Source organism: Maribacter sp. Asnod2-G09, assembly GCF_045063795.1.
GTDB lineage: Bacteria > Bacteroidota > Bacteroidia > Flavobacteriales > Flavobacteriaceae > Maribacter.
Window position 1 is genome coordinate 288,358 of record NZ_JBEFOA010000004.1, and the last position, 57,671, is coordinate 346,028.

Sequence of the window (57,671 nt, forward strand, 5' to 3'; positions counted from 1 at the left end):
TGGTTAATATGGTTAAAAAAGCTAAAAATCCTAAATATTGGTCAAAATCAAACATATCTTATTACTTATATATTGCAAAGATACCATAAACGAATTATTTTTTGCAAACGTTCTGCAAAATTAATTTCAATAATCTCAACAATGTTCTCACAATTAAAATAAATGTAAACCTTATTTTTGAAGTTATAAAATAAGTTAACTTAAGATTCATTAAAATATACTATTATGAAATTTAGAATCGAGAAAGATACTATGGGTAATGTCGAAGTTCCCAAAGACAAATATTGGGGAGCGCAAACAGAACGTTCTCGTAACAATTTTAAAATAGGTCCAGTAGCCTCAATGCCATTAGACATTGTTTATGGTTTCGCCTATTTAAAGAAATCAGCAGCTTATGCTAACTGTGAGCTTGGTGTTTTAGCAGCGGAAAAAAGAGATTTAATTGCACAGGTTTGCGAAGAAATTTTAGAAGGTAAACTAGATGACCAGTTTCCTCTAGTAATTTGGCAAACAGGTTCTGGCACACAGAGCAACATGAACGTTAATGAAGTGGTTGCAAATAGAGCTCATGAAATAGCGGGTAAGGTAATCGGTGAAGGCGAGAAAACAATTCAGCCGAATGATGATGTAAACAAATCGCAATCATCAAATGACACCTTCCCTACAGGCATGCATATTGCAGCCTATAAAAAAATTGTAGAAGTGACCATACCTGGTGTTACTCAATTGAGAGATACACTTCACAAAAAGTCCATCGAATTTAAAAATGTAGTTAAGATAGGTCGTACGCATTTAATGGATGCCACTCCCCTAACCTTAGGTCAAGAATTTTCTGGTTACGTATCTCAATTAGATCACGGTCTAAAAGCACTGAACAATACGCTTGCACATTTAAGTGAATTAGCACTTGGTGGAACTGCAGTTGGTACCGGATTAAATACGCCGGAAGGTTATGACGTTCTCGTAGCTAAGTATATTGCAGAGTTTACAGGTTTGCCTTTTATTACTGCAGAAAATAAGTTCGAAGCACTTGCTGCACATGATGCCATTGTTGAAAGTCACGGTGCATTAAAGCAATTGGCGGTTTCTTTAAATAAGATTGCCAATGATATTAGAATGATGGCATCAGGACCACGTTCAGGTATCGGTGAAATCATTATTCCTGCAAATGAACCAGGTAGTTCGATTATGCCAGGTAAGGTGAATCCTACCCAGTGTGAGGCTCTTACTATGGTTTGCGCGCAAGTTATGGGTAACGATGTCGCTATTAGCGTTGGTGGTACACAAGGGCACTATGAACTAAATGTTTTTAAACCAATGATGGCTGCCAATATTTTACAATCGGCACAGTTAATTGGTGATGCTTGTGCTAGTTTTGAAGAGCACTGTGCTACTGGCATTGAACCAAACCATGAAGTTATAAAGCAATTATTGAACAACTCATTGATGTTGGTTACCGCTTTAAATACTAAAATAGGATATTACAAAGCTGCAGAAATCGCAAACACTGCACATAAGAACGGTACAACCTTAAAAGTAGAAGCGATAAACTTAGGTTATGTTTCTGCAGAAGATTATGACGAGTGGGTTAAACCAGAAAATATGGTAGGTAGTTTAAAAGACTAAAACCAAACTAGTAGAAATGAAAAATGGCGACCAATTGGTCGCCATTTTTTATATGTAATAAGGTAATCTTACTTCAACATGAATTTAGAAGTACCCAATAATTTTAATTGATCGTCATAAACGTTAACCATGTAGTTACCATCTTTGAAATCACCAGAAGGTTTACTGATATAATCACATACATCTAAAGACTTGTTCTCAAAGTAGAAACCAGTTTGCTTACTATAAGTAATAGAAGCACCGTTATCGTTAGTCATAGAATTACTACCACCAAGAACATTACCTTGAGGGTCTAAAACCTCTATAAAAAATTCTCTATCACCAGCTTGCGCAATTACGTTATCAGCAACAGTAAAACAGATTTTAAACTTGTCAGTTGCTTTAGCTCTCTGTGTAGAAACTAATTTACCACTGTTACGTTCTTTTACTGCATCAACATTGAATTTAGATAAGTTCAACGCAGAACCTTTTTCAACTACTTGAGCCAAGTTTGTATTTTGTACTACTAAAGAATCATTAAAAACAGTTTGTTTTTCCAATTCAACGTACGTACTATCACGTTGCATAGCAATGGCAGTATTTGAACGTGTTAACGAATCAACTTGCTTTAATAATTGCTCTCTTTCAGCTTTAAGAACACCAACTTGTCTTCTGTATCTAGATAAAGATCCGATATCAGCTTTCATTGTTTTTACAGAGTCAATATATTTTGCAATATTATCTCTTGCGCTTACTAACTCTTCGTTAGTTGCATTGCTCTCTAAAATAGCCTTATCATATTCAGATTTTAAGCTATTTAAATCTTCTACTACCAATTCTTTCTCTTTAGAAAGAACAACTTCGGTCTTCTTTTTATCTTGGTAAAGACTTACTGTGTAAATGATAGTACCTAAAAGCACAACACCTAAAAGAGCGGTCAAAACTTTTAAGCCATTGTTGTTTTTTGTTTCAGTCATAATTGTAAATTTAATAAAGTGTCTGTTTGTTCAGTTTATATACGTGGTAATTCAAATTTTAGATTTCTTAATGTTAAAATAATTTCTAAACCTTGGTAAGGTCTATATAATATGACATAACTTAGTTGACATCTGTAACATTAACTAGAAATCATGCTTACCATTGTACCTTACGAGCCTAAATATACTCAAAAGTTTAAAGACTTGAATATCGCTTGGATTACTGAGTATTTCAAGGTTGAAGCGAAAGATAAGGAGTTATTAGAACATAGTCAATCTACTATTATAGATAAAGGCGGATTTATCTTCATGGGATTATGGAATAATGAACCCGTAGGATGCTTTGCTTTGATAAAAAAGACCGATAATCGTTTTGAATTAGGTAAGATGGCGGTCGACAAAAATTATCACGGATTGCAGATAGGTCAAAAAATGTTAACCCATGCTATTACTTTTTCTAAAAATAAAAACTGGGAAACACTCGAATTATACTCCAGCACCAAATTGGATACCGCGCTGCATATATATAAGAAATTCGGATTTAAAAATATCCCTCTAGAAGATAATTTGGAGTACCTTCGATCCGATATTAAAATGGAACTAACACTTTAAACGTAACATAATGAGAATAAAAGAATTGCTTGTTTTACTACTCACTGTAACCATAGCTTTTTCATGCAAAGAAGTTAAGAAATCAGATACCGAGATTGATTCTTCAGCAGAAATTGAGGAAAACAAATCAGTAACCGATATCATTAAAGAGCGTAAATCTGATGAAATTGAAATCACACCTATAGAACATGCGACCGCTGTCATCGAATGGAACGATGTTGTTATCTACATTGACCCTACAGGAGGAGCTGCTTCATTTGAAGGTCAAAAAAATCCGACTTTAATACTGATCACAGATATACACGGTGATCATTTAAATGCGGAAACGCTAGATGCTTTAGACACTTCAAATACCACATTTGTAGTACCACAAGCAGTTGCCGATGAATTACCCAAAAAATATGCATCGCAATTAGAAATTATGGAAAACGGTACTAGCAAAAAATTAGCCGAAATTACGATTGAAGCTATACCTATGTATAACCTAAGAAAAGAAGCGCTTAAATTTCACACAAAAGGTCGTGGCAATGGTTATGTTTTAAATATCGATAATGAGCGAATCTATTTTTCTGGTGATACTGAAGATATTCCTGAAATGCGTTCTTTAAAAAATATTGACAAAGCTTTTGTAACTATGAATTTACCATATACCATGACGGTTGAAAGCGCTGCTTCTGCAGTATTAGATTTCAAACCAAAGCAGGTATTCCCTTACCATTATAGAGGTAAACCAGATGTAAGCGATGTTGCAAAATTCAAGCAACTTGTAGATGCAGGCAATCAAGATATTGAGGTAATACAATTAGATTGGTATCCTAACGACGAATATTAATGTTAGCTGTTAGCTGTTAGCTGTTAGCTGTTAGCTGTTAGCTGTTAGCTGAAAATAAAAAAGCCCGCAATTGCGGGCTTTTTCTATATAACTACTTTAATTATCTAATCAGTTTCTTATACTTAATTCGTTTCGGCATTAGATCTCCGCCTAATCGTTTCTTCTTATTCTCTTCATAATCAGAGAAAGAACCTTCAAAGAAATATACTAGCGAATCACCTTCAAAAGCTAAGATATGCGTACATATACGATCTAAGAACCATCTATCATGCGAAATTACAACTGCACAACCAGCAAAGTTCTCTAATCCTTCTTCTAAGGCACGTAATGTATTTACATCTAAATCATTGGTAGGCTCATCTAATAGAAGAACGTTTCCTTCTTCTTTCAAGGTCATTGCTAGGTGTAAACGGTTACGCTCACCACCAGACAACATATTCACCTTTTTATTTTGCTCACTACCCGTAAAATTAAATCTACTTAAATAAGCACGAGAATTCACCTGCTTACCGCCCATCATTACCATCTCTTGCTCATCACTAAAATTCTGCCAGATGGTTTTTTCAGGATCGATATTAGAGTGACTTTGATCCACATAAGCAATCTTAGCAGTTTCTCCGGTTTCAAATTCTCCTTTATCGGGAGTCTCTTCACCCATAATCATTCTAAAAATTGTGGTCTTACCAGCACCATTCGGACCAATAATACCAACAATACCTGCTTGGGGTAATTTAAAGTTCAAATCTTCGTAAAGTAATTTATCATCAAAAGCTTTACTTACTCCCTTTGCTTCAATTACATTAGTACCCAAACGAGGTCCGTTCGGTATATAGATTTCAAGTTTTTCGTCAAGTTGTTTTTGATCTTGACTCATTAACTTATCATAGTTCTTAAGACGCGCTTTCTGCTTGGTCTGTCTTCCTTTTGCTCCTTGACGCACCCATTCTAGCTCTCGTTCTAAAGTTTTCTGTCTCTTAGAAGCAGTTTTACTTTCTTGCGCTAAACGTTTCGATTTTTGATCTAACCATGAAGAATAGTTTCCTTTCCAAGGAATACCTTCTCCCCTGTCCAATTCAAGAATCCAACCAGCAACATTATCCAAAAAGTATCTATCGTGTGTTACGGCAATTACCGTTCCTTTATACTGTGCTAAATGATGCTCTAACCAATGTACAGACTCTGCATCTAAGTGGTTGGTAGGTTCATCTAATAATAAGATTTCAGGTTCTTGAAGCAACAATCTACATAAAGCAACTCTTCTTCTTTCACCACCTGATAGTACAGCAATTTTCTTATCTGGCTCAGGAGTACGTAAAGCATCCATAGCTATTTCTAACTTGGTATCTAATTCCCAAGCATTTGCCGCATCGATTTTATCTTGTAGTACAGCTTGTTGATCCATCAACTTCTGCATTTTGTCCGCATCTTCATAAACTTCTGGAAGACCGAACATATCATTTATCTTATTGTACTCATCAAGAATAGCAACAGTTTCTGCTACACCTTCTTTTACAATTTCTAAAACGGTTTTGTTTTCATCCAATTCTGGCTCTTGCTCTAAGTACCCAACATTGTAACCAGGAGAAAAAACAACATCACCTTGAAAGTTTTTATCGACTCCCGCAATAATTTTCAGTAAAGTAGATTTACCAGAACCGTTTAAACCTAAGATACCGATCTTGGCACCATAGAAAAAACTTAGGTATATATTCTTTAAAACTGGGGTATTCGCATTTTTATAGGTTTTCGTAACTCCTGACATGGAGAAGATTACCTTCTTATCGTCTGACATAAAATTATAGTGTTTAGTGAAATATTAAAGCCTACCAGAAGAATTAACTGGTGGCAATAAAATATATTATACTCTACCTTTAAGCGCGTTAAACACCCAAGCAATAGCAAAAAAGCCTATACCTACAGATGCAAAACCCCACCCTGCAACATCATCATAGCGAAAAGCACCTAATGCAATTAGAGCCAGACCTACAAAAATCATAATAAAAGTTGCCCAAGAGAGCACGGTATTCTTGTTCATTTTCGAATCAATTAAAAATTAAGCGAACATCAAATATCGTAAATTTTAAGATATTTGTCCACTATTACCCCTGCTATTATTCAAACGGGAACACAATTCCTGTTTTTTCACGAACGGAATCCATAATCTCAATTAAATCTAAACTATTTTGATAAGACCATAATTCGCTTTCCTTCTTGCCTGAATTCAAGCAATCGTGCACTTCTTCAATCTCATGAACATAGCCTTTGCCCATTTTACCGACTTCATTAGAAGTTGATTCACCATCTTTCTCTAAAGTGTACCCCGTGGTTTCATGCCATCTTGGGTGTATAAATATAGAACCTTCGCTACCTGCAATTTCCGCCTTCTTTTCTGAATTAGAATTGAGTCCGCTATACAGAATAGCCTGAGCATTATCATAATTAAAAATCATACTGCACTGCACCTCGACTCCCGTTTTATAAAAATTCGCTGTCGCTTTTATATCCTTTGGCTTTCCTAACATTAAATAAGCCAAAAATATAGGGTAGATTCCGATATCCAATAAAGATCCCCCAGCAAGATCGGCATTCAACAATCTTCCCTTTTCATCCCTATCCAACGCATAAAAAGCAAAATCGGCATGTAAATATCCTACTTCACCTATAGATCCATTAACAACTAATTCTTTTACCTTTTTAATAGTAGGGTTAAAACGCGACCATAATGCTTCCATCAAAAAAACATTATTTTCTTTGGCAACAGCAACCATTTGCTCCACTTCAGCTTTATTTACACCCATTGGTTTTTCGCATAGTACAGCATTACCAGCTTTCATTGCCGCAATGCTTAAATCTGCATGCGATGTATGTGGCGTTGCCAAATAAATGATATCTACCGTACCGCTATTAAATAACTCTACATAACTACCGTAAGCATTTGGCGCACCATATTCATCGGCAAAATCTTGAGCTTTCTCTAAGCTTCTTGAAGCCACAGAAACCAATTTACCGCCATTTACCAAGGCTAAATCTTTAGAAAAACTATGAGCAATGTTCCCTGCCCCTACAATACCCCACTTAATCATACTTTTTGTTTTTGTTGCATGAACACCAAAATTAACTCCTTATCTTTATCGAAAGAAAAGAAATTATATAGAATGGATTTAAAATTCAATCAAAACGAAGATAGGAATAAGTTGTTATTATCAGACCTTAGAAGAAAGCTTAATGAGGTTTATTTAGGCGGTGGAAAAGCCAAAATAGCCAAGCAGCACGACCAAGGTAAAATGACCGCCAGAGAGCGTATTGATTATCTTTTAGATCCAAAATCTGAACAAATAGAAGTCGGAGCCTTTGTAGGTGACGGCATGTACAAAGAACATGGTGGATGCCCTTCTGGTGGAGTTGTTATAAAAATAGGCTATGTTAAAGGAAGACAATGTATCGTTGTTGCCAATGATGCTACAGTTAAAGCCGGTGCATGGTTCCCCATTACCGCAAAGAAAAATTTAAGAGCACAAGAAATAGCTATTGATAATAAACTCCCAATCATTTACTTAGTAGATAGCGCGGGAGTGTACTTGCCTTTACAGGATGAGATTTTTCCTGATAAAGAACACTTTGGTCGCATATTTAGAAATAACGCTATCATGAGCAGTATGGGTATTACCCAAATATCTGCCGTTATGGGTAGTTGTGTTGCCGGTGGTGCTTATTTACCAATAATGAGCGATGAAGCACTAATTGTAGATAAAACCGCTAGTATATTTTTAGCAGGTAGCTATTTGGTGAAAGCTGCTATTGGCGAAAGTATTGATAACGAAACTTTAGGTGGCGCTACTACACATTGTGAAATTAGCGGAGTAACCGATTATAAAACGAAAGATGATGCAGCGGCTTTAGATACCATAAAGAATATTATGGATAAAATCGGTGATTTCCCTAAAGCGGGATACAACCGTAAGAAAAGTGTGAAGCCAAAAGAAAATCCCGATGATATTTACGGAATACTACCAAGCTCAAGAGCTGAGCAATATGATATGATGGAAATCATTAAGCGTTTGGTAGATGATTCTGAATTTGAAGAATATAAGGCTGGCTACGGACAAACCATTCTTACCGGATATGCACGTATAGACGGATGGGCTGTTGGTATTGTTGCCAACCAAAGAAAAGTAGTAAAAACTGCAAAGGGAGAAATGCAATTTGGCGGAGTAATATATTCTGACTCTGCAGATAAATCAACCCGATTTATAGCGAACTGTAACCAAAAGAAAATTCCGTTAGTCTTTTTACAGGATGTAACCGGTTTTATGGTAGGTAGTAAAAGTGAACATGGTGGTATCATAAAAGATGGCGCTAAAATGGTAAATGCGGTAAGTAACTCCGTCGTACCAAAATTCACCATTATCATAGGAAATAGCTACGGTGCTGGTAATTATGCCATGTGCGGTAAAGCTTATGACCCAAGATTAATTGTGGCTTGGCCAAGCGCAGAACTAGCTGTAATGAGTGGTAATTCTGCCGCCAAAGTATTATTACAAATTGAAAAAGCTTCTTTGAAAAAGAAAGGTGAAACTATTACCGAAGAAAAGGAAACTGAGCTTTTCGATAAAATCAAGAAGCGTTACGACAATCAAGTATCTCCGTATTACGCAGCATCAAGATTATGGACCGATGCTATTATAGACCCTAAAGACACCCGAAAGTGGATATCGATGGGTATTGAAGCAGCTGACCATGCGCCGATAGAGAAGCCTTTTAATATGGGAGTTTTACAAGTTTAACTTTTACTTACTCTTATAGAGTTCTTTAATTACATGGAAACCAAAAAGCTGTTGATTCGCACCATTAACATCTAATCTAAAGACTTTAGTTTCCTTGGTTTGACGAACTGAATTATAATTTCTATAAATAGTTGCTTTTAGGTAAGTGGGGGTTAATTGTTTATTCCCAAAATATGTTGCATTTACTTGCCATTTACCTAAAAGTGATTCATCTACCTCAAAATCTTTGATTGAAAAACCAAGTTTTTTTTCTTCCCTGATTCTGTCAGGTATATTTTTTAGTGTGTGATTCCAATTGAAATATTGATTATTAGGATTCACAAATTGAAGATTGAATTCAGCTTCACTATCATTCCACTCAAATACTAATCTCGTATTTAAAATTTCATTTTCAATACCCTCCGCATTTAAAAGACTATTTGACAAAATCAGATTTTCTGTTTCTTTTATAATCAAAGTCTCAAATTCATCAGTCTTACCATTAAAATACCCTTCTTCTATCAAATACTTATGCCTTGCTAATAATGAAATAGATGCTTCAGGATTGTCTAAATTTCGATAACTTCTAGAAATATCTAAATAACTCTGAGTATATTCAGGTCTAAGAACAAATATTTTCTCGTAAATCTTATGGGCTTTTTCAAATCTATTCTGAGACTCATAATAATATGCCAAAGCTTTTAACCAAACCGAATTGTTTTTAAATCTATTAAAACAAGATTCAATTACAGCATCAGCTGCCTTCTTCCCGAATTTTTCATAAAACAAGTTATAACTATCAATATAAAAATGTGGACTTGAAGAAAATAGCACTGAATACCCTTCATAAATATTCAAAGCTTCTTTTAAACTAATTGAAGAATTAATTGATTTCATGTAAGTAGGAAGATTTTCTACCTTATCTATATCACTAAGAATTCTTTCATTTACGTAGTTATTTCTTAAGCGAGCTTGATCATATCTTTTTAGACTATTTTCTTCTCTGAGACCGTGAACCCCATTTTTAGTATTTATAATAACAACACCTCCACTAGCAATAGTCCCAAATCGCCAAACTGCCTGCATTCCAGGTATAATTGCAACTCTTTGAATTAAAGAAACATCTAGCCAAACCGGAGGGTCATTAAAAATATTACCGTCAACTTCAAACAGCGCAGGAGACACCTGCCCTACTGAACCCATGCCTCTTAGAAATAAAGTTCTGACAGATACTCCATTATTATCTAAATACGTCATTACTCGAATTCCCGAACGTCTACTAGCAATAGAATTTAACACATCTGCTCCCGGAACAAATTCAGAGCCATCAATAACTTTTAAATGATAAGCAGTGTTTGCAGGACTGATATAACCAAAAGAAGTATTTACAATCGTAGCATCAGTAAAATAGTTCATGGCAAGCCTTTTTTGCTTGCTAATTTTTTCTGTTAAAACTACCTCATCTAATTCTTCAACCTTAGGTTGCATTTTTAAATTCAAAATTGATGTAACATCTTCAATAAGAATTGAAATTGTATCCATACCAACATAAGTAAACCTTAACTCATCTTTCGGTTTAGCTTTAATTACATAATGTCCATTCTTATCCGTGAAGGAGACAGCTTGAGAAGATAGATTTTGAATATTTACATCGGATAAAGAAATACCATCTGTACTTATTCGTCCTTGTATTTGCTGTTGTCCATATAGGTTTACAAATACCAAAAGAAAACCAAGCACAACGAACATTCTCATAATCAAATTTTTAGACTATACTTTAAAGATAATAAATCGAACTAAGAAAAAGAGAAGTGTTTATTCAATAAGCTTTCAAAAGAATACCCACAATATACTTTGAGTATAATGTGGGTATTTCAATATCTAAACGTTTATAGTTTTACTCTTTATCCAAAAAAGCAAAGAATCTCAGAGCAAGTCCGCTTTCATATAAATCTCGATTATCGAGTTTAGTTAGCAACCATACTCGCAGCATTTGAAACTGAAAACAATTGTTGGTTTACATTACGTAGACCTAGTTTAAAAACCTTTGTTTCTTTTCGTTGCGATGCACTACCGTAGTTATAATATACCGTAGCTTTCAAATATGTTGGAGTCAAGCTTTTGTTGCCTAAATAGGTAGCATTAACCAACCAAGTACCACGAAGGGTATCATCTATTAAATATTCTTCACTAGAGAAACCAGAGCGTTTTTCGCTTTGAATTCGTTCAGCGTCTGCTGCTAAAGAATGTTCACTTTTGTAGTATCGCTTTTCTGGATTTACAAATTGTAATTCAAACTCAGCCTCGCTATCGCTCCATTCAAAAACCAATCGTGTTCCTTTAAAATCATCATCAAGTTTAATTTCATTCACCTTATCTGTTGAAACTAAATCAGCTCCTTTTAAGGATATTAAATTATTTAAATCGCGGTCCATTATGGTTTTTACTTGCTCTTCTTTTTCCAGTAGTTCTTCTGCCAACAAATAATCATAACGCAAGTACATGGCTGCCGATTTTTGGCTTAAACCAAGTTCTCTATAGCTATTTGCTAAATCTAAATAAGATTGAGCATAATCTGCTCTTAGCGTATACACATCCTCATATAATTTATTTGCCTCTTTAAACTTTCCTTCTGCTTGATATATGTAAGCTAAAGATTTCAATGCTAAAGGATTTCCGCTTAGAACTCTATCATTCTCTTCGATTATCTTATCCGCGAATTCTTGATTTTTCCATTTGTTCGAAAAATAATCATAGGCATCTAATACGTAATAATAAGAACTACTATATTTTTTGATTTGTTCTGCATAAATAGCCTTTGCTCTTTCTTCTGTATTGGCACTTAAAAGCTCAATCAAGTATAATGGTTTATCTTCTTTAAAATCAACCGAACTTAATGCTAAATTATCATATTTATTATTTCTAAGTTTAGCTTGATCGTAAGGTTTACCATCAATGTTACCTGCATACAATAGCGTCTTCGTGTTAATTACAATTACACCACCAGCACCTATTGCCCCATATCTTGTGGTCATTGCTAAGTTATTCAATACCGCCAATCTAGCAATTGACGCAGGTGTGATCCACGTAGGTGTATCGGTTAAAATTTGCCCATCAACATCATATACCGCAGGTGGCGCTTGGCTAACGGAATTCAATCCTCTAATATAAACTCCACCACCACGCATGCAATCCCCAAAAACTCTTACTCCGGGGAATTCATTTCTCACAACATCTAAAATGCATACTCCAACATCATTGATTTCGTCTTCTTGTAAAAATCTAACTTTACCAGGCGCAGTCTCACTATCTATAATACCAAAAGCCGTTTTTATTAAATTGTTTTTATACTTGTACTCCTCTTCTAACTCATTCTGAGATTTCCTATTACTACCTTTTACGGTAACCTCATCTAACTTCTCTATTTTTTGACTCATTTCTATATTCAAGGTGCGAGTAACATCTTCTACCATAATCCGTACATCATTTAGACCAGGGTATGTATATAACAATACATCTCTAGGCTCAGTCGTTATTTGGTAAACTCCGTTTGCGTCTGTTGTAGTTGCTATATCAGAATCTATAATAGAAATCTTGACATTTGCCAAGGGTGCATCCATTTGAGTAACCTTACCTTTTACAATTTTATTTTGCGCATGAAGATTGTTAGCGAAAGCAGTTAATACTAAGAGAATTAGAAAATTTTTCATAAAATAGAGCTTTTACATATTATACTTTAAATTAACATCAAAAATTAAACCATACTAAAATTTGTAGGAATTAATTTACTTATAATGTATGAATTTAACAATTTCACTAGATATGTTAAAATTTAAAACAAATTGCAATTACCTCTTGATCAAAACATTACCTATTTAATAAATTTTAATTCAATTTATCTGCCCCTAAAGTTGGCAAGTAAAATAGGTTTTGATTTACATTTTTTAAAGACAACCTATAAATTCTAATTGTGCTTTCTTCACTATCAGTACCATAACCAGAAAAAGAGGATACTTTTAAATAGGTAGGCAAGCCACTTTCATTTCCCTTGTAATTTATATTTACAATCCACTCTCCTTTAATATCACTTTCAAGAAAGAACTCTTTGCTAGAAGAGTACTCACTTTTACCAAAATATTCATTCTGAAGGTTTCTTGAAGTATTGGATACAAAATAGCGATTTCCTGGATTTACGAATTGAAGGTCAAATTCCGCCTCATCATCGCTCCACTCAAAAAGTAGACGTGTATCTGCACCCTCTCTCATAGCAGTCACATCTTTTAAATCTTCTGAGCTAATTGCATAATCTGTTTTATGTTGCAAAAAGTGATTGAACTCAGTTGTTATGATTGGATGCAAACCAATAGTATCTGATACAAGGAAAGAATCGTTTAATAATTTAGTGTACCTACTATAAAGATTAGCTGCTTTCTGCACCTCATTTACCTCAACATAACTATTTGCAATGTCTCTATAAGATTGCGCATAATTAGGTCTTTTTACAAAAACGCTGGTATATAGTTTATTTGCTTTTTCAAATTCACCCTCCCGTTGATACGCATACGCCAATGCCTTCATTTCACTGATGTTATCAACAAATAGAGATTGATGATTAGCGATTATATCATTATTGAATTTTTCTTGCTCCCAATTGGCAGTAAAATAAATATAGGCATCAAGAAAAAACGAAGCTGAACTATTATAAAGCTTCTCATTTTCTTGATATACTTTTTTAGCCGCTTCAAAATTATTACTACTAAAAAGGTCTTGAAGATAATTAGGAAAATTTTTATTTGCCTGCTCTTTATTTATAGCATCGCCTTCATAAATATTATTTCTAATTTGAGCTTGGTCACTATTTCTATTATTCTTAGTAGCATAATTAGCATGTTTAGTACTTATAGCGATAACTCCACCCGCAGCTACTTGCCCGTACCTTCCAACGCCAGCAAGACCTGGTATTACTGCTATACGCTCAATAACATTTAAATCTAAAAAATACGGTACATCTTCATAAATTACTCCGTCAATTTCGAATATTGCAGGTCTAATATTATTAATTGACCCTTTACCTCCTCTTATAAACACGGCAACTTTAGTAAAAGTACACCCAAAACATGTATTACCATTGGTTACATTACCAATACGAACTCCAGCTATTTTACCATCTAAAGCTGCTAGAATATTGGGTGCCGACAAGTTTAGCTCCTCGCCTTTTAAAATAGTAATTGCATGACCAATGGTTTTCTTATCAAGAGTTCCATAAGCAGTTTTTGCAAATTCGTCATTCGTTAAATACTCAGAAAACATTTCTGTCTCAGTCTTTCGTAGACGCTCTTTTTCCGTAATTGTAACCCCAATTAATTCTTCAACCTTCACATTCATAGTAACGTTAATATTATGTATGGTCTCTGAAACGATACGTTCCACTTTTTCGAAACCCAAATAATCAAAACTAATGACATCACCGATTTCTGCCATCATAGTATACCTACCATAAGCATCGGTTTGTGTTTGTTTTAATGACTTCTCGATTTGCACAGTGGCATTTTCAACAGGCTTACCATTATTGAAAACAAAACCTGTAATAGATCTATGCGTTTTAAAAGGACTCGTGTTTATTATTGGAGTTTTAAACGAATTTTCAAGAACCTTATTTCTAGAATAATCTGATATTTGAGAAATATCTCCATCACTCAATACAGAGGTATTCAAATAAAAAGTCATTGCATCGCCCCTGAACGTCTTCCATTGTCCTTGGCTAACATATCTTCTATACGATGTGCTTGGTCTGTAATCAGCTGCTAAAACCAAACCAACACGCTTACCATATACTTCCAATAACTCTAAACCAATACTGAAATCTTCATTTACAATAAGATTGTACGACCTTAAATCTACAGTCACCTTTCCCGACGACTTACCAATCATTTTAGTAACATTCTTTTGTAGTAATTTCTCTTCAGGATAAATGGTACCACCTTTGTATACATTTATACGTACTAATACACTATCAGAATAATTCTCGTTCACGTAGAAATGAAAATCTTTTAGGTAATGCTTTTTTTTACCTAAATCTATTCTAGTTACCAATTCAGCCCCTAATGAACCATCACCTTTCCAATACCCATATTTATTTTTACTGGCATAAGAGAAGCCAATAATCTCATCACTCTTTTGTTTTAAATATTTAGCACTGACTACAGCTTCGTTTAACTGCATAGCTTCAGGTTGCATAGCTACCTTTTGAAAGAGCGTGTCATCAAAATTAATTTCAGATATTTTAAGTTGTATGGTTTTGTACCCAACCGAAGAAAACTGCAATACATCATCATTAGAGAACATAGACATATTTATGTCTAGATAAAATTTCCCATCAATATTACTTACGGTGCCAATTCCTTTATTTACTATACCAATATTTACAAAAGGGAGCGACTCTTTAGATTCAGAATCTATCACAATCCCTTTATATTGATCTTGTGCAAATACCCCTAAACTAAGAGTGATTAGAAAGATTAAAAGACAATAATTTCTATAATGTTTAGAGGTTAAAATCATTCATCGATATATTTAATAATTGTTAAGATATTCTTAAATATATGAATTACAGCGATTTAAAACTATTGTCTATGTAATAAAAATAAGATTTTTATTACATAGACAATATATAACCCTACAAACGTAAGTTTAATTCCCCTGATACCCTTTCACTCTTGGTATCAATAAAAGCTCGGTTTGCCTTCCATTTACATATCTAAAACCTTCTTCACCGTAAAAACCGGCTTCTTCGAGCATGATACGTATATCTCTATTCCATTCTGGTATGTTGATGGTTGTATTTAATTCAATAGCATACACTGTATTTGGGTTCAATGTATAATTTTCACCATCATCGCGCATAACACCACCTTGAGAATCCCACATACCTATTGTTGTACCAGCAGAATGACCATATAACCCTAAAGGATGCGTATATATAGATGGTTTTAATCCTGCTGATTTAGCCTCCTTTAAAGATTTTGCTAGAATATCATTACCAGACCTGCCTTTAATCATATTATTTGTCAAAAAATCTTGCAACTTATTACCATCTTTAAGTCCGTTTACCAAATAAGCTGGAGCTACAGTTTCTTCTGGTTTAAGAACATATGCCAGTTCTTGACAATCGGTGTTTAGACGTAAGTACGTAATTCCGAAATCGCAATGCACTAGGTCTCCAGGTAAAATAACCATATCATCTGGCTTATCTGCAAACGAATAAAATTTACTAGCATTATCTTTTTCGCTTCGTTGTACATCTACAGTTGGGTGAAACCAAGTTTCCAATCCTAAATCTGTTACTTTTTGACGCATCCACCATACCACATCCGAGGTTGTTGTAACACCAGATGTAATTACTTTCTCAGAAAAAGCTTCCGCTATAATATCGTGCGTAATGTCTACTAGTTGGTCATAAATAACCATTTCGCGTTCAGATCTAGTTTCGATCCAACGAACAGCTAATTGCTCTGCAGAAGTAACTTTTGAAGTGTATTTCTTAGGCAAATTAGCCATGAACTCCTCATAATCAGTCTTTACCAAACCATCGGCGATATTATGGTCTGTAGAATAATTGAGCCCGATTTTCTTCGGATTTCTCTCTGATATCAATTGCATTAATCGGGTCCATTGGTTCGGTTCTTTCTCCTTATCCCAAGCAGAAACAATATTCTTACCCACATTATAACGGGCGACAGCCAACTTCTCTATAGTGTTCTTCGCCTTATCTCTATAAAACAATAGAATAGTTCTTCTACGAGCATTTAACCACGTAGCCGGAAGCATTGTCTTAATTACTGGATCTTCATTGTATTCTCGTGAGATAACCACCCACATATCTAAATCTGCAGCATCCATAAGTTCAGGAAGCAGATTATTAAAACGGTCGTCTAAAATTTCATCAATTACCCGTGCTCTTTCTTTTTCATTTAGAATTTGCTGAGCATTAATTTCACCTATAAAAATTAGGCATACAAAAAGGAATAGTTTTTTCATGAGTGTTGTTTGGTTTAAGCCTTGAAAATACAAAATAACACACATTCGAAATAAACTATTCCTCGAAAATCAATTGACTTTTACAATCTAAATAATATCAATAGTTATCTGTTACCAATTTCTCATTTATGCTTTTAACTAACCTAATAAATTCTGCTCTGTATCCATTTTTATCTTCACCCCTACCATTCTCTGCCAATTCAATGACATTATTAAAAGTTGTTTTATTTATAAATGCGGACTTTCGTAATTGCTGACCGAATAAAGCAACGGCTGCGGTGAATTGAAAGTCTTTTGACATTTCTTGATTATTCGCATTTTGAACGTGTACTAATTCTATACTCTTATTACCATCAGGTTTTTTATATCTGAATTTAACGGTAAACAACTCATCAGAAAACCCAGTATTGCCAGTAGTATTTGTATACTTTAATTCCGGTATTTCTTTATCATATGCTGATGTTACTCCTGTCTCTATTATCTCATACAAAGCGGTTACCTTATGTCCGCTGCCCAACTCACCTGCATCTTTGGTATCATCAATAAAATCTTCATCTGCCAATAATCTATTTTCGTAACCAATTAGTCGATACGATTTTACCTTTACAGGATTAAACTCTACCTGTAGCTTTACGTCTTTTGCAATGGTAAATAAAGTACCACCGAACTCCTTACCAAATAACTTCTGAGCTTCTTGCATAGTATCTATGTAACCATGGTTTCCGTTTCCTTGATCTGCCAAAGTTTCCAACTTAGAATCCATGTAGTTACCCATTCCGAAACCTAATACAGAAAGAAACACTCCCGATTCGCGTTTTTCAACAATCAAATCTTCCATGTCTTTATCGCTAGACAGTCCTACATTAAAATCACCATCTGTTGCCAATATCACTCTATTGTTACCATTCTTTTTAAAATGTTTCTCTGCTAATTTGTAAGCCAATTGAATACCTTCTCCACCAGCTGTAGAACCGCCAGCCTCTAAATTATTTAAAGCGCTCATGATTTTCTCTTTATTGTTACCAGATGTAGGCGCTAACACAACACCGGCTGCCCCGGCATAAACAACAATAGAAACCCTGTCTTTTTCTCTTAACTGATTTACCAAAAGTTTAAATGCGGATTTCAATAGCGGTAATTTGTTATTTGCTGACATAGAACCAGAAACATCTATAAGAAAAGTAAGATTAGATGCCGGTAATTCTTCATTCAAGTATTCTTTACCCTGCAGACCAATGCGCACTAGTTTGGTATCTACATTCCAAGGAGTTTGTACTACCTCGGTGTTTACAGAAAAAGGGTGTTCGTCTGATGGTTGCGGATAATCATAATCAAAGTAATTAATCATTTCTTCAATTTTAACAGCATCTACAGGAACGTTCTGCCCATTATTTATGAATCTTCTAATATTGCTGTATGCCGCTTTATCGACATCTATGGAAAAAGTAGATAGCGGATTTACGGCAACATTCTGAAATTGATTTTCAGTGATTTGTGCATAATTCTCATCTTCTTCAATTACATATTTACCTTTTACAGTATGTATAACAATACAACCGTGTTTAGCATTTTGACCATATAAATTCTGAGCTTCAGTAGTGTTCAGTTCTTTTCTACTATTAATATCTTCACTTTTAAGGCTTTGAACAATTGAGTTGTATTGCTTTTTAATAGGAACACCATCTACTATATATAGCGGACTGTTAACTTTAGTGCCAACACTTTTATTTTCCACGGTACCTATTCCGCGAATTTGAACACCACTAACTTTACCTTGTAAGGCTCTACTAATATTTGATTTAGGAGATTGCATATTAACCATTGCAACTGAGCCCATAACATGACGACGCTTTTGAATACTATAACCAGAAACCACGACCTCTTCTAATATTTGAAGATCTTCTTCAAGTGAAACATTAACAACTACTGATTCCCTGATCTTTACAGTTAGATTCTTACAACCTATATATGAAAATGATAATTCAGCACCTTCTGATACTATTATAGCATAGTGTCCGTCAAAATCTGTTTGTGTACCATTGGTCGTTCCTTTTTCCATAACATTTACACCAGGCATAGGGTCACCTGCATGATCAGAAACAGTACCACTAATTTTAACTTGCTGAGAAGACAACAGCATACTACTGAACAGAAAGAATAGGAAAGTCGCATTTTTCATAATAATTGGTTTAAAGTTTGAGCAATAAACCTATTAAGAAAGAATCTTTTTTAAAACGAAAAATGAGTGAAGGGTACTTTATAATGAGGGAAGTTATGACTTCAATAAGGTCATGGTTTCTTTCCGCTTAACCTTTCCGCTATCCGTACGTAAGAATACCGGAATGGTTTTAATTTGACGTGGTACTTCGTACTTAGACAAAAGAGGAATTGAAGTAACTTTCTTCAACACATCGTTTTCATTCACTGTACCTTCTATAACCAGCACTAATTGCTCGCCTAGTTTTGCGTCTGGCAAAGAGGTAATAAAAAAAGCTTGGTCAAAAATATTCGAAAGTTTAGCCTCTATCTGCTCTGGACTAAGTTTAATTCCGCCAGAATTAATTACATTATCAAATCTGCCTAACCACTTAAACTCAGTTTCCGAAACCAATTCAATAACATCATTAGTAACCACAGTTTCATCTGAAATCTTTGGTGCATTAATTACCAAACAGCCTCTGTCATCTTTAGATATTTCCACGTCTGGTAAAATAGAAAAAGGTGCTTCATCTACCACACCATTATTTAAAGGCTTAACTGCAATATGTGTTATGGTCTCCGTCATACCATAGGTTTCATAACTAGCATTTGTAATAACTTTTATTTCCTTTCTTAAAGAAGCAGAAATAGGAGCACCACCAATAATCAACTTATGTAGCAATGAAAGCTCAGGCAATGAATTAGCAACTTGTAAGGGGACCATTGCGCCAAAATCAAAAGACCTTTTACTATTTTCTAACGGATTTGAAGTAGGTTCCACAAAATGAATATCTAACCCCAAAACCATAGCTCTTACCAACATCATTTTACCAGCTATATAATTAGCAGGCAAACATAATAAAGCAGAAGATTTTGGTGATAAATTAAAATAGCTACCTGTTGCCAAAGCACTATTCTCCATTTGTACTTTCTTTAAAACAATAGTTTTTGGAGCACCCGTAGAACCAGAGGTCTGTACCGAAATTGTAGGTGAATCATCAATCCAATCTAAAAGAAATTCACCAATGTGCTTTTCAAATTCTTCGCCTTCCTTAATTAGACTATAGCTTACCTCTGATAAATCATCAAAAGAAATAGTTCTACCATGAATTGAAAAACTTGGGTGTACAGAAGCTTTATACATTGTACTAATTATCTAGTTTCAAAAATTCTTCTTCAGACAACACTTTTCCTGTTAGTTTTTCTTTCCAGTTGGTCCAGCCATACTTTTTTGAGAAAATTATCAATAGAATCGGAAAAACTATAAATACTGGCACCAAAACATCCCAACCCAAAATTGGATCAGAAACATCCCTATACAATGAATCAGTTTGAAAAGCAGTCCAATCAGCTGTTAACAATAACGCACCAATTAAATTATTAGCGGCATGAAAACCCAAAGCAAGCTCTAAACCTTCATCCATTAGGGTTATAATACCAAGAAAAAAACCAGTACCTATATAGTATATCATTATACCAAAACCAAGTTTCTCTACTTCAGGATTTCCCAAATGCATTAATCCAAATAACACAGAAGTAACAACTAGGGGTATCCATCTATTTTTTGCAGCAATACCCAATCCTTGCATCATATAACCTCTGAACAAATACTCCTCAAAGCTAGTTTGTAAAGGAATTAGAATTATTCCAATCAATGCCAAACTTAAAAATGGCATCAACTTGAAATTAAATAGGTAATCCTCAGGAGATAAATAAATACCTACGAAAGTTAAAACTATAGTTATCAGTCCCCAAATACCAAAAGCAAAAAACACTCTTTTCCAATCTATTTTTTTTCTGGATGTTGTTAAACTAGTAATGCTTTGAGAATGCACTAATTTTGTCCATCCAAGTACCATAAAGAGTCCTACTGCAAGTGGAGCCAACAATAATATTAAAACTAAATTTGAGCCTAAAGTGTCTACCATTTGAGACATACTATCCTCTACACTAACGGGAGAATATAAAATTGCTATATAATTTACAATCATCAACCCGATAAAGGACCCCGGTATAATTAAATATTTCCATAATCCAATATCACCTTTATACCCCTGCTCTATATACATATACTTTCAATTAAATTTGTATTCCATTTTTCAGAGCTGCTATAAAACAAACCTCCATTATCCACTTCTACCGGACTCTCAATATTATTCGTAAAAAGAGATCCGGTACCTAAGCCTTGCGGCATTTTATTATTAAGGGTTGCCGTCCACTGTGCAATGGCATTTAGACCAATATTACTTTCTAATGCACTCGTTACCCACCACCCTATATTATTTTTCTCTGCAATAGAAATCCACTCACTACTTCCTGCAAAACCACCTACCAAACTAGGTTTTAGAATTATATATTGTGGTTGTATGGTTAGTAGTAACGCTGCCTTTTTTGTTACATCTGTGATGCCAATTAATTCTTCATCTAAAGCAATCGGCAGCGGTGTGGTTCTACAAAGCCTTTGCATTTCTTCAGCTTGCCCTTGTTTAATAGGCTGTTCTATAGAGTGCAAATCGAGTTTCGATAATGTTTCTAATTTAGACAAAGCTTCTTGTGGAGAAAATGCTCCGTTGGCATCTACCCGTAATTCGATAGCTTCTTTTGAATAACGCTCTCTAATAGATTTTAGCAATGCTATTTCAGTATCAAAATCAATTGCTCCAATTTTCATTTTTATGCAAGAAAAACCATCCTTTAGCTTATCTTCTATTTGCCGATGCATAAACTCCTTATCACCCATCCAAACCAATCCGTTGATAGATATTGGTTTTTGGTCATTTAAAAAAGTAGATTCGAAAAGATGAAAAGGATTTTTAGAACGCAGCGACATAAATGCCTGCTCTACCCCGAATTGAATACTGGGAAAATCCTGTAATTGCTTCAGTAATTCGGCTTCTCCCAGTTTAATGTTTTGTGCAACCCAAGCACATTTATCTTCATATTCAGGAACATCATCAAAACTAAGACCTCTAAAAAGTCCGCATTCACCAACACCCCATTTTCCTTTTTCTTCTAAAAAGAGAAACCAAGTTTCTTTGGTTCGAAGAATTCCTCTAGAAGTTCCGCTAGGGTTTTTAAAATTTAGGAGATACTTTTTAAATGTTGCCTTCATAATATCGCACAAATTTAACTATATTTTGAGTTTAAATACGACGGAATGGCTAGTATAGAAAATAAGGTGATTTGGGTAACAGGTGCTTCTTCTGGAATTGGAGAAGCGTTGGCATATCAGTTAAACGAACTTGGAGCTAAAATTATACTCTCTGCAAGAAGAGCGGATGTTCTTTTAGAAGTAAAAGGTAAATGTAAGTTTCCTGAAAATGCAGCTATGCTACCTTTAGATCTAATCGCATTCGATTCGCTAGAAAGCATTACCGAAACGGCTATATCTATCTACGGCAAAATAGATATTTTGATTAATAATGGCGGACTAAGTCAACGTTCATTAATAATAGACACCAAATTTGAAGTGTATCAACAAATGGTAGATGTTAATTATCTGGGTACTATCAAACTAACAAAACATCTACTGCCCTATTTCATAGCTCAAAAAGGTGGTCATTTCGTTACTGTCACCAGTTTAATGGGTAAATTTTCTTCTCCGTATCGTTCCGGTTACTGTGGCGCAAAACATGCGCTACATGGCTTTTTTGACGCTTTACGTATGGAACATGAGAAAGACAATGTCAATGTATCAATCATTTGCCCAGGTTTCATACAAACCAACGTTGCTAAAAATGCATTAACTGGTGATGGGTCTGCTTTACAAAAAGAAGATAATGCTACAGAAAACGGAATGCCCGTTAACGATTGTGCAAAAGAGATTATCTCTGCAATTAAAAAGAAAAAATTTGAAACCTATGTCGGCGGAAAAGAGAAATTCGGAATTTACCTAAAAAGATTCTTCCCTAAACTGTTACATAAAGTGGTTATAAAAAGTAAGGTTAGATAACCTTATTTAAAATTAAACCAAAAACGAACTCCGTCTTGTGTTTTATCAGTATTCATTGAAGTTTGAAGTTGATTAGCCAATCGACTCATTAGACGAATACCCATAGAAGAACTAGCGCGTTCATCTGAATCTTCAGGCAAACCAATACCATTATCGGTATACTCAAAGAAACCTTCTTGACCAGCCATTTTTCGTAGATGGATGTATATTTTACCATCGCTATCATCATTCGGAAAAGCATATTTAAATGAATTAGAAACCAATTCATTTAATATAAGTCCGAACGGAATTGCCCTATCAATATCTAATTCTACACCTTCGGCATCTATAGTAATATTAATACTATGACCGCCTTTTTTATAAACAGACTGAATACTATTAATCAAACTTTCAATATACCCTTGCATCTCAATAACCGATAGATCATCATTTTGATACAATTTCTGGTGTATTAATGCCATAGCCTTTACTCTACTTTTGCCCTCTTCTAATGCAGCGATTGCAGCCTTACTTCGAGTATTTTTAGTCTGTAAACTCAACAAACTAGAAACCATTTGTAGATTATTTTTAACCCTGTGGTGAATTTCTTTCAGCAAAGAATCTTTCTCTACCAATGAGTTTTCGATAATAAATTTCTGTTCGGCAATCAAGCGTTGGTTTTTGATACTTTTTAAATAAGCATATACCAAACCTGCAAAACCAATAAGTGTAAATATTAAGGATACGAACACCAAACTAATTTTATCATCTCTAGCCTTAATATCTTTTTTAGATTCTTCTAACTGCGCTTTCTGCTGCTCTATCGCTTTTCTAGAATTCTCTAAATCTTGAGCTACAACAGAAGTTAGTTGTTGATTTTTAATATTTGATGCCAATGCATCGATAGAATCTCTAATTCTAATATTCTTTTTAAGGTAAACAGTAGAATTTTTAAAGTCGCCGGTTTTAAAATAGTAATCGGCATAAATTCTATTACGCTTTAAAATATTATCTGACTTTATAGGGTTAAGGTCATCACTTAAATAATCAGTTGCTTTGGCGTAATCATCTAATTTCAAATAACATTCTGCCAAGGCAAGCGTATTCTCAATAATATCTGAAGAAAATTTACTCTTATTATACTTTTTGATAATATCTCTACTCTCTTCTAAAAACGGAATAGCCTTTTCATATTCACCTAGCTGCACGTGACATTTACCAATATTACCTATAATCAATCCGTTTAGAATTCTGCCATCTGCAATTTCCTTATCAGAATGCTGGTTGGTAACATCACTCAGAAAAACCTTTATAAGCCCCTCTGCTTTCTTAAAATAACTCAATGCAGTTGATGAAGACTTATCTAACCTTAAATAATTACCTATGGTGTTGTTATAAATAGCCTGACCATAGTAATCGTCATCTTTAAGCACTTTTTTCTCTTCGGTCATGTAATCACGCATAGCCTTTCTATACTGACCTAAACTCGCGTAAATATCATAAAAGGCAACGTTATCAGTTAAGCCTAATTCACGTTTTACCCTTCTAATCTCAATTTGCTTATCATATAGTTCTAGCATAGCATAATTATTATCTAATATGCTTAGAATATTCTGCTTAGACTCTACATCTAACTTTAATAAATTATCATATAGTGGTCTGGCAATTGCTAGACTTCTCTCATAGTTACCCAAATCATAATAGATTTGAGATTCTATAAGTTGGTAGTTTCGTATGGAAATTGAATCTTTTGTTTTTTCAGAACTGTTCAAGTAAACCTTTACAGTATCTAACCAATCGTACGGAGAATTCTGATTGTAACGGTTGGGAGTATTAAAAAAGAAGAACGAACGTAGTTCACCGTTTTCTAAATCTTGAAATTGTTTATAATAATCTTCATTCTGAGTTTCTACATCGTCTTGCGCAAAACCAAGGCACGTAAATACACTAAAAATCAAAGTGCACAATAATCTCAAAATAAAGGGTTTTTTCATATCTCATTAAAAGCAGAATCAAACTTATAAATTAAACCCGATTCTACTAAATTTTTGTTGTGAGCCATCATTAAAAGATTTTCAAATAACCTAAAGCTCAAAAAGCGTGTTCTACGTACTTTTTACTGTTTCATTAAAAATTGATGCTTATTTTGATTTCAAAATCAAGTTCCAGACAAAGAAACCATTCAATTTCTAATATTTCAAAATTATAAATAAGCCATACGTATCAGGATTATTTGTTGTGTAACCCTTAATTATTGTGGTGAAACGTACTTAGGCTACATAATCATGTATTTCATCGGTAAAAAGATACACTTTATCGATGAATAATTGCATTTCATCTGAGGTAAAAGCAAAAAAAAACACCTTAAAAAGGTGTTTTTTTTATATAGTAACTCGGATTAGGAATTCATAGCCGAGATAATAAACTCTTTAAAATCTTTAGAGATTGGGATCAATGTATTGTTGATCATAATATCTTTTGAATTGATAGCATCAATATGATCCACATTTACAATGTATGATTTATGTGCTCTGTAGAACTTGTTCTGTGGTAACTTCTCTAAATAATCTTTTAATGGTGAACGCACCAAAAACTTTTTATCTACAGTATTTACTTCCAAATAAACGTTGTCAGCTTTGATAAATTGAATATCACCAAATTGTATTCTGTAATAAAGATGCTGCTTCTTAACGAAAATAGAATCCTTTAAAATAGAATTAGACATTGCAACATCTTCGGTGTTGGTATCATTAACTGCTCCATTATTAGCCGCAGTCTGTTTACCATAAATGAAGTTTGATAATGCAATTTCAATAGATGTATATAAATCTTGTTGCTCAAAAGGCTTCACCAAATAACCGTTAGGTTTTACTGTTTTAGCATTTTCAACCGTTGCACGATCAGAGTTAGATGTTACGAAAATGAAAGGAATATCATAATTCTCTCTAATGTGTTTACCCAAATCAATACCCGTTTTATCAGAAGCTAAAATGATATCAATTAGAACTAAATCTACCTGTTGGGTTTTTAAAACTTCAACAGCCTGTTCATAAACAATTACGTTGTCAACTATTTCATATCCTATTTCCTCTAGCATAGATTGCATATCATCAGCGATGATCACATTATCCTCAACAATTAGAATTTTTATGGGTTGTTCCAAGGTTTAAATTGGTTTGTGGGTTATACTCAAAATTACAAAAAATAATAATAACTAATAAAAAACAACAAGGCGATAAAAAAGGTACTTAATGCTAATTTTTTCAGCTCTGGATCAAGTTCTACCTCGTTATTGGTGCTAGCTACTTTTCTTAAATGAATAAACACCAGAAGGTAGCCTGCAAGACATACATAACGTAATTGCGATCCATTTGTTGTAAGCAAAAAACAAAACAGACACAAAAACGAAATAATTAACAGTGCGTAGTGATATTTTTTTGCCTTCGGTAAACCCATTTTAACCACCATGGTATTCTTACCAACTGCGGCATCAGATTTTATGTCTCTCATATTATTAAGGTTAAGAACACCTACACTTAATAATCCTATAGAAACTGCGGGTAATACTGTCATAAAAGAAATTGCTTTGAGGTATAAAAACATAGAACCTAAAACACTGACTAATCCAAAAAATATAAAAACAAAAATATCGCCAAGACCGTTATACCCATATGCAGATTTACCTACAGTATATTTGATAGCTGCCCAAATTGCAAAGGCACCAAGTAATAAGAATAAAACAGGGTATAGAATATCTTTTAAACCGAAAGAAGTTATGATCAGAGCTACTATGAGAATTGCATTAATTACAATACTAATATAAATACCAGATTTTAACTGCGCTGCGGTTAAAAGTCCGCTTTGCAAGGCTCGTTTTGGTCCTACCCTATCATCACCATCAGTACCTTTGACACCGTCACCGTAGTCATTCGCAAAATTGGAGGTTACCTGTAAACCAATAGTCGTTAAGATTGCCAGAACAAAAATACTGACATTCGTAACCCCATGATAAGCTGCCATAGCAGTACCAACAAGAATACCTGAAATTGATAAGGGAAGCGTTCTAAGTCTTGCTGCGTTGAGCCAAGCTTTAACTTTTGTCACTAAAAAGGATCTTCTATTTGAATTCTTTTACCGTCTTGATAAGAAGCTACGAAAGCATCACCAAAACCAATATCTACCAATTGTTTTCTAAAAGATTGCGCTTCTTCTAAAGTTTCAAAATTACCTAATGAATACGAATAAAAAGGATTGGTTTTAACGAAGAGTGTATTGGTCAAAGCTTCAGAAGCTAGTGTCACATTATTATCTACGAAAGATTTTACTTGTACCGAATATATTTTTTCTTTCTGTAAGAACTCTTTAGCCAGGTAAAATTCTTTAACAAGGCTTAGTTCTTCATTTTGCTCTTTTAAACTTTCTAAACGAGTTCTAATTGCATCAACGCTATCTATAGAAGTTAGTACTAAATCATTAGAAGCTTTTCTATTAAAACCACCTGAACTTGACAAACCTGCAGTAAATGAGGTAAATGCTAAACCGCCAATTAAAAAAAGACCTGTGATTCCTGCCAAAATATTACGCTGAATCTTACTCTTCTTTAATTCTTTGTTCTTGAATTTTATTTGATCTAATAAACGCTCATTGATAATTTGTGCTTTATCGACGTCTTTATGTAATTCTAGTAAATCGCTTTCTTCTATAAAGGGCATATACAGGGGTAATTTTTACGCTTAAAACCTAAATGTAAGTTAAAAATTGTTAATAACTTTTTAATTGACACAAAAATAAAATTAAATGTAACTAATCACAATAAACACGATGATTATTTAAGATATTCTGTTGAAAATCAAATCAAAAAGAATTTTCCTACATTTTTATTTAGTCATCTAAGAGACTGATACCGTCAGATTCAATTTTAATTTTTCTGTCTTTGTATAAGGTACCTAGACCTTTTTTAAATGTTTTCTTACTCATTTGAAAAACATCTCTAATTTCTTCTGGTGCAGACTTATCATGTAACCCTAAAAAACCACCACTTTTAACTAACACTTCATATATTTTCTTAGCAGCAGGTTCTAAAACTTTCGCACCTAATGGCTGAAGAGAAATATCTAATTTATTGTCTTTTCTAATGGTCTTGATACAACCAGGTATAACGTCGCCAATATTAATTGGTTTGAAAACTTCGTTAAAGTAAACTAACCCTTTGTGCTTTTCATTTACAATAACCTCCCAACCTAAATCGGTTTGTCTAGTAACGACTAAATCTACCTTCTCCCATTCTTTAAGATCGATGGTATCATTACTTAAAAATCTGTCCAGTTTATTTGAAGCAACCAATCTACCAGAACGTTCATCTAAATAACAGTGTACCACATACCACTGCCCTTCTTTCATCTTAACACGCTGCTCACGAAAAGGTACTAAAAGGTGTTTCTCAAGACCCCATTGCATAAACGCACCAAATTCATTGACCTCAGCTACTTGTAATAACCTAAACTCACCAAGCATAATGTCTGGTTCTAAGGTAGTTGCAACTGGTCTTTCATCATAATCTAAATAACAGAAAACTTTAATTTTCTCTCCTATTTCATATTCAGTTGGTACATATTTATTTGGTAACAATACATCATTTCCTTCTTCATCACCCAAAAAGAGCCCAACACTAGTGTCTCTTAAAATCTCAAGGTTGTTTATACGTCCTAATTCTATCATGCTGCAAAATTACATTTTAAATATTAAAAACTTGGTCTAAAAAAAAGACCGTTACCAAAAAGGCAACGGTCTTTAATTTAATTGTCATCTGACTATTTATCGTAAACAGATTCTTTTTTGAAATGTTGACAAAGCTTGTAATAGATAACCGCTCTATGCTTGTTTCTGTTAGAAGAACCGTATTTGTCCATAACAGATGCAAGTGCCTCATCTAATTTAGCATTATCAGGAAGACCTAACTTTTTGATCAAGTAATTGTTCTTTACAGTATCCAATTCTTTTTGATCACTACCAGATACTTTAGAAGCATCGATGTTGTAAATAGATGGTCCTAGACCAACAGTTACTTTTTTAAGCAAGTCCATATCTGCATTTTCACCAAATTTATCTTTGATGTCTGCAGCATACTTTTCGATTAAATCGTCTCTTTTACTCATGTTAAATGTGTTATAATTAATGGTTAATACACCACTAAGATATGAAACGAAAATAATCAATCAAAATTTTATCGTTTTTTAATGTAGGCGTAGTAATTTCCAGTAATTGCGGACGACCGGTTTCATCAAAAAATGTACTTAATTCTTCTTCTAGTTCTTCAGATGAATTTGCCGTTAAATAATTGAAACCATACATCGCACAAAGATGCGCTGCCGATAAGGTATGCCTGGTTTCAAAATAGGTTTCAAAAACATCAGAATTCTCCTTCCCCGGAAGTATTCTAAAAATTCCGCCGCCATTATTATTAACAACAATAATTCTAAAATTAGGCTTTAAGTAACTATTCCACAATGCATTACTATCATAGAAAAAGCTAAGATCACCTGTTATAAAAAGTGTAGGTGAGTCACTTGCCAAAGATGCACCTATTGCAGTAGATGTACTACCATCTATACCACTTGTACCTCTATTACAAAATACTTTCAGTGTAGGGTTAACATTAAATAACTGCGTATATCTAATGGTAGAACTGTTTGCCAGCTGCAACATATAATCGTTAGGTATAGCTGCTAAAATATGATTAAATGCTAGAAAATCTGAAAACGGAATTTCTTTTAAATAATCATCTCTTTTAAGCTCATATTTCTCTTTTACTATATTCCAATGAGAGAAATACTCACTTTTTAGATTGGTATTGTCTACATACATTTCACTAAAAAAATCATTGACCGAAATTTTAATATGTTCTTCTAAACAGAAAAAAGTATCGTTTGCAAATTGACCGCCAATATGCCAATGATGTTTGGGTGCGTAATTTCTTAGAAATGCTTTTACTTTTTTAGAAACTATGAGTCCGCCAAAAGTAATCAATACCTCTGGCTTCAGTTTTTCAAATTCCAATTCCGTTTCGGCATGCATTTCAATGGGAACAACTAAAGAATCTATACTATTGAAAAAATTAGGATGATGAATGTTAGATGTAGTTTCTGTTAACACGATAACGCTAGGATCATTAGCTAGCTTTTCTAAAACTATATCTTTAATAGCATTAGAGGTATTCACCCCTACCAATACCATTTTACGAACAGAAGATTTCCAAATATTTCTGTGCTGCTTTAAATCAACAACATGAACTACCTCAGCAGGTATCGCACTAATTTGCGGAGATATCGTAGGTGCTGATACTGTTTCATACAAAGGCTCTTCAAAAGGTGCGTTTATATGAATAGGAGTATTAGAGGTCAGTGCAATTTCAAGAGCAAGGTTCAATTGACCATCATTATAATTCTGCACTTCTCGTTGCACATCATTTACGGCTCTATCTGAAAGCCACTCAGATTTGTATTGTAAAACTTTTGTTGTAGCATGACTGACATCTTGCTTTAGATTAGCTGAGTATCTAATATGATTTTCAAATACATTTCGCTGATTAATAGTTTGCCCATCTCCTATTCCTAATTTATACACGGGTCTGTCGGCAGAAATAACTATCAACGGAATATTACTAAAATATGCCTCTGCGACTGCTGGGTAATAATTTAAAAGCGCACTACCAGATGTGCACAACACTACCACCGGCTTTTGCAATTGTTGCGCCATACCTAAAGCAAAAAAGGCAGCACAACGCTCGTCTACAATACTGTAACAAGTAAAAAAAGGATTCTCTACAAACGCTATGGTAAGCGGTGCATTTCTTGATCCCGGCGATATTACTATATTAGAAATATTCTTTGCCTGGCAATGTTGAACAATAGATTGTGCGGTAGGTATTGCGGAGTATTTCATGTAGTTCAAAAATACGACCAAAGCGGGTTATTACCCAAAAGTTACTAATCTATTTACCGTCTAGAACACGAAACATGGTATTGCTTTTTAAAGCAGTTTCTTCCCACTCCTTCTCTGGAATAGAGTCAGCGGTTATACCACCGCCCACATAAATTTCGGCTTTATCTTTAAACAATTGCATACAACGAAGGTTTACATAAAGCTCTGAAGTTTTCATCACACTTCTATAGGCACTATTCTCTTGATTTCTTCGGTTTCTATTTCTAGACAGCTCTGATTTCATATTTAGCTCCCCAAGAAATCCCGTATAAAAAGTTCGATCATACAGTTCGTTTTCTAAAATAAACTTCTTTGCATTCTCTAACGGACTACCGCAAACAGCAGGCGTTGGATGAAGCGCTTTTAATACATCACCAAATTTATTCGGAGCAAAAGTACCTTTCATCTCCGTACGAAGATGCCAAAGTTGACCTGCCCTAACAGACTCGCGTTCAGAACTATTTAGAGAAACAACCTTATCTTTTAAAGTATCAAATATGTAATCGGTAACCAATTGCTGCTCATGTATTTCTTTTTCTGCCCAAATTGGCTCAGTATCACCTACTGAGTTTTGAGTACCTGCCAAAGACATTGTTGTAAATTGAGAACCGTTACTTTTTACTAAAATTTCTGGCGTAGCACCCATCCAAGTCCCTATTTTTGGGTGATACCAGAAATAACAAAATGCTTTTTTATAAACTTGAAGAATTCGTTGATATATTTCAAAGAAATCGTCTTTACAATCAACTTCTATTTTCCTTGACAAAACTACTTTATTGAAGTCACCTTCATCGATTTTATCAATAGCATTCGATATCAACTTAGTATATCTCGATTTCTCTGCAGAATTGTTATTAAATGTATTATTCTCTGCAGATAGAGCTTCATGAGATAAATTCAAAGGTACCTTTTCGAAAGCATCCATTTTCAACAGTATAGCTTCTGAATTCAAATCGAACGGAGCAAAAACGAATCCTGTTTCAGTGAAATCACTAACCTTATGAACGGTGTCATCCTTTTGAAAAACACCAATCAGTTCTGATTCATTAGGTTTGCTATACAATACAAACGGCAACTGCTCTTTCAAGCAATTTGCAGCTCGATCAAAAAGTTCATTTACCATACTATTTTTTAGGTAATGCGATAGTGGTTAATTTACAAAGAGAAACCAATTGATCATCTTCATTAGTCACTCTAATCTCCCATAACTGTGTAGTTCTACCTTTGTGTAAAATGGTAGCCTTTGCGTAAACAAATCCTTCTTTTACACTCTTAACATGATTTGCAGAGATTTCTAATCCTCTAACAAAGTATTTATTACCATCTAAAAAAACATAAGATGCAGCACTACCTACACTTTCTGCCAATGCAGCTGTTGCACCACCATGTAAAACACCGTCTGGCTGATGTACTTTAGGTGTTACGGGCATTTTGGCTAACAAAAAATCTTCCCCTACATCGATGTATTCAATATCTAAGGTTTCCATCAAGGTATTCTTAGAAGTTTCGTTACAAATCTTCAGAATTTTTTCTTTGTAGTCGTTCATCCTTTTTTTTGTAAAATTAAGCATTACATTACCAACAGAAAAGCCGAACCGAAATGATAGATTAATGGAGAACCAAATAAAAAATGTCACTTATAAAACCACCAATACCTATGAGACTTTAAATGAATTAACTAGCCAAACAAAACAAGTTTGGATCGTTTTTCATGGCATTGGTTTCTTAAGTCGATTCTTTCTTAAATATTTCAACGAGTTACCTAAGAATGAAAATTACATCATTGCCCCACAAGCTCCTTCTAAATATTATTTAAAAAATGAATATAAACATGTAGGCGCAAGTTGGTTAACAAAAGAAAATACGGCACTTGAAACCGAGAATCTTTATCATTATTTAGATGCTGTTTTAGAAAATGAAAAGCTTCCGTCTGATTGTAAAATTGTTTTCTTCGGATTTTCGCAAGGCATTTCTATAGCATTAAGGTATTTGGCGTATTCTAAAATGACTTGCTCAAAATTGATTCTCTATGCTGGCGGAATACCAACAGAATTAAAAAAATCAGATTTTACCCATTTAAAAATGGATACTGAGATATTTTCTGTTTTCGGCAACAAGGATCAATATATTACTCCAGACAAATTAATAGAAGAGAATAACAAACTTAAAGTGCTTTTTGGTGACACTATTCAACATATCACTTTTGATGGCGGACATGAGGTTAAAAAAGAAATTATAAATCAACTGGCAGAATGAGCAACACACCAACTTTAGAAAATGAACGGGTTATATTGAGTCCGCTGACAATAGACAATTATGAAAAGCTTATTTCTATTGCATCACAAGAAAAACTAGTTCAATACTCCCCTTCTGACATTGCAACACCTGCAAGTTTAAAAAACTATGTAGAAACTGCATTAGAACAGCAAAAAGCTGGCACTAGCATACCCTTTATTGTTTATGATAGAAAGAATAACGTATTTGCAGGGTGCACCCGTTTTATGCATATCAATTCAAAAAATAAAGTCCTGCATATTGGCTCTACTTGGATCGGTCGTGAATTTCAAGGTACCGGGTTAAACACCCAAATGAAAAAATTAATGCTTGAATATGCTTTTACTACCATGAATTTTGAAAAAGTAGAATTTCGTGTAGATGAAAGAAATATGGCATCAAGAAAAGCAGTTGAAAAACTAGGTTGCACATTAGAAGGTATGCTTCGTAAAGATGTTTACTTACTTAATGGTTTTAAAAGAAATACCTGTTGCTATGGTCTTTTACGAGAAGAATGGCAAAGCAATCAGAAATAGTACTACTCTTTAATAACGGTAGTTTCAGCTGGGTAATAGGTTATTTTTCTCGTAGTATAGGTATTGTCGGGTGTTACAATCTGCTTGATCCAATTACCAACTTCAGAATTGTCGTATTGATAAATGTATTCTTTCTTAATAATACCAGCACCTCTCTTTGCTATTTCAGAAATTAGCATACCCTTTTCGTCATATTCGTAACTCGTACGCGTGGTTGGCTCAAATTTCTTTAATTGCGAATTATATTCAAACTCTTGCTGTGCCATTAATTTATCATCCATAGTATACACTTCTTCAAAGGCATCATTCTCTTCACCATTTAAATACTCTTTGGTCAAAACAATTCTTTGGGCAGCTTTATTAATAGGTTTTAGGGTAGATGTACGAATAGATTTTACAGGAGCATCGTTCAATAGATAAGTAACAGTATTCTCACCTTTAAACTTCTTATGCTCTATAAGCGTAATATCTGTACCGTTATTATTAGTTCGCTGAATACTTATTAAATCGCCAAACTCATCATAGCCATATATGTACTCATCTAAAAACTCTTTTTCATAAGAGAAAATACGTTCTTGTATTTTTAAATTATCGGTAGAGTCTATTTCGTAAAAATGCGCAATAGAAGTACTTGCATCAAATATACCATTTCTATAAGATTCTGAGCGCTTTTCTAAAAGATCATCATTGCTATACTTGTAATAAACAGCATCATAATCTTGGTCATTGTACCTAGTCACCGACTTTATCAAGAAGCCTTTTTTATTAAAGTCATATTCTTCTTTGCCATAATCGGTACTTACCAAACAAGATTTCACATCTCCCATTAAGCCAAAATCCGCAAGGGTAAAGATTTGAATTTCTTGTCCTCTTACGCTAGAAAAAGCTGTTATAAAAACCGTTAAAAAAATAAAATGGTATTTCTTGATCATACTGCAAAATTACTTTATTAAAAATAGGGACAAAAGAATATCTTATAAAAGTAAAAAGGGACGGTATATACCGTCCCTTTTCTATAATAAATAATAGTTATATTATTTAACCTCTTCGAAATCAACGTCTTCAACGTTATCACCTTCAGAAGCACCACCATCAGCAGTTGGCTCACCTTGAGCAGCACCACCTTGTGCGTCAGCTTGCGCTTTGTACATTTCTTCTGATGCAACTTTCCAAGCTTCATTGATTTTATCTAAAGCTGGTGTAATAACAGCCAAATCTTTTGATTCATATGCAGCTTTTAATTCAGCCAAAGCATCTTCAATTGGTTTTTTCTTATCATCAGATAATTTATCGCCAAATTCAGTAAGTTGAGATTCAGTTTGGAAAATCATTCCGTCTGCTTCGTTCAACTTGTCTGCAGTTTCTTTCGCTTTTTTATCAGATTCAGCATTTGCTTCAGCCTCAGCTTTCATCTTCTTGATTTCTTCTTCAGTTAAACCAGAAGAAGCTTCAATACGAATATCCTGAGTTTTGTTCGTAGCCTTATCAGTTGCAGATACTTTAATTATACCGTTAGCATCAATATCAAAAGTTACTTCGATTTGAGGAGTACCTCTCTTCGCTGGTGGAATACCATCTAAATGGAATCTACCGATTGTTTTGTTATCGTTAGCCATTGGTCTTTCTCCTTGCAATACGTGAATTTCAACCGAAGGTTGGTTATCAGCAGCAGTAGAGAATACTTGAGACTTTTTAGTAGGTATTGTTGTGTTAGACTCAATTAACTTAGTCATTACACTACCCATAGTTTCAATACCTAATGAAAGCGGAGTAACATCTAATAACAATACATCTTTTACATCACCAGTTAAAACACCACCTTGTATCGCTGCACCAATTGCAACAACCTCATCTGGGTTTACACCTTTAGAAGGCTTTTTACCGAAGAATTTCTCAACAGCTTCTTGTACTGCAGGTATTCTAGTAGAACCACCAACTAAGATAATCTCATCGATATCGCTCTTAGAAAGCCCTGCTGCTTTCATAGCAGTCTCACATGGCTCAATTGTTCTTTTTACCAAGTCAGCAATTAATTGCTCGAACTTTGATCTTGTCAATGTTCTTACTAAGTGCTTTGGTCCAGAAGCAGTAGCTGTAACGTATGGTAAATTGATTTCTGTTTGTGCAGAAGATGACAATTCAATTTTCGCTTTTTCAGCAGCTTCACGTAAACGTTGTAAAGCCATTGCGTCTTTTCTAAGGTCCATATCTTCTTCAGACTTGAACTCATCAGCTAACCAATCGATAATTTTTTGATCAACATCATCACCACCTAAGTGCGTATCACCATCAGTAGCCAATACTTCAAAAACACCATCTCCTAATTCTAAGATAGATACATCATGCGTACCACCACCAAAATCAAAAACAACTATTTTTTGTTCAGTATCTTTTTTGTCCATACCGTAAGCTAAAGAAGCTGCGGTTGGTTCGTTGATTATACGCTCTACAGTTAAACCTGCAATTTCACCAGCTTCTTTCGTAGCTTGTCTTTGCGCATCATTAAAGTATGCTGGTACAGTAATTACTGCACGAGAAACTTCTTGACCTAAATAATCTTCTGCAGTTTTCTTCATTTTCTGAAGAATCATTGCAGATAATTCTTGAGGAGAATATAAACGACCGTCTATATCAACTCTTGGTGTATCATTATCACCTTTTACTACTTTATAAGGTACTCTACCAGCTTCTTTACTAGACTCTGTGTATTTGTTACCCATAAACCTTTTAATAGAATAAATGGTTTTAGTTGGGTTTGTTACTGCTTGTCTTTTTGCTGGGTCACCAACTTTAATTTCACCACCTTCAACAAAGGCGATAACAGATGGTGTTGTTCTTTTTCCTTCTGCATTCGGAATTACTACTGGCTCATTACCTTCCATTACGGAAACACAGGAGTTGGTAGTACCCAAATCTATTCCTATAATCTTACTCATTTTATATGTTTTAAATTAAGTGCTTTATTTTACAATCGATTAGTAATTGACAAACAATATGCCAAGCAAGAAAAACTGACATGATGTCATTAATCGTCATCTGCTCCTAAAAAATATGCCATTTTAGTATAGTTAATAGGTGTATGAAACATTGTACCTTAGCCTTAAAATAAGATTGATTTGGAAATAGAGAGTATCAGTGTTTTTGATATGCTAAAAATTGGTGTAGGTCCTTCAAGTTCCCACACGCTCGGACCATGGCGCGCTGCCGAAAGGTGGTTAGCTCGTTTAAACTCGAAAGACAACCTCGAAAAAGTTGAAGAAGTCGAAGTACACTTATATGGTTCGTTATCTTTAACCGGTAAAGGTCATGCCACCGACTATGCCGTTATGTTAGGTTTATTAGGTGCCGATCCAGAATTAGTACCAATTGACACTATTCACCCGTTAATAGATAAAATTAAAAAGAAGCAAGTATTACTTTTAGATGGTAAATACAGCATCAGTTTCGATCCAAGCAAACATATTATATTCAATAAAGAGTTTCTACCATTTCATGCTAACGGTTTAAAGTTTAAGGCAAAATTGAAATCTGGTAGGATCATTTCAAAAACATACTATTCTATAGGCGGCGGTTTCGTTGTTAGCGAGGAGCGAAAAAATGCCAAACGAAAAGTTGACATGTTCAATAAGTTTCCTTTTCCGGTGCAGAAAGGAACTGAGTTATTAGATTTTTGTAATACGGAAGGATTAAAAATTTCTGAACTGGTATTACAAAATGAAAGATCCTTACGAGATGATGAGAAGATTGACCATGAACTAAATCGTATTTGGTCTACCATGTTAGAATGCATGTATACCGGATGCCACACAGAAGGAACCTTACCTGGCGGATTAAATGTAAAACGTCGTGCTTTCGAAATGCACACGAAGCTAAAAAGTGACCTGCCCTACTCCACACCCGAAGAATGGTTACAGACCATACGACAGACAGAAGTAAAATTTCGACAGATCTTACAATGGGTAAGTTGTTTTGCATTGAGCGTAAATGAAGTAAACGCATCTTTAGGTCGTGTGGTTACCGCACCTACAAATGGTAGCGCGGGAGTAATACCTGCTGTATTAATGTACTATATGGTCATTGAAAACCATGCAGGTAATTTTGAACATGTAAAACAATTTTTATTAGTTGCTGGCGAAATAGGAAGCATCTTTAAAAAAGGAGCTACCATATCGGCGGCAATGGGTGGCTGTCAAGCAGAAATAGGCGTATCGTCTGCTATGGCTGCAGGTGCACTTACAGAATTATTAGGCGGCACTCCCGAACAGGTACTTATGGCAGCAGAAATTGCGATGGAACATCATTTAGGACTCACCTGCGATCCTATCGGAGGTTTGGTTCAAATACCATGTATAGAACGAAACTCTATGGGTGCCATAAAAGCTATTAATGCCGCAGAGCTCGCATTGGGTTCTGACCCATCGGCAGCGAAAGTTCCTTTAGATAAAGTGGTACAGACCATGTGGGAAACCGCAAAAGACATGAGTTCTAAATATAAAGAAACCTCTGAAGGCGGATTGGCTGTTGGTGTTTTCTTGAGCGATTGTTAATTCTGTTTCAAAAAGTAGCTACTTTTAATTTGTAGTTGTATAAATGGATGTCCTTTTTTTATAAGTCGATATTCCGCTAACTTTAGTATATGAAAAATCTGATTTCTGAAAGGGTAGCCGATTTTATAAAAAACTATCCTCCGTTTAATGTTCTTGATAGTAAATCGTTATTTCAGTTAGCTGAACAAGTACTTATTGTTTATAAGGAAAAGAACAGTGTTATTTTCTCAGTAGATGAACCTCAGCATTCACATTTTTATTTAGTTCATAAAGGGGCTGTTACATTAAACAATCCTGCTACTACTAATATACTTGACTATTGCGACGAAGGCGATATATTTGGACTACGCCCTCTTTTTGCCAATGAAAATTACAAACTTGAAGCTAGGGCTCATGAAGAATGTATTCTTTACGGAATTCCAATCGAAATTTTTAAACCTATTGCAAAGCAGAACGAAGAAGTAACTATTTTTCTAATGGAGAGTTTTGCCTCCAACACCCGTAATCCTTATGCTAAAAGCCAAAAAGGACAGCTCTTTGATCATGAAGGTGAAGAGGAAGAAGAAATCAGTAAAGAGGTTGTATTACCAGATTTACAATTAGCCAGCTATTCTAAAAAATTAGTGACCTGTTCTACAAGAACAACTATAAAAAAGGCCGCTGATATCATGTCTAAAAAGAAAATTGGTTCTATTCTAGTGATAAGCAAAGATTTACCCGTTGGTATTATAACTGATAAAGATTTTAGAAATAAAGTGATATCAGGTGAACAACCTATTACCGCTTCTGTAAAATCAATAATGACAACGCCCGTCATAACTTACCCAAAGAACCTTACTATAACCCAGGCACAAATGGCCATGATGAAGAGTAACATCAGCCATTTGATTATAACTGAAGACGGCACACCTAATACTTCTGCATTAGGTATTTTATCTAAGCACGACGTTATGGTTTCCTTGGGCGATAATCCTGCTGTACTAGTAAAAGCTATAAAACGTACCTCACGAATTAAAAAAATAAAGCAGATTAGAAAAAGTGTAATGGTACTGTTATCTGGATATTTAGAACAAAATATTCCTTTAGGATTAATTGCTAAGATAATTTCTGAACTGAATGATACATGTATTAAACAGGTAGTGGAAATTTCTATCGCTAAGATGGATAATCCACCTCCAGTAAAATTTGCATGGTTGGCTTTAGGAAGTCAGGGTAGAAGTGAACAGCTCTTACATACAGACCAAGATAATGCCTTAGTATTTGAAGATGTACCTGAAGAAGATTTACCAAAAACTACCACTTACTTTCTAGAACTTTCAAAGCTTATAACCAAAGGATTAAATACTATAGGTTACGAATACTGCCCAGCAGATATGATGGCCTCTAACCCTAAATGGTGCTTAAGTCTAGAGGAATGGAAAAACAAATTATCGTACTGGATCGGTAACCCCGGGCCGAATGAAGTACTGATGTCCTCCATATTTTTTGATTATAGCTTAGCATTTGGTGAGCGAAGTTTGCTAGATAACATGTCTGACCATATTTTTAGAACCGTTCAGAATTATCCTATTTTTTTAGTGCATTTAGCCAACGGCGCACTTCAAAGTCCGTCACCAACAGGATTCTTTAGACAATTTGTAGTAGAACAAGACGGACAACACAAAGATTTTTTCGATTTAAAAAGTAGAGCATTAAGACCGTTGATAGATGCTGCCCGAGTTTTAATACTATCGCATTCTGTAAAAGCAATAAGCAATACCTGGGAACGCTATGAGAAGTTAGCAGAACTTGAACCAAATAATCAAGAGTTATACTTGGCATGCTCTTATGCCACCAAAGCATTATTAAAATTTAGAACACGACAAGGATTAGCTAATCATGATTCAGGTAGATTTATTAAACTAGATCAATTGAGCAAGCAAGAAAAAATGAAATTAAAGCGCACCTTTAAAGCCATTAAAGAAATTCAAGAATTGATCACACTTCGCTTTAAGGTCACTAATTTTTTAGGATAATGGGATTATTTAAAAGAACACCTAAAAATCTACCTGATTACTGGATAAAATATGCCTCCCTTTTCAAGGAGTCTACGAGTAAAAATTTCAATGAATTAATATTTGTAGTATTAGATACAGAGACCACAGGTTTCAGTTTTGAAGATGACCGTATACTTTCTATTGGTGCTGTAAAAATCAAGAAAGAAACCATTTCTGTACAAGAAGTATTTGATATCTATTTAGAACAAGAAAAATTCAATAAAGAAACTGTTCATGTACACGGACTCTTAAAAAACGGACAACGAGAATGTATTAGTGAAGCTTTAGCGCTAGAGAAATTTCTTGAATATGTAGGCAATGCCATCATAGTAGCACATCATGCTGGTTTTGATATGGGAATGCTCAATACTGCTTTAGAAAGAAACGGTCTACCTAAACTAAAAAACACGGTATTAGATACGGGAGTTATCTATAAAAAAACGCTGATTAAATCTTACTTAGTGCAACCAAAATCTAATTACACATTAGATGAGCTTGCTGAAAAATTTTCCATTTCAAGAAAAGACAGGCATACAGCATTAGGCGACGCCTATATTACAGCAGTCGCCTTTTTAAAAATCATTTCTCGTTTAAAGGAAAAGAAAAATTTCTCGCTTAAATATTTACTTAGATAGCCTTATAGACTCTCCAAATAACTCAATACATTTCTATTGATACGATCGTTAATATGTGTAGTATCAGCCTTTACAAAAGATTCACCAGTGATGTGTTCGTAAAGTTCAATATAACGTTCAGAAACCGATTCTATATATTCATCGGTCATTTCAGGTACCGTTTGCCCTTCTAAACCTTGAAAGTCATTTGCAATCAACCACTGCCTTACAAACTCTTTCGAAAGTTGCTTTTGTGGTTCGTTTGCATCTTGTCTTTGTTGATATCCGTCAGAATAAAAATATCTTGAAGAATCGGGCGTATGTATCTCGTCAATCAATACGATTTTACCCTCTTTTGTCTTTCCGAATTCATATTTAGTATCCACCAAAATCAATCCTCTATCAGCAGCTATTTCTGTACCTCTTTGAAAAAGAGCATATGTATACTTTTCCAATACAGCATAATCATCCGCAGAAACTATTCCTTTACTTAAAATATCTTCTTTAGAAATGTCTTCATCATGGTCTCCCATTTCTGCCTTAGTTGCAGGAGTAATAATCGGACTCGGGAATTTATCATTCTCCTTCATTCCGTCGGGCATTGCAACGCCACAAAGCATTCTTTTGCCTAATTTATATTCTCTAGCGGCATGACCAGACAAGTATCCACGAATTACCATTTCAATTTTGAAAGGCTCACAAGCAACACCAACAGCCACGTTTGGATCAGGAGTAGCAGTCAACCAATTTGGAACAATATCTTCGGTAGAAGCCATCATCTGAGTCGCAATCTGATTAAGAATTTGCCCTTTATAAGGTATACCTTTTGGCATCACAACATCAAAAGCAGACAATCTATCTGTTGCCACCATGACTAACATATCGTTCTCTAAGGTATAAACCGATCTTACTTTGCCTTTATAGACATTCTTTTGACCAGGAAAATTGAATTCTGTTTCGTAAATAGTATTATTTGACATGTAATTTTTTAATTGTGATGTTCAATAGTTTTATAAGCTTCAATAACATTTTTCACCAGTTTATGGCGTATAACATCTTTATCATCAAGATAAATAACCTCTATACCTTCTACGTTCTGTAAAATTAACAAAGCTTCTTTTAAGCCAGAAATTGTTCTTCTAGGCAAATCAATTTGTCCCGGATCGCCCGTTATTAAAAATCTTGCATTTCTACCCATTCTGGTTAGAAACATCTTCATCTGTGCATGCGTAGTATTCTGAGCTTCATCTAAAATAACAAAGGCATTATCTAACGTTCTACCACGCATAAATGCCATAGGGGCAATTTGTATGGTACCGTTTTCAATATAATGCACCAACTTCTCTGCAGGGATCATATCTCTTAGCGCATCGTACAAAGGTTGCATATAAGGATCAAGCTTTTCTTTTAGATCTCCCGGTAAAAAACCTAGGTTCTCACCAGCTTCAACAGCGGGTCTAGTTAAAATAATTTTCTTTACCTGTTTTTCTTTTAAGGCCTTTACCGCAAGTGCAACACCGGTATAGGTTTTACCTGTACCAGCCGGACCGATAGCAAAAACCATATCGTTCTTTTTGGCGGCATCAACCAATCTACGTTGATTAGCAGTCTGGGCTTTAATTAACCTACCGCTTACACCATGCACCAATGTCTCTCCACTATTCTTCGATGAAATTGGATGATCATCTTCAGAACTTGTCAACACCCTTTCAATGCTATTTTCATCTAGCTTGTTATATTTAATGAAGTGCTGGGTTAGTAGATCGAACCGTTTTTCAAACTCTTCTAAAAGTTCTTCGTCTCCATAGACTTTTATCTTATTGCCACGTGCAACAATTTTCAATTTCGGAAAGTACTTTTTTAATAAATCAATATGTTCATTTTGCTGCCCAAAAAACTCTCTCGGGCTAATTTCGGTAAGTTCTAGAATTATCTCGTTCAAACAGTCAGTTTTATTATGATTTATAGTTAGCGAAGATTAGTTTCTAATCGCTGTTTTTTGTTTAATTTTGTATATCAAATTTAAGCAAATTTTAAGTTCGACTAACCAAAAACATATCAACATTGCTGTATGGCAATAATCACCCTAACAACAGATTTCGGATTAAAAGATCACTTTGTAGCTGTATTAAAAGGCTCCATATATACAGAATTGCCCGATGCCAAGATTGTTGATATTTCGCATGACATCATGCCCTTCAACATTCACGAGTGTGCATACATACTTTCCAACTCATACAAAAGCTTCCCAAAAGGAACGATACATATTGTAGGCGTAGATTCTGAAGAGACACCAGATAACAAGCATGTAGTAGCACTTGTAAACGGACATTACTTTATTAGCGCAAATACCGGCGTCATTGGGCTCATTACTTCTGAAATGACCCCTGAGAAAGTGGTCGAAATAAATTTACCAGATTCCATAGCTAATTCGTTTCCTGTTTTAAATGTATTTATTCAGGTAGCCTGCCATATTGCTCGTGGTGGCACTTTAGAAATTGTCGGCAAACCATTTACAGCACTAAACGACCTAAGAGAGTTTTCACCAAGAATTGTCGAAGATGGCAAAAAGATTATTGGCAGTGTTATCTATATTGATAACTATGGTAACGTTATTACCAATATTCGTAAAAATTTATTTGATGCCTATCGAAAAGATCGTAATTATACCCTTATTGCACGTAATCATAAACTAGACAAAATTCATAAAGCTTATAATGACTTTATAGATTATAGTTTAGAAAAAAATCATCGCAAAAGTGCAGGAGATCTTTTGGCTATATTTAATTCGTCAGACTATATTGAATTGGCAATCTACAAAAGTAATCTTACCACCGTTGGTGGTGCCTCTACCCTATTAGGCCTAGATTACAGAGATACCATTATGGTAGATTTTGAATAGCGGCAGCAAATTCCATTTCATGAAAATTTAAGCGTATTTTTAAATAATACGAAATCACCAAAAGTTAATAACTAATGGTCAATTACAAATATTAAAAGCTTAAGTTAGTAATACCTAGTGTTATACACTACCTTGACCGACAACAAACTGTTAATAAGTTTGTTTCCTTAAAAAGGGCAATTAAAATATCTTTGTTGGTAACGAAAACTGCCAACAATAAGGAGTTTAAACCTATTTTTCTTGTGAACTCAAGATTAATATCAATAAAATTTAAAGAATGAAATTTATAGTTTCAAGTACCTATTTGCTAAAGCAACTTCAAATATTAGGAGGTGTAATCAACAACAGTAACACGTTACCAATCTTGGATAATTTTCTGTTCGATTTGCAGAAGGACAAACTAACCGTGTCAGCTTCCGATTTGGAAACCACCATGAGTTCAGTTATAAAAGTAGATTCTGATAACGAAGGTACTATTGCTGTACCGGCAAGATTGCTTTTAGAAACTTTAAAAACCTTCCCTGAGCAACCACTTACTTTTGTTGTTGAGGATAACAATACCGTAGAAATTAGTTCTAACCACGGTAAATATGCACTAGCATATGCTGATGGTGCAGAATTCCCAAAAGCGGTTGAATTAACTAGTCCAAGTTCTACGACATTACTTGGAGATATTTTAGCAACTGCAATCAACAAAACAATTTTTGCTGCTGGTAACGATGATTTAAGACCCGTAATGAGCGGAGTCTTTTTTCAGTTTTCTCCAGAGAACTTAACGTTCGTTGCAACAGATGCACATAAATTAGTAAAATACCAACGTACAGACGTAAGAGCTTCTCAAGTAGCTGAGTTCATTATGCCTAAAAAGCCTTTGACATTATTAAAAGGAATTTTAGCAGGTAGTGAATCTGATGTACTTATCGAGTACAATGAGAGCAACGCGAAATTCAGCTTTGAAGAAACCGAATTGATCTGTAGACTAATTGACGGTAAATACCCTAATTACGAAGCGGTAATACCAAAAGAGAATCCGAATAAACTTACGATAGCTAGAAATCAATTTTTGAGTTCAGTGAAAAGGGTTTCTATTTTCTCTAATAAAACGACACACCAAATACGTTTAAAAATAGCTGGTGCAGAATTAAATATTTCTGCAGAAGATCTTGATTACTCTAACAAGGCAGAAGAAAGATTAACATGTTCTTACCAAGGTGATGATATGCAAATCGGATTCAACTCTAGATTCTTAACAGAAATGTTGAACAACTTAGGATCTGATGAAGTTTCTTTAGAAATGAGTCTACCAAACCGTGCAGGTATACTTACCCCAACTGATGGTTTAGATGAAGGTGAATTTGTAACGATGTTAGTAATGCCTGTTATGCTTAACAGCTAGTACATAAAATATATAAACTAAAAAGGGTCAGTTATTAAACTGACCCTTTTTTTTTGTTTTATAATATGCTTACGATATAAACCGCATGGTTCCAAAGTAGCTAGGCGATTCTCCGTTACTAGCCTTTATTGCATTTACTGCCGGCATTACAATTGATAAAATTCCCGCGAACATTAATAATAAGATACCGAGTCCGAATAACAGGATACCAGGAATTCCGATTACAAGATATAATAGTAACGTTAATTGAAAGTTGATTACCGATTTACCATGCTCGTCCATACCTATAACAGAATCTTTGGTCGTTAACCAAATTACTAGCGGTACTACGAGTCCGCCAAACCCTGTTACAAAATCTAAATATTGAGACAAATGAGTAATGACCAATAAATTACGGTCTTCTCGAACAACTACTGCGTTTTTATTTACTAGTTCCATTTTTGATTGATTTAATGATGAATACTACAAATAAGACGCATAAAGTCGCAAATTGTTACAACTTTTAAAAAAATTATAGTTTTCTATTCAATTTTGTAAGCTTCTCTTGCTCTTTCATAATCTTCATTTGACTCTTAGCAACCTTATCTTCTAATTTCTGAATATCAACAGGAGAAAGTGTTCCTTTTAGTTTTCCTTTTTCAAGCTGACCTTTTAATTTTTCAACTTTTTTTTCTTCTTTAGAAATAGATTTTGCTTTAGAATCAATTTGCTTTTGAAGCTTTTCTTCTTTCTTTTTTGCTGCCTCCTCTTTCTTTTTCGCTGCAGCTTCTTTCTTTTCTTTCTTAGCTTCAGCTTTTGCCTTCTCTACATTCTCCTTGACCTGTTCCATTTCTTTTTCCTGAGTAACAGTGATTTCACCAGTAGTTTCAGGGGCATCATCTTGAGCCATAGCTAAAGAACTAACCAACATAAACGCCAACAATACAAATACTTTTTTCATTTTTAAATTACATTTTATAGCATGCAAAATTACTATATAAATACATACTGAAAACAAAATGCAATTAAATTAAGAAAACTACAACAGTTAATAAATGATTATTTTTGCAAGATGATTCAAAACGATACCATAATAGCATTAGCAACTCCGGCAGGTGCGGGAGCCATTGCAATTATTAGACTTTCAGGCACAGATGCAATTACTATTGCTTCCAAACATTTTGAATCGGTTTCAGGTAAAATTCTTGCAAATCAAAAAAGTCACACCATACATTTAGGATATATAAAGGATGGAAAAAATGTACTAGACCAAGCACTAATATCCGTTTTTAAAGACCCGCATTCATATACAGGAGAAAACGTAATAGAAATATCTTGCCACGGTTCACCATATATACAACAACAAATTATTCAGTTATTTCTTAGAAACGGATGCAGAACAGCAGATGCAGGTGAGTTTACGTTAAGGGCATTCTTGAATGGTAAAATGGATTTGAGTCAGGCAGAAGCAGTTGCCGATTTAATTTCTAGTGATAATGCCGCTAGTCACCAAATTGCTGTGCAACAAATGCGTGGCGGATTCAGTAATGAAATAAAGCAGTTACGAACAGAGCTATTAAATTTCGCCTCTTTAATTGAACTAGAACTCGATTTTTCTGAGGAAGATGTAGAATTCGCGGATCGTACTCAGTTTAAAGAACTACTTACACGTATTCAAAAAGTATTACAAAGCTTAATAGATTCTTTTGCAGTAGGAAATGTGATTAAAAACGGAATTCCTGTAGCAATTGTCGGTGAACCCAATGTAGGCAAATCAACACTTTTAAATGCATTTTTGAATGAAGAGCGCGCCTTAGTATCAGATATTGCAGGCACCACCCGTGATACTATAGAAGATGAAATTTCTATTGGCGGAATAGGATTTCGATTTATTGACACTGCAGGTATTCGCGAGACCCAAGATGTTGTGGAAGGCATGGGTATTAAGCGAACGTTTGAAAAGATAGAGCAAGCACAAGTAGTCTTACTATTGGTTGATGGCTCAAAAATATTAGCTGACGATAAAAAATTAAAGAATATTGTTATCGATTTTGAAAAGATAAAAAATCAGAATCCGCAAAAACCATTAGTCTTATTGGTTAATAAATCAGATACCCTTTCAGAGGAGGATAAAAAGAAAATAGGCACCTATTTAGATGATGTAAAATATCTATCAGCCAAAACAGGCGAAGGTGTTGAGGAATTACAAAACAGCCTTTTAGAATTTGTAAATACAGGTGCACTTCGCAATAACGAAACTATAGTAACCAATACTCGCCACTACGACTCTTTGTTAAAAGCATTAGAAGTAATAGAAAAGGTACAATTTGGAATGAAAGCAAATCTTTCAAGCGACCTAATGGCAATCGATGTTAAAGAAGCATTATATCATTTAGGAGAAATCACCGGGCAAGTGACGAATGATGAATTGTTGGGAAATATTTTTGCTAATTTTTGTATCGGTAAGTAACCACTGTAAAAATATCAACCATGAATGGTCTCATCTTTTCCATAGTTTTTAATCACTTCTGCTTCAAACTCAACTAACTCTTGCCAGCGTTTGTCGACATCAACATCTTGACCATATTTACGAGCAAAGCCAATGAAAGTAGTATAATGACTCGCTTCGCTTACCATTAAATCATAATAAAACTTAGATAATTCTGTATCTTTAATTTCCTCTGAAAGTAGTTTGAAACGTTCGCAGCTTCTGGCTTCTATCATAGCAGAAAATAATAGCCGATCTACCATAGACTGTAATCGACTACCACCTTTATTCATGAATTTGTAAAGCTCATTTACGTAGCTATCCTTACGTTCTCGACCTAGTGTATAACCGCGCTCTTTAATAATATCATGCACCATTTGAAAATGCACTAATTCTTCTTGCGCTAGCAGAAGTAAATCAGTTACCAAATCCGGATATTCTGAATTTAGTGTAATAATGGTAATAGCATTAGTAGCCGCTTTTTGTTCGCACCATGCGTGATCCGTTAAAATCTCTTCAAGATTCTTTTCTACAATATTGACCCAACGCGGGTCAGTAGCTAATTTTAGATGCAGCATGATATTCGTTTTTTGTAAAAGTAGGTGTCAATACCGAAATACAACCAACAAAGCCTCATATAATTTTTAAATATGAGGCATAAAACAGTATTACATATTTCTACGATACTGCCCTCCTACCTCAAACATGGCATGTGTAATTTGACCTAAAGAGCAATATTTAGTGGTTTCCATTAATTGCTCAAAAGTATTCTCATTATTCAATGCAATATCCTGCAAAGATTTTAAAGATTCTTCTGCTATAGCTACATTTCTTTCCTGTAAATCTTCAAGATTGTTTATTTGTGCCTTCTTTTCATCTTCTGTTGCACGAATAACCTCTTCTGGTATTATAGTAGGTGAACCATTAGATGATAAGAAAGTATTCACCCCAATTATTGGCAGTTCTCCCGTATGCTTCTTCGTTTCATAATATATACTCTCTTCTTGAATTTTGCTGCGTTGGTACATGCTTTCCATTGCTCCAAGCACTCCGCCACGATCCGTAATTCTATCAAACTCAACCATAACGGCTTCTTCAACTAAATCGGTCAACTCTTCGGTAATAAAAGATCCCTGCATCGGGTTCTCGTTTCTAGCCAACCCTAGCTCTTTATTGATAATCAATTGTATTGCCATAGCCCTTCTAACAGAATGCTCTGTAGGCGTGGTAATTGCTTCATCATACGCATTGGTATGCAATGAATTACAATTATCGTAAATGGCATAAAGTGCCTGCAAAGTTGTTCTAATATCATTGAAATCTATCTCTTGAGCATGTAAAGAGCGCCCTGATGTTTGAATATGATATTTCAGCTTTTGAGAACGTTCATTCCCGTTATATTTCAACTTCATGGCTTTTGCCCAAATTCTTCTTGCCACCCTACCAATTACCGCATATTCGGGATCAAGTCCGTTACTAAAGAAAAAAGAAAGATTGGGTGCAAACTCATCTATATGCATACCTCTAGAAAGGTAATATTCTACAAATGTAAAGCCGTTGGCTAATGTAAATGCTAACTGACTAATCGGGTTCGCCCCTGCTTCTGCAATGTGATAACCAGAAATGGATACCGAATAAAAATTACGGACTTTCTGATCTATAAAATATTGTTGTACATCACCCATTAAGCGCAATGAAAATTCCGTAGAAAAAATACAGGTATTCTGTGCTTGATCTTCTTTTAGTATATCTGCCTGTACCGTACCTCGAACCTTCGATAATGCATCTGCCTTAAGTTCGGCATATACATCTGCCTTTAAAACCTGATCACCAGTTACCCCTAACAGAAACAAACCAAGACCATCATTACCTTCTGGCAACTCACCTGCATAGGTTGGGCGCTTAGCCCCTAACTTCTTATAGATGTCATCAATCTTTTTATTGACTTCAGTTTCTAATCCGTTGGTTTTAATATACTTCTCACATTGCTGATCAATAGCGGCATTCATAAAAAATGCGGCAATAGTCGCTGCAGGACCATTAATAGTCATTGAAACCGAAGTAGTCGGCGCACATAAATCGAATCCGGAGTATAATTTTTTAGCATCATCTAAACAGCAAATACTTACTCCTGAATTTCCTATTTTTCCGTAAATATCTGGTCGATCACCTGGGTCTTCTCCATATAACGTCACCGAATCAAAAGCCGTAGACAAGCGAGCTGCCGGCAATCCCTTTGAAACATAATGAAAACGCTTATTTGTTCTTTCAGGTCCGCCCTCACCAGCAAACATTCTAGTTGGGTCTTCACCTTGTCTTTTAAATGGAAAAACCCCTGCCGTAAAAGGAAATTCCCCCGGTACGTTTTCCTGTAAAGACCATTTTAAAATATCTCCCCAACCTTCGTACTTAGGTAAAATCACTTTTGGTATTTGTGTCTGTGATAACGATTTGGTCGTTGTTTCAACCTTTACCTCTTTACCTCTAACTATGTAGGTGAAAAAATCTCCTTCATAATTAGCCTTCTTCTCATTCCACTCATCAATTATTTTTTGATTATGCGGATCAAGATCTAATTGCAATTCTTCCTTCGCGGCTTCAATAGCCCTTAACACCTCTTCCTTATCTTTTAATATTTCAGAAGATTCTTTAAGACTGAATAGTTTTTGAGCAACCGCTTTTTGATGCTCAGACCTTTCGTTATAATCACGAATAGTATCTGTTATTTCAGAAAGATATCTTGTTCTTTTTGGCGGAATGATGTAAATCTTCTCAGACATCTCCCTTGAACTTTCAAAAGTCGATGTTAAGTCCTTGGCATCTGTTTTAGCTACCAAAGTATCAATAACCGCCCTGTACAACTGATTCATGCCCGGATCATTAAACTGGGATGCAATAGTACCATAAGCCGGAAGTTCTTCTGCCGGAGTATCCCATAACTGATGATTACGCTGGTATTGTTTTTTCACATCACGCAAAGCATCTAAAGCCCCTCTTTTATCAAACTTGTTTAAAGCAATTAAATCTGCAAAATCAAGCATGTCAATTTTTTCAAGTTGTGTTGCCGCACCGTATTCCGGAGTCATAACATATAAAGACACATCTGAATGTTCGGTAATTTCAGTGTCTGACTGACCAATACCAGAGGTTTCTAAAATAATTAGATCGAAACCAGCAGCTTTGGTAATATCTACGGCATCTTTCACGTATTTTGATAAGGCTAAATTTGACTGGCGTGTAGCCAAAGAACGCATGTATACCCTATCATTAAAAATGGCATTCATTCTAATACGATCCCCCAATAATGCTCCACCCGTTTTACGTTTAGAAGGGTCTACTGAAATTACTGCAATCTTTTTATCCTCAAAATCAACAAGAAAACGGCGCACTAATTCATCTACTAACGATGATTTACCAGAGCCTCCTGTTCCTGTAATACCTAATACGGGAGCTACCTTTTTTGTTTCAACCTTTTTTCTGATGGTATTTAAAACAACTTCATGCTTTACAGGAAAATTCTCTGCAGAAGAAATCAATCTTGCAATATCGGCGTAACTAAGTTCTTCTAATTCGCTTAATTCTATATTTAAATTTTCCCCTACCGTGAAATCACTTTTTTGAATCAAATCATTGATCATACCTTGAAGCCCCATGGCACGACCGTCATCAGGAGAATATATTTTCTCTATACCGTAGGCATGCAATTCTACTATCTCTTCAGGTAGAATTGTTCCACCCCCACCACCGAACAACTTAATTTGCGACGCACCTCTCTCCTTCAACAAATCATACATATACTTGAAGTATTCTACATGTCCGCCTTGATAAGAAGTAATTGCGATAGCCTGCACATCTTCTTGAATAGCACAATCTACAATTTCTTGCACAGAGCGGTTATGACCTAAATGAATAACCTCGCAACCGGTAGATTGTATGATTCTCCGCATAATATTTATAGCGGCATCATGACCGTCAAAAAGAGAAGCCGCAGTCACTATACGAATATGATTTAGCGGTTTATAAGGAGTTTGTATGATATCGTTCATTTTAAATACTCAATTTAATTTTTAGCAGCCTGATTTTTTTCGAGATGATGAATCAATTATGTTTCAATTAATCATTGTTCAATACATTACAGCTCTTACACATATTGATGTTGCAACAACAATTTTAAGCTGATACGAAAATAAAGATTTTAATTAGCATTATTTCAATTTTCTTTAATTCTGAGCTTTAAATATGATTGATTAATAAATATACGTCTGAAATTTGACGAATTGATATTTTTGAGATCATGGATTGATTTTGTTTGCTAAATACTTCACGTAAAAAAAGGGTAGATTTACGACTCTTTTTACTGCTGTAATCATGATATACAAAGACCAACTAGGAAATCAAATCAAAGTTAATTCTACACCCTCTAGAATTGTTTCTGTTGTTCCTTCTATCACAGAGTTATTGTTCGATTTAGGATTGGGCGATAAAGTCGTTGGTTGTACTAAGTTCTGCGTACACCCTAATAAGCCGTATTTCACGAAAAGTTTGATTGGCGGTACAAAAGACCTAAAACTAGAAAAGATTTTACAACTTAAACCAGATTTGATTCTCGCTAACAAAGAGGAAAATATCAAGGAACAGATTGAATTATTAAGCGAATCTGCACCTGTATGGATTAGCGACGTAAAAACCTTTGATGACAGTCTTAACATGATAGAACAAATTGGTCAAATAACTTCTAGTTCTAAACGAGCTACGGAAATCATCACGCAACTAAGTAACATATTAAAACCAAAAAGACCGTCAATAAAAGTGGTCTATCTTATTTGGAAAGACCCCTATATGACCGTGGGTGGTGATACCTATATTAGTAACATGCTGAACAGGTGTGGCTATATAAACGTGTTTGCTGACCAAAATCGCTACCCCAGTATTACATTGCAAGAAATAAATGATTATAACCCTGATGTAGTGCTATTATCATCTGAACCCTACCCTTTTAACGAAGAACATCTAAAAACCATTAAGGGCGTTTTAAAGAATACAGAAGTTAGATTAGCAGACGGAGAATTCTTTTCTTGGTATGGCTCAAGACAGCTGCATGTAAAACCTATTGAATCTTAATTTATATTCAAAATATTCTATTTGAGAATCTGCTTTTAATAATTCAATACAATGAATAAAACCAACAATTATAAATAGTTCACGGTATTTATCAAATTATAACACCAAGCTCAAATAGCTCTACGGGTACCAACAATGCAAAAACCATTTCTCTCCTAAAATAATAGCACAATTTTATAGTTATCAACATAGTAGATGCTGGTATAGTGCAAGAAATAAATATTTTGTCACAACACTTTTGCTAGCTCTAAAAAAAAGGCATCTTAATAAACACTAACTTTGGTAACTACTGCCGCTGCAGATCACCAAAATCTAATTTTAATTTATGTTCAGCTTTTTCTCTAAAAAACATTTTTTAATAGATCATCTTGAAGGGTTTATAGATATTCACAATCACATATTACCTGGTATTGATGATGGCGCAAAAACTGTTGAAGATTCTATTGAACTTATAAAAAGTTTTAATAAGTTCGGGGTAACCGATTTCATCTGTACTCCGCATATTATGGAGAACTATTACCCTAACAATCCTAACACGATTAGCAGCTCATTATTACTACTTAAGAATGCTTTAAAAATGAACAATTTAGGGCATGTAAATGTAGTGGCTGCAGCAGAGCACATGATTGATTCTGGTTTTGAAAAAATATTAGAAGATAAAGATATTATGCCTCTAGCAAAAAACTATCTTTTAATAGAGATGTCATACTTACAGGCTTCTATTAATTTTGACAGCTCGGTCGAAAAAATAAAAAGCGCTGGCTTGTTTCCAATATTCGCGCATCCTGAACGGTATGCGTATTTGCATAAAAACCTGAATGCGTATTCACGATATAAAAATGAAGGATTGTTATTTCAATTAAATATTTTATCCTTAGGTGAGTATTACGGTAAAGAAGTAAAACAAACAGCGTTGTATCTTTTGAAGAATAATTTAATAGATTTTGTAGCTAGCGATGTCCATAAAATGACACAACTAAATTACCTCAAAAAAATAAGCATCAATGAAAAAACATTGATGCTTATTAAGCCTATAATTGAAAAGACTATTTATAATTTCAGGTAATGTGGTCTAAAACTTCCACCACTTTTTACTGGTCTTGTTATAACCGTAGCCATACTTACCACCGTAGCCTAATTCGTTTAAAGTAACATCGTTCACTACAAAAGAAACTCCTTTCAATTTCCCTTCATCACGAAGGCTCAAAGGAAACTTCACTGCATTCTCATCAGTTACACCTGCTCTGGTTACATAAATTATATGGTTCGCATAAGGTGCAATCAATAAGGTATCACTAACAACCATCATTGGTGCAGTATCGACAATTACATAATCGTACATTTCAGAAACTTCTGCCAGTAAATCCCCAATTTTAGAACTCATTAAAAGCTCTGCAGGGTTTGGTGGTATTTTTCCTGAGTATATAACATCGATCGTATTATGATGAACTAACATCGGTCTAATAATATCTTTAACTTGAATAGTATCATCTAATAAGAATTCAGTTAATCCCGCATCTTTATTTCTAGAAGGTGTCTTCAATTTGTCAACAGAATCTCCTGAAAAGAACGTATATAGTTTCGGATTTCTAATATCCGCACCAACTAACAATACCTTCTTATTAGTACTCGCCAATATCATCGAAAGGTTAGAAGACACAAAAGTTTTACCTTCACCAGGTGTACTAGAGGTAATAAAAATGACATTATTTTTATTACTATCACTAGCACGCTTCGTTTTAATCAAGAAGTCGAGGTTAGCTCTTATTATTCGTAACGCCTCTGCCAATACAGAACGGTCATCATTAATAATAATTTTGCTATCTTTTTTCGAAAGCCTAGGCAACTCACCTAGTATAGGAACATCTTTAGTGAATGCTTCTAAACTATACTTATTTCGAATTTTAGTATCTAATAAATCTTTACCATAAATAACGCCAAAAGGTAATAATAGACCTAATATCAAAGAAGCCAAATAAGTAATCGCTTTTTTGGGCTTGACTGGTGTTGGACTAGCCACAAATGCACTATCAATTATATTTGATTTTGGCGATGCAGATGCAAAAGCAATTTGAGATTCTTCACGTTTCTGTAATAAATATAAATAAAGTGACTCTGTTGTTTCCTGCTTTCGAGTAATATTCCTTAATTCTCTCTGATTTTGAGGTGCAGAATATATTGTACCTTGTATTCGTCCTAATTGATTTTGAAGCGTACTTACGTTCATACCTACATTACGTTCAAGCGAATTTAAACTGGATTGCATGGTATTTTTAAGTCCATCAAGCTGTTCATTTAAATTAATAATCATAGGGTTTCGCTCATCTGCACTTTTAAGTAAACGTTTTCTTTCTGCCACCAAAGTGTTATATTGAGCTGAAGCTTCACTTAAAGAATTGCTACCAACATCGACCATGGGCATTTCATCATACCCGGCTTCTCCATCCACGTAATCCTTAAGTCCACTAACCATTTGTAATTGAACTTTCGCATTTTCTAAATTCTGACGACTCCCAGCACTTACTTGAACAGCAGCACCAACCTCCAAACCAGAACCTGTCATACCTTTCTGTGTCAAAAGTTCTTGAGCATCTTTATCAACAGAACTAAGATTTCCAGAAATTAACTGTATTCTATCATTAATGAATTCTGAAGTTACATCTGCTATTCTTCGCTTTTCTTCAGAGGCATTTCTATTGTAAATAGTTATTAGTTTATCTATAATATCTTTAGCCTTTATAGGTATCGCACTATTTAAAGAGACATTCAAAATATTTGATTTATCAGCAACCATGTCAATCTTTACAGATCCTTTTAAGGAACGAGCTACATTCTCAACAGGTTGTATTTGAATCTTAAATTCTTTACCAATCAAGCTTTTAGTATCTTTTACATTAGGCGTTATCACCATATCACCTATAGTTGTGGAAATACCATTACCAAAAGAATAAATTTTATAAGGAGATCCTTCGGTTTCTGTGTAACCAAAGGTAGTCGCAGAAGAAAACTCTATAAAAAAATCTAATTTTGCGTTATTTATTATTGAATCTGCAGCAATAAAATTTATTTTCATAGGAGCATTAGAATACACCTCAGAATTTATCACATTACCCAGTGCTATTATTTTAAAGTTAAGCTTTAACTCTTTAACAACATCTATAAAATTTGAACGTGATCCAATAATTTCTATTTCATCTTCTATCTTTTGAGAGCTTCCCCCTAATATATCTAAATCTTGAAAAGCGCTCATTTCACTAGTTGCACCTTTGTCCTCAACTACTTGAATTTGAGATTTAACCGCATACTCAGGTATAGTATATCTAATATACAAATATGCAAAAGTTATTGCCATAAGTCCACATACAACAAACCATTTCCAATGCTTTGTATATCCAGATACAATATTCTTTAAATCCTCTTTTTTATCAGAAATATTCATAAAATTAATTGATTTGAGTAATTTAAAGTATAATTCTAATTTCTTGTAAGAATAATTACGCCTGTAGTAATGATTAATGATGCTATCGACACCGTTAAACCTGCTCTGTTATCAAGTGTAGATTGTGTAACTGCAGACTGGTTAGGTTCTACATAGACTACGTCATTCTGCGTCAAATAGTACACAGGTGAATTCAATGCAGCCTTTTTAGTTAAATCGATACGGGTATACACCTTCGTTCCATTAAAATCTCTGATTACCAAAACATTGTCACGCTTACCCTTAATATTTAAGTCATTCGCAAGTCCAATAGCTTCTAAAACGGTAATTTGCTCTCCATTAACTTCATACGTACCAGGTCTATTAACTTGTCCTAACACCGTTACCGTAAAATTTCGTAAACGGATATTGATAATCGGATCTTTTAAATATGGTTGTAATTCTTGTTTTAACAAGGTCTTTGTTTCTTCTGGCGTAAGACCAACAATCTTAATATTACCCACTACTGGAAAATCAATTTCACCATTCTTATCAACAATATAATCTAATTGCTGCGGTTGACCGATATTTCCCTCGCCTTGTGCTGAAGAAAATAAATTAAAAGGCTTACTTGCCAAGGCATCTAAGGTTGACACATTAATACCGACTACATCATCTACTTTAAATGTATTCACATGTGTATTATCACTTACAATGGTTTCATAGTCTGCTGCATCTTGAAAATACACAACATCTTTTTTTGATCCGCATGAAGCTATAAGTACTCCTAAAAATACTAATAATCCGTAGTGATTAAATTTCGTTTTCAATGTATTCATTTTTCTAAAAATATTAATAATGGTTAATGTTATACTAATTAAGGTTGTACAATTTTGAGTGGCGCTTTATTCTGATCATCTTTAGTATCAGATGCCTCATCAAGTTCACAAAAGTCTGAATTTTTAGATACATATTCTGGAACAATCTCTTTCATAAGCTTAACCGTATTACCGCTGAAGAACATATTGGTAATACATAATTCATCAATTTTTGATCTTACTTTCGCATATTCTACATCACGCACTTTACTGATCTTAATTTTCTGATGATAGGTTGGCAGGGTATTTTCACCATTGGCCAACAATTCTTCATATAACTTTTCACCTGGTCGTAAACCTGTAATTTTAATATCTATATCATCTGGATACCTCAAGCCAGAAAGCTTAATCATATTTTTGGCCAAATCAAAAATCTTAACAGATTCACCCATATCGAATATAAAGATCTCTCCACCTTCACCCATAGCTCCAGCTTCTAAAACTAATTGAGAAGCTTCTGGTATGGTCATAAAATAACGTGTGATATCTTTGTGGGTTAATGTTAACGGCCCACCTTTTTCTATCTGTTTTCTAAACAATGGTATT

Annotated in this window: 48 protein-coding genes (2 of these 48 only partly in view); 15 read left to right on the plus strand and 33 right to left on the minus strand. The window is 34.5% G+C overall.

Annotated features, from left to right (window positions below):
* Positions 1-55: the 5' end (the start) of a hypothetical protein gene (locus tag ACJJVT_RS08425; RefSeq protein ID WP_091609002.1), read on the minus strand. Its footprint begins 119 nt before the window's first position; only the first 55 of its 174 coding nucleotides appear in the window; the start codon lies at positions 53-55; the stop codon falls past the left edge of the window.
* Positions 56-225: 170 nt separating this feature from the next.
* On the opposite strand from ACJJVT_RS08425, the gene fumC reads away from it, so the two are divergent.
* Positions 226-1,626, plus strand: a complete 1,401-nt coding sequence (fumC, locus tag ACJJVT_RS08430; protein ID WP_405397895.1) for a class II fumarate hydratase — start codon at positions 226-228, stop codon at positions 1,624-1,626.
* 68 nt (positions 1,627-1,694) lie between these two features.
* Here fumC and ACJJVT_RS08435 read toward each other — a convergent pair whose 3' ends face one another.
* Positions 1,695-2,582, minus strand: a complete 888-nt coding sequence (locus tag ACJJVT_RS08435; protein ID WP_303599383.1) for a hypothetical protein — start codon at positions 2,580-2,582, stop codon at positions 1,695-1,697.
* Positions 2,583-2,735: 153 nt separating this feature from the next.
* Between ACJJVT_RS08435 and ACJJVT_RS08440 the strand changes: the two genes are divergently transcribed.
* Together ACJJVT_RS08440 and ACJJVT_RS08445 are read left to right on the plus strand one after the other, a co-directional pair.
* A complete protein-coding gene (locus ACJJVT_RS08440; RefSeq protein WP_405397897.1) occupies positions 2,736-3,194 on the plus strand; it encodes a GNAT family N-acetyltransferase in 459 nt (152 codons plus the stop codon).
* Between the two features lie 10 nt (positions 3,195-3,204).
* Complete coding sequence (locus ACJJVT_RS08445) at positions 3,205-4,026, plus strand: MBL fold metallo-hydrolase (RefSeq protein ID WP_405397898.1); 822 nt, start codon at positions 3,205-3,207, stop codon at positions 4,024-4,026.
* A 100-nt stretch (positions 4,027-4,126) separates the two neighbouring features.
* Here ACJJVT_RS08445 and ettA read toward each other — a convergent pair whose 3' ends face one another.
* The 3 genes from ettA to ACJJVT_RS08460 form a co-directional block, all read right to left on the minus strand.
* Positions 4,127-5,818 (minus strand): energy-dependent translational throttle protein EttA, encoded by a 1,692-nt coding sequence (gene ettA / locus ACJJVT_RS08450; RefSeq protein WP_405397900.1) that lies wholly within the window; start codon positions 5,816-5,818, stop codon positions 4,127-4,129.
* A gap of 66 nt (positions 5,819-5,884) precedes the next feature.
* A complete protein-coding gene (locus tag ACJJVT_RS08455) occupies positions 5,885-6,061 on the minus strand; it encodes a CAL67264 family membrane protein (RefSeq protein ID WP_091904100.1) in 177 nt (58 codons plus the stop codon).
* 76 nt (positions 6,062-6,137) lie between these two features.
* On the minus strand, positions 6,138-7,109 hold the full coding sequence (locus ACJJVT_RS08460; RefSeq protein WP_405397902.1) for a Gfo/Idh/MocA family protein: 972 nt from the start codon (positions 7,107-7,109) through the stop codon (positions 6,138-6,140).
* A 72-nt stretch (positions 7,110-7,181) separates the two neighbouring features.
* Between ACJJVT_RS08460 and ACJJVT_RS08465 the strand changes: the two genes are divergently transcribed.
* Positions 7,182-8,810, plus strand: a complete 1,629-nt coding sequence (locus ACJJVT_RS08465) for an acyl-CoA carboxylase subunit beta (protein WP_405398949.1) — start codon at positions 7,182-7,184, stop codon at positions 8,808-8,810.
* Between the two features lie 3 nt (positions 8,811-8,813).
* On the opposite strand, the gene ACJJVT_RS08470 is transcribed toward ACJJVT_RS08465, so the two are convergent.
* From ACJJVT_RS08470 to ACJJVT_RS08505, 8 genes are all read right to left on the minus strand, one after another.
* Entirely contained in the window at positions 8,814-10,544 is a 1,731-nt protein-coding gene (locus ACJJVT_RS08470) for a hypothetical protein (protein WP_405397903.1), read from the minus strand.
* A gap of 212 nt (positions 10,545-10,756) precedes the next feature.
* The gene (locus ACJJVT_RS08475) at positions 10,757-12,499 is read right to left on the minus strand and encodes a carboxypeptidase-like regulatory domain-containing protein (RefSeq protein WP_405397905.1); all 1,743 of its coding nucleotides are present in this window, start codon (positions 12,497-12,499) and stop codon (positions 10,757-10,759) included.
* 175 nt (positions 12,500-12,674) lie between these two features.
* Complete coding sequence (locus ACJJVT_RS08480) at positions 12,675-15,251, minus strand: carboxypeptidase-like regulatory domain-containing protein (RefSeq protein ID WP_405397907.1); 2,577 nt, start codon at positions 15,249-15,251, stop codon at positions 12,675-12,677.
* A gap of 228 nt (positions 15,252-15,479) precedes the next feature.
* Positions 15,480-16,826 (minus strand): M24 family metallopeptidase, encoded by a 1,347-nt coding sequence (locus ACJJVT_RS08485; protein ID WP_405397909.1) that lies wholly within the window; start codon positions 16,824-16,826, stop codon positions 15,480-15,482.
* Between the two features lie 97 nt (positions 16,827-16,923).
* The gene (locus tag ACJJVT_RS08490) at positions 16,924-19,005 is read right to left on the minus strand and encodes a von Willebrand factor type A domain-containing protein (RefSeq protein WP_405397910.1); all 2,082 of its coding nucleotides are present in this window, start codon (positions 19,003-19,005) and stop codon (positions 16,924-16,926) included.
* A 93-nt stretch (positions 19,006-19,098) separates the two neighbouring features.
* Positions 19,099-20,169, minus strand: coding sequence for an AMP-binding protein (locus ACJJVT_RS08495; protein WP_405397912.1), 1,071 nt, complete (start codon positions 20,167-20,169; stop codon positions 19,099-19,101).
* A 4-nt stretch (positions 20,170-20,173) separates the two neighbouring features.
* Positions 20,174-21,094 carry a CPBP family intramembrane glutamic endopeptidase gene (locus tag ACJJVT_RS08500; RefSeq protein WP_405397914.1) on the minus strand — a complete coding sequence of 307 codons (921 nt, stop codon included), beginning with the start codon at positions 21,092-21,094 and terminating at the stop codon, positions 20,174-20,176.
* Positions 21,085-22,137 carry an o-succinylbenzoate synthase gene (locus ACJJVT_RS08505; RefSeq protein WP_405397916.1) on the minus strand — a complete coding sequence of 351 codons (1,053 nt, stop codon included), beginning with the start codon at positions 22,135-22,137 and terminating at the stop codon, positions 21,085-21,087. The genes ACJJVT_RS08500 and ACJJVT_RS08505 overlap by 10 nt, the downstream gene beginning before the upstream one ends.
* A gap of 45 nt (positions 22,138-22,182) precedes the next feature.
* On the opposite strand from ACJJVT_RS08505, the gene ACJJVT_RS08510 reads away from it, so the two are divergent.
* Entirely contained in the window at positions 22,183-22,977 is a 795-nt protein-coding gene (locus tag ACJJVT_RS08510; RefSeq protein ID WP_405397918.1) for an SDR family oxidoreductase, read from the plus strand.
* A 2-nt stretch (positions 22,978-22,979) separates the two neighbouring features.
* Here ACJJVT_RS08510 and ACJJVT_RS08515 read toward each other — a convergent pair whose 3' ends face one another.
* From ACJJVT_RS08515 to ACJJVT_RS08555, 9 genes are all read right to left on the minus strand, one after another.
* Positions 22,980-24,950: a sensor histidine kinase gene (locus ACJJVT_RS08515; RefSeq protein ID WP_405397919.1), complete on the minus strand. Its 1,971-nt coding sequence runs from the start codon at positions 24,948-24,950 to the stop codon at positions 22,980-22,982.
* Between the two features lie 404 nt (positions 24,951-25,354).
* Positions 25,355-26,119, minus strand: a complete 765-nt coding sequence (locus ACJJVT_RS08520; protein ID WP_324027932.1) for a response regulator — start codon at positions 26,117-26,119, stop codon at positions 25,355-25,357.
* Between the two features lie 32 nt (positions 26,120-26,151).
* Complete coding sequence (gene menA, locus ACJJVT_RS08525; RefSeq protein WP_405397922.1) at positions 26,152-27,060, minus strand: 1,4-dihydroxy-2-naphthoate octaprenyltransferase; 909 nt, start codon at positions 27,058-27,060, stop codon at positions 26,152-26,154.
* On the minus strand, positions 27,060-27,668 hold the full coding sequence (locus ACJJVT_RS08530; RefSeq protein WP_073246421.1) for an SPOR domain-containing protein: 609 nt from the start codon (positions 27,666-27,668) through the stop codon (positions 27,060-27,062). Before ACJJVT_RS08530 ends, menA begins: the two co-directional genes overlap by 1 nt.
* 169 nt (positions 27,669-27,837) lie before the next feature.
* Positions 27,838-28,674 (minus strand): S1 RNA-binding domain-containing protein, encoded by an 837-nt coding sequence (locus ACJJVT_RS08535; RefSeq protein ID WP_405397924.1) that lies wholly within the window; start codon positions 28,672-28,674, stop codon positions 27,838-27,840.
* 92 nt (positions 28,675-28,766) lie between these two features.
* Positions 28,767-29,111 carry a DUF2853 family protein gene (locus ACJJVT_RS08540; RefSeq protein ID WP_405397926.1) on the minus strand — a complete coding sequence of 115 codons (345 nt, stop codon included), beginning with the start codon at positions 29,109-29,111 and terminating at the stop codon, positions 28,767-28,769.
* A gap of 34 nt (positions 29,112-29,145) precedes the next feature.
* Positions 29,146-30,897 carry a 2-succinyl-5-enolpyruvyl-6-hydroxy-3-cyclohexene-1-carboxylic-acid synthase gene (gene menD / locus ACJJVT_RS08545; RefSeq protein ID WP_405397927.1) on the minus strand — a complete coding sequence of 584 codons (1,752 nt, stop codon included), beginning with the start codon at positions 30,895-30,897 and terminating at the stop codon, positions 29,146-29,148.
* A gap of 49 nt (positions 30,898-30,946) precedes the next feature.
* Positions 30,947-32,059, minus strand: a complete 1,113-nt coding sequence (locus ACJJVT_RS08550; protein ID WP_405397929.1) for a chorismate-binding protein — start codon at positions 32,057-32,059, stop codon at positions 30,947-30,949.
* 1 nt (position 32,060) lies between these two features.
* The gene (locus ACJJVT_RS08555) at positions 32,061-32,483 is read right to left on the minus strand and encodes a PaaI family thioesterase (RefSeq protein ID WP_405397932.1); all 423 of its coding nucleotides are present in this window, start codon (positions 32,481-32,483) and stop codon (positions 32,061-32,063) included.
* 64 nt (positions 32,484-32,547) lie between these two features.
* Between ACJJVT_RS08555 and ACJJVT_RS08560 the strand changes: the two genes are divergently transcribed.
* A complete protein-coding gene (locus tag ACJJVT_RS08560) occupies positions 32,548-33,192 on the plus strand; it encodes an alpha/beta hydrolase (RefSeq protein ID WP_405397934.1) in 645 nt (214 codons plus the stop codon).
* Positions 33,189-33,746: a GNAT family N-acetyltransferase gene (locus ACJJVT_RS08565; protein WP_405397936.1), complete on the plus strand. Its 558-nt coding sequence runs from the start codon at positions 33,189-33,191 to the stop codon at positions 33,744-33,746. The genes ACJJVT_RS08560 and ACJJVT_RS08565 overlap by 4 nt, the downstream gene beginning before the upstream one ends.
* A 2-nt stretch (positions 33,747-33,748) precedes the next feature.
* On the opposite strand, the gene ACJJVT_RS08570 is transcribed toward ACJJVT_RS08565, so the two are convergent.
* Positions 33,749-34,678, minus strand: a complete 930-nt coding sequence (locus ACJJVT_RS08570; RefSeq protein WP_405397937.1) for a hypothetical protein — start codon at positions 34,676-34,678, stop codon at positions 33,749-33,751.
* A 102-nt stretch (positions 34,679-34,780) separates the two neighbouring features.
* Positions 34,781-36,682 (minus strand): molecular chaperone DnaK, encoded by a 1,902-nt coding sequence (gene dnaK, locus ACJJVT_RS08575; RefSeq protein WP_405397938.1) that lies wholly within the window; start codon positions 36,680-36,682, stop codon positions 34,781-34,783.
* Positions 36,683-36,868: 186 nt separating this feature from the next.
* Here dnaK and ACJJVT_RS08580 point away from each other — a divergent pair, with 186 nt between their 5' ends.
* The 3 genes from ACJJVT_RS08580 (at position 36,869) to ACJJVT_RS08590 (ending at position 40,964) form a co-directional block, all read left to right on the plus strand.
* Positions 36,869-38,293: an L-serine ammonia-lyase gene (locus tag ACJJVT_RS08580; protein WP_405398951.1), complete on the plus strand. Its 1,425-nt coding sequence runs from the start codon at positions 36,869-36,871 to the stop codon at positions 38,291-38,293.
* 89 nt (positions 38,294-38,382) lie between these two features.
* A complete protein-coding gene (locus tag ACJJVT_RS08585; RefSeq protein ID WP_405397939.1) occupies positions 38,383-40,308 on the plus strand; it encodes a DUF294 nucleotidyltransferase-like domain-containing protein in 1,926 nt (641 codons plus the stop codon).
* Positions 40,308-40,964, plus strand: a complete 657-nt coding sequence (locus tag ACJJVT_RS08590; RefSeq protein ID WP_405397940.1) for a PolC-type DNA polymerase III — start codon at positions 40,308-40,310, stop codon at positions 40,962-40,964. Before ACJJVT_RS08585 ends, ACJJVT_RS08590 begins: the two co-directional genes overlap by 1 nt.
* Positions 40,965-40,966: 2 nt before the next feature.
* On the opposite strand, the gene ACJJVT_RS08595 is transcribed toward ACJJVT_RS08590, so the two are convergent.
* Both ACJJVT_RS08595 and ACJJVT_RS08600 read right to left on the minus strand, forming a co-directional pair.
* Positions 40,967-41,923, minus strand: coding sequence for a phosphoribosylaminoimidazolesuccinocarboxamide synthase (locus ACJJVT_RS08595; RefSeq protein WP_405397941.1), 957 nt, complete (start codon positions 41,921-41,923; stop codon positions 40,967-40,969).
* Positions 41,924-41,931: 8 nt separating this feature from the next.
* Entirely contained in the window at positions 41,932-42,885 is a 954-nt protein-coding gene (locus ACJJVT_RS08600; protein WP_405397942.1) for a PhoH family protein, read from the minus strand.
* 129 nt (positions 42,886-43,014) lie between these two features.
* Between ACJJVT_RS08600 and ACJJVT_RS08605 the strand changes: the two genes are divergently transcribed.
* Entirely contained in the window at positions 43,015-43,845 is an 831-nt protein-coding gene (locus ACJJVT_RS08605) for an S-adenosyl-l-methionine hydroxide adenosyltransferase family protein (RefSeq protein ID WP_405397943.1), read from the plus strand.
* 277 nt (positions 43,846-44,122) lie between these two features.
* Entirely contained in the window at positions 44,123-45,241 is a 1,119-nt protein-coding gene (dnaN, locus tag ACJJVT_RS08610; RefSeq protein WP_073246393.1) for a DNA polymerase III subunit beta, read from the plus strand.
* A gap of 69 nt (positions 45,242-45,310) precedes the next feature.
* On the opposite strand, the gene ACJJVT_RS08615 is transcribed toward dnaN, so the two are convergent.
* Positions 45,311-45,679: a DUF4870 domain-containing protein gene (locus ACJJVT_RS08615; protein ID WP_405397945.1), complete on the minus strand. Its 369-nt coding sequence runs from the start codon at positions 45,677-45,679 to the stop codon at positions 45,311-45,313.
* Positions 45,680-45,752: 73 nt separating this feature from the next.
* A complete protein-coding gene (locus tag ACJJVT_RS08620; RefSeq protein WP_405397947.1) occupies positions 45,753-46,181 on the minus strand; it encodes a hypothetical protein in 429 nt (142 codons plus the stop codon).
* Positions 46,182-46,292: 111 nt separating this feature from the next.
* On the opposite strand from ACJJVT_RS08620, the gene mnmE reads away from it, so the two are divergent.
* Entirely contained in the window at positions 46,293-47,690 is a 1,398-nt protein-coding gene (gene mnmE / locus ACJJVT_RS08625; RefSeq protein ID WP_405397949.1) for a tRNA uridine-5-carboxymethylaminomethyl(34) synthesis GTPase MnmE, read from the plus strand.
* Positions 47,691-47,704: 14 nt separating this feature from the next.
* Here the strand turns inward: mnmE and ACJJVT_RS08630 are convergent, their stop codons facing one another.
* Positions 47,705-48,286 (minus strand): tRNA-(ms[2]io[6]A)-hydroxylase, encoded by a 582-nt coding sequence (locus ACJJVT_RS08630; RefSeq protein ID WP_405397950.1) that lies wholly within the window; start codon positions 48,284-48,286, stop codon positions 47,705-47,707.
* 90 nt (positions 48,287-48,376) lie between these two features.
* Positions 48,377-51,754 (minus strand): methylmalonyl-CoA mutase family protein, encoded by a 3,378-nt coding sequence (locus ACJJVT_RS08635; protein ID WP_405397952.1) that lies wholly within the window; start codon positions 51,752-51,754, stop codon positions 48,377-48,379.
* Between the two features lie 322 nt (positions 51,755-52,076).
* On the opposite strand from ACJJVT_RS08635, the gene ACJJVT_RS08640 reads away from it, so the two are divergent.
* Both ACJJVT_RS08640 and ACJJVT_RS08645 read left to right on the plus strand, forming a co-directional pair.
* Positions 52,077-52,829, plus strand: coding sequence for a helical backbone metal receptor (locus ACJJVT_RS08640; protein WP_405397953.1), 753 nt, complete (start codon positions 52,077-52,079; stop codon positions 52,827-52,829).
* Positions 52,830-53,154: 325 nt separating this feature from the next.
* Positions 53,155-53,895 carry a tyrosine-protein phosphatase gene (locus ACJJVT_RS08645; RefSeq protein WP_405397955.1) on the plus strand — a complete coding sequence of 247 codons (741 nt, stop codon included), beginning with the start codon at positions 53,155-53,157 and terminating at the stop codon, positions 53,893-53,895.
* Positions 53,896-53,901: 6 nt separating this feature from the next.
* On the opposite strand, the gene ACJJVT_RS08650 is transcribed toward ACJJVT_RS08645, so the two are convergent.
* The 3 genes in view from ACJJVT_RS08650 to ACJJVT_RS08660 are tightly spaced (at most 38 nt apart) and all read right to left on the minus strand, a layout consistent with a single transcriptional unit that may run on beyond the window.
* Positions 53,902-56,268, minus strand: a complete 2,367-nt coding sequence (locus tag ACJJVT_RS08650) for a GumC family protein (protein ID WP_405397957.1) — start codon at positions 56,266-56,268, stop codon at positions 53,902-53,904.
* A gap of 35 nt (positions 56,269-56,303) precedes the next feature.
* Complete coding sequence (locus ACJJVT_RS08655) at positions 56,304-57,086, minus strand: polysaccharide biosynthesis/export family protein (RefSeq protein WP_405397959.1); 783 nt, start codon at positions 57,084-57,086, stop codon at positions 56,304-56,306.
* A 38-nt stretch (positions 57,087-57,124) separates the two neighbouring features.
* Positions 57,125-57,671: the 3' portion of a polysaccharide biosynthesis protein gene (locus tag ACJJVT_RS08660; RefSeq protein ID WP_405397961.1), read on the minus strand. It continues 1,391 nt past the right edge of the window; the window shows 547 of its 1,938 coding nt (coding positions 1,392-1,938); the start codon falls outside the window, past its right edge; its stop codon occupies positions 57,125-57,127.

What these genes read in the sequence shown, in the direction of transcription:
- ACJJVT_RS08510 (WP_405397918.1), top strand. Translation starts at nt 22,183, where the DNA reads ATGGCTAGTATAGAAAATAAGGTGATTTGGGTAACAGGTGCTTCTTCT.
- ACJJVT_RS08475 (WP_405397905.1), bottom strand. Translation starts at nt 12,499, where the DNA reads ATGAAAAATTTTCTAATTCTCTTAGTATTAACTGCTTTCGCTAACAAT.
- ACJJVT_RS08590 (WP_405397940.1), top strand. Translation starts at nt 40,308, where the DNA reads ATGGGATTATTTAAAAGAACACCTAAAAATCTACCTGATTACTGGATA.
- ACJJVT_RS08630 (WP_405397950.1), bottom strand. Translation starts at nt 48,286, where the DNA reads ATGCTGCATCTAAAATTAGCTACTGACCCGCGTTGGGTCAATATTGTA.
- dnaK (WP_405397938.1), bottom strand. Translation starts at nt 36,682, where the DNA reads ATGAGTAAGATTATAGGAATAGATTTGGGTACTACCAACTCCTGTGTT.
- ACJJVT_RS08435 (WP_303599383.1), bottom strand. Translation starts at nt 2,582, where the DNA reads ATGACTGAAACAAAAAACAACAATGGCTTAAAAGTTTTGACCGCTCTT.
- ACJJVT_RS08585 (WP_405397939.1), top strand. Translation starts at nt 38,383, where the DNA reads ATGAAAAATCTGATTTCTGAAAGGGTAGCCGATTTTATAAAAAACTAT.
- ACJJVT_RS08530 (WP_073246421.1), bottom strand. Translation starts at nt 27,668, where the DNA reads ATGCCCTTTATAGAAGAAAGCGATTTACTAGAATTACATAAAGACGTC.
- ACJJVT_RS08485 (WP_405397909.1), bottom strand. Translation starts at nt 16,826, where the DNA reads ATGAAAAAACTATTCCTTTTTGTATGCCTAATTTTTATAGGTGAAATT.
- ACJJVT_RS08555 (WP_405397932.1), bottom strand. Translation starts at nt 32,483, where the DNA reads ATGAACGACTACAAAGAAAAAATTCTGAAGATTTGTAACGAAACTTCT.
- ACJJVT_RS08495 (WP_405397912.1), bottom strand. Translation starts at nt 20,169, where the DNA reads ATGTATAAAGCTTCTGTACACCCAAGTTTTTCAATTCATGGTAGAACT.
- menD (WP_405397927.1), bottom strand. Translation starts at nt 30,897, where the DNA reads ATGAAATACTCCGCAATACCTACCGCACAATCTATTGTTCAACATTGC.
- ACJJVT_RS08490 (WP_405397910.1), bottom strand. Translation starts at nt 19,005, where the DNA reads ATGAAAAATGCGACTTTCCTATTCTTTCTGTTCAGTAGTATGCTGTTG.
- ACJJVT_RS08460 (WP_405397902.1), bottom strand. Translation starts at nt 7,109, where the DNA reads ATGATTAAGTGGGGTATTGTAGGGGCAGGGAACATTGCTCATAGTTTT.
- ACJJVT_RS08500 (WP_405397914.1), bottom strand. Translation starts at nt 21,094, where the DNA reads ATGTATATAGAGCAGGGGTATAAAGGTGATATTGGATTATGGAAATAT.
- ACJJVT_RS08640 (WP_405397953.1), top strand. Translation starts at nt 52,077, where the DNA reads ATGATATACAAAGACCAACTAGGAAATCAAATCAAAGTTAATTCTACA.
- ACJJVT_RS08535 (WP_405397924.1), bottom strand. Translation starts at nt 28,674, where the DNA reads ATGATAGAATTAGGACGTATAAACAACCTTGAGATTTTAAGAGACACT.
- ACJJVT_RS08440 (WP_405397897.1), top strand. Translation starts at nt 2,736, where the DNA reads ATGCTTACCATTGTACCTTACGAGCCTAAATATACTCAAAAGTTTAAA.
- ACJJVT_RS08635 (WP_405397952.1), bottom strand. Translation starts at nt 51,754, where the DNA reads ATGAACGATATCATACAAACTCCTTATAAACCGCTAAATCATATTCGT.
- ACJJVT_RS08570 (WP_405397937.1), bottom strand. Translation starts at nt 34,678, where the DNA reads ATGATCAAGAAATACCATTTTATTTTTTTAACGGTTTTTATAACAGCT.
- ACJJVT_RS08505 (WP_405397916.1), bottom strand. Translation starts at nt 22,137, where the DNA reads ATGAAGGCAACATTTAAAAAGTATCTCCTAAATTTTAAAAACCCTAGC.
- ACJJVT_RS08515 (WP_405397919.1), bottom strand. Translation starts at nt 24,950, where the DNA reads ATGAAAAAACCCTTTATTTTGAGATTATTGTGCACTTTGATTTTTAGT.
- fumC (WP_405397895.1), top strand. Translation starts at nt 226, where the DNA reads ATGAAATTTAGAATCGAGAAAGATACTATGGGTAATGTCGAAGTTCCC.
- ACJJVT_RS08470 (WP_405397903.1), bottom strand. Translation starts at nt 10,544, where the DNA reads ATGAGAATGTTCGTTGTGCTTGGTTTTCTTTTGGTATTTGTAAACCTA.
- ACJJVT_RS08445 (WP_405397898.1), top strand. Translation starts at nt 3,205, where the DNA reads ATGAGAATAAAAGAATTGCTTGTTTTACTACTCACTGTAACCATAGCT.
- ACJJVT_RS08455 (WP_091904100.1), bottom strand. Translation starts at nt 6,061, where the DNA reads ATGAACAAGAATACCGTGCTCTCTTGGGCAACTTTTATTATGATTTTT.
- ACJJVT_RS08655 (WP_405397959.1), bottom strand. Translation starts at nt 57,086, where the DNA reads ATGAATACATTGAAAACGAAATTTAATCACTACGGATTATTAGTATTT.
- ACJJVT_RS08645 (WP_405397955.1), top strand. Translation starts at nt 53,155, where the DNA reads ATGTTCAGCTTTTTCTCTAAAAAACATTTTTTAATAGATCATCTTGAA.
- mnmE (WP_405397949.1), top strand. Translation starts at nt 46,293, where the DNA reads ATGATTCAAAACGATACCATAATAGCATTAGCAACTCCGGCAGGTGCG.
- ACJJVT_RS08565 (WP_405397936.1), top strand. Translation starts at nt 33,189, where the DNA reads ATGAGCAACACACCAACTTTAGAAAATGAACGGGTTATATTGAGTCCG.
- ACJJVT_RS08605 (WP_405397943.1), top strand. Translation starts at nt 43,015, where the DNA reads ATGGCAATAATCACCCTAACAACAGATTTCGGATTAAAAGATCACTTT.
- ACJJVT_RS08620 (WP_405397947.1), bottom strand. Translation starts at nt 46,181, where the DNA reads ATGAAAAAAGTATTTGTATTGTTGGCGTTTATGTTGGTTAGTTCTTTA.
- ACJJVT_RS08540 (WP_405397926.1), bottom strand. Translation starts at nt 29,111, where the DNA reads ATGAGTAAAAGAGACGATTTAATCGAAAAGTATGCTGCAGACATCAAA.
- ACJJVT_RS08650 (WP_405397957.1), bottom strand. Translation starts at nt 56,268, where the DNA reads ATGAATATTTCTGATAAAAAAGAGGATTTAAAGAATATTGTATCTGGA.
- dnaN (WP_073246393.1), top strand. Translation starts at nt 44,123, where the DNA reads ATGAAATTTATAGTTTCAAGTACCTATTTGCTAAAGCAACTTCAAATA.
- ACJJVT_RS08465 (WP_405398949.1), top strand. Translation starts at nt 7,182, where the DNA reads ATGGATTTAAAATTCAATCAAAACGAAGATAGGAATAAGTTGTTATTA.
- ACJJVT_RS08560 (WP_405397934.1), top strand. Translation starts at nt 32,548, where the DNA reads ATGGAGAACCAAATAAAAAATGTCACTTATAAAACCACCAATACCTAT.
- ACJJVT_RS08615 (WP_405397945.1), bottom strand. Translation starts at nt 45,679, where the DNA reads ATGGAACTAGTAAATAAAAACGCAGTAGTTGTTCGAGAAGACCGTAAT.
- ACJJVT_RS08595 (WP_405397941.1), bottom strand. Translation starts at nt 41,923, where the DNA reads ATGTCAAATAATACTATTTACGAAACAGAATTCAATTTTCCTGGTCAA.
- ACJJVT_RS08550 (WP_405397929.1), bottom strand. Translation starts at nt 32,059, where the DNA reads ATGGTAAATGAACTTTTTGATCGAGCTGCAAATTGCTTGAAAGAGCAG.
- ettA (WP_405397900.1), bottom strand. Translation starts at nt 5,818, where the DNA reads ATGTCAGACGATAAGAAGGTAATCTTCTCCATGTCAGGAGTTACGAAA.